The sequence below is a fragment of the Dyella acidisoli genome, assembly GCF_030160295.1.
GTDB classification, from domain to species: domain Bacteria; phylum Pseudomonadota; class Gammaproteobacteria; order Xanthomonadales; family Rhodanobacteraceae; genus Dyella_B; species Dyella_B acidisoli.
The window spans coordinates 173,015-230,685 of record NZ_BSOB01000005.1 but is presented as its reverse complement, the minus strand read 5'-3'; the positions used below and the strand labels follow the sequence as shown (position 1 = coordinate 230,685).

Sequence of the window (57,671 nt, the reverse complement as noted above, 5' to 3'; positions counted from 1 at the left end):
ATAGCGAATCTTTCAGCCATGAGAGATCAAGTTGGCGAAAGCGACTACGATATTTCAACGGAAGACGGTGAGGTTGCGTGGTGAGGGAGCCTTTGCGCGTGGACTAGATTACCTAGATCAAGTCTGGAATAGCTCAACCTGCATATCGCATGTCAGTCATGCGACGTAGGTGTCTAATGCCTCTAATGGCACATGCAGGCTCTTATTTTCCGCAAACGCCTCCATCAAGTAATCCAACGTTGCTTGTATACGCGGCGCTAGCAACGCCCGATGGGGGTATTGCACCACCATCTCGTACGTTCCTGGCTGGTGATAGCGATGAAGTACAACTTTCAGCACACCGGAAAGCAGATGCTCCCAGGCTAGATGAACGCCGACGTGGGCAACGCCCACGCCATTGCAGGCAGCCTGAACAACTGCTTCAGGCGCGGATAGGGTCAATACTGCGACATTCGTTGGATCGAACGCGTTGGTGCTGCCGTTTTCGCTCCTGAAATACCATGGTGCAACCTGTCCACCCAAAAATCGCCGTGCAATGAGCTTGTGCGTCGGTAGTTCTTGTGGAGCCCGAGGCATCCCGTGGCGCGCCAAATATTCGGGAGACGCGACAACTACCGTGTTCAAACGACAGATCGGGCGCGAAACCAGGGCGGAATCCGGGACGTTGCCGCCTCTGAACACAAAGTCGTAGCCATCACGCACAAGATCGACGACGCGGTCGTCGAAATCGACTTCAATGGATAAAGCTGGATAACGAGACAGTAGTCCAGGCAGAACGGGCAACAGGTGCTCGCGTCCAAACGCCGTGCTCGTCGAAATGCGGACACGCCCTCCAGGTGCAACGCGCTGCGCTGTAACGGTATTGATCGCTGCATCGAGCGCCTCAAGGGCAATACGGGCCTGCCGAAGAAATGCGACGCCCTCGTCGGTGAGTTTGAGGGTCCGAGTCGTGCGATTCATCAACCGCACACCCAGCGCCTTCTCAAGATTGGCAACGTTCTTGCTCACTGCGGCTGAGGTAATACCAAGCGCGCGACTTGCAGCGACAAAGCTACCTAAGTCTGCTGCCTGAACAAAAGAGAGGATTGTGCGAACGCGTTGCGATGAGTCCAAATCGTTCTCCATCAATTAGCAGTGACCGGCGTTGAAATGCCCAGACGATAAGTGGCCACCATTAACCTTAAGCTGTTAGACGCTTAACCACTACATAAATCCGGAATGCGCTATATGAGGGGCATTCGACGCCCGCAAAAAATAGGCAGTTGTTCCACTAGACAAGTGTATTTCGTATAAATGCTACTACTGACCATGCCAAAGAAGCGCTTTAGTTATGCGGAGATCATACGGTAGTTGGGTATCAACGAGCAGCGTATCTCCGTTGGCACAAGGAATGCGATGGGTTGAAGCTGGATCAGACCAAACGCTATGAAGGACATGGAGCAGCGAAAAGCCCGACTTCGCCCGAGCACACTGTCCGATGCGATGATCGATAACCAGATCATAAGTTCCATTCCTGAAAAAAACCCTGGTGAATAAGCACCAGGGCGAAAACACCTAACGTCGCATGCGACCGTTAGGCCTGGGGAGGGGCAGACTTAGTAGTCGTACGTAATACCGAAGCGAACGTATCGCGGAGTGCTCCAAAATTGCACGCGATCGTAATTCACATTCGGCGCCGTAGCCGTGCCGTACAAGGCGTAGGTGGAGGTGGCTACGGACTCGTTGAACACGTTGTAAAGCATCACGTCGAAAGCGAGTTTTTTACCGGCCCACGCGGGCCGATATTCGGCCTCCAGGCTAACCACGTGTTGCCACGGTTGCCGCCCTGCATCGCCGGGGCGAGATGGGTGGCCACCGCAATAATGGTAGTAGCTACCGTAGCCAACAGGATTGGTTTGGTCAGCACCATAGTATCCAAGGCAGACCTTTGGCGAACCGGAAATCAATGCCACATTTGCCGAAAGCATCCATTCGGGCGTGAGCTGATAGGACCCATAGGCTTTGAGCTGATGTTTGTGATCATTCGCCAAATAGCCGCTGGCGTACTCCATCAACTTGCCGAAATCCCAATCTACGGTGGCTGATACGTCGGTCTGGCCAATGTCAGAACGCACTTGGCCTTCTGAGTTGCCGTAGCTACGGGAATAGACATAGTCGATCTTGCCGTACCACTTGCCGTCAAACGGATGTTCGAGGAAGCTTTCAAGACCATAGTAGTTGCGTTTTACGGGAGGGAAGCCGAAATCTTGCGTCGTAACGGTTACTGGGAAATAACCACTCTCATGGTTCGGAATTAGGTAGGTGTTGCTACGACCAGGATTGGATAGATAGCAGCCGTTCAACGTGCTGTCGTCGACGCTGTAACCAAGTACCTTCGCCTTGTTCGCGATGGTGTTGGTGTCGCAGATGTCGTCCAGAATATTGCGGATCTTGCGTACCTGCGCCTTCATCCCCCACGCCCATGCTTGATGGAACTGTTGCGAGAAGCCCAACAAGTACTCGTCCTGATACTCGGACTTAATGTTTTGCGATGCCACCGTCTTCGGATCTGGCGGCTGCCCATATTCATTGTTCGCTGATATGGGGCCTCCGGTGCTCGATCTGATGGCTGTCAAACCGATCGGAATGCCGCGGTCATCAATCCCGGTGTAGGTGAAGTATTGATCGGTAAACGTCGAGCCGGCGGCCCCGCGCAAAGCCACACTGGCTGGCATGGCGAGGAAGTAGCGACCGACGTTGCCGTACACCTTCAGCGTGGCATCATTGTTCACGTCCCAGCTGAAACCTACGCGGGGCGCCCACTGTGGCTTGGTAAGTCGAAGGTAGGCCTGACCATCCGGGTTGAAATTGGTGAACTGATCGTTGCGCAAGCCCGCTTTTACCAACCAGCGATCGGATACCTGCCATGCATCCTCGATGTATTGCGCACGCTGCTTGACGCGCACGGAGGCGGCCGTGCTGAAGATGTCTTTGGCGACAAAATAACCCGTCGAACCGCCCGGATAATTGCCGGGAGCGTCGACGAAAGGACTCCCACTGATCGGGGTACTTGGGTCACCAAGTTCATATTGCCACGCGTAGCCTGGTCCCGCAGTGGTCGTGCCGTCGTCGATGTCGTGGGTATCCTGGTTGTCGATGCCTGCAATGATGGTGTGATCGCCCAACTTGTATGAGACATCCAGGCGCAGATTGGTATTGGTGGATCGATGGTTAGGATTATTGAAGGTCTGAACAGTCTGGCTGTTGGTAATGACTGAGCCACCAGTGATTGCTGGATTCTCATTCTCCGGTCCACCCACGTAGGGAAGTGTGCCGTTGTAACCAGGAATCGCACTGTAGTAAACGATCTTCTGCTTTCCATACAGCAAGCTGAAGGTTAGATCGTCGGTGATGTAACTGGTGTACTTGATGATACGAACGTCAGCTGCCGTCTTCGACGACGTATCAAAGTCGTGAAAGCTTCCTGTTGCGCTGCTGGAATAGCTGTAGTTGTAGTGGGATCCACTGTATTCGTCCTTGCTCGACGCGCCGGTCAACTCAAGGATGTTGCTGTCGTTGATGTTCCAGTCCAGCTTGGCGTACCACTTCGGATCGTGATCCTGGTACCTCGTATCGTACGGAGACGTCACGTTGCCGACACTGTTGCCGCGTCGCTTGTCGCCTTCCAATGCAGCAAAGAAGTAGAGTTTATCCCTGATGATGGGACCGCCAAGATAGGCGCTCTCCATTGTTTCCCAGCTCTTGCTGTCCGAATTGCGCTGATAGATCTGACCGGCCTTGTTGCCGGAGACATAGTAGGAGTCGTTCAAGTCTCCTTTCGCAAACCGTGGCGTCCACTGCAGCTGCGCTCCGAAATGCCAATCATTGCTGCCGCGTTTACCAACCTGACTGATCACGCCACCATCAGAGCGTCCGTATGCCGCACCGTAGCCACCACTGAGAATTTCTTGCTGGTCGATGGCACCGTAAGGCAGCGTAATACCGCCAAAACCGCTCAGCGGATCGGTCGTATTGAAGCCATTGAGATAGTACGCGTTTTCAGTCACGGACGAGCCCGCGAAAGACACGAGTGGATTGCCAGTAGGGCCTGTAAAACCACTGTAGGCGCTGACAACCCCGGGCGCCAGCAATGCGATAGCCTCCGCAGTGCGTGCAAGCGGCAGGGTATCAAGTTGGTGAGAGGTAATGACCGTTCGTGCGTCTACGCTGGTTACGTCGATCGGAGGAACTTTGCTACCAGTGACCGTTACGGTGCCCAGATTTTTGGAATCAACACTTGCCACCACAAAGGAAATTTCGGTTGCCGTGCCAACCTTTAATTCAATACCCGAACGCGTGTCGACGGCATGGCCGTCACGTATCAGTGTGACCGTATAGTTACTCAATGGGAGTGACCCAGTGGAATAATGCCCATCTCCATCCACTGATACTTCCCGCGTAAGCCCAATGGCGCTCTTGATGAGCACCGTCTCACCACCCGCAACTGGCGCTTGACCGAAAATCGAACCCGTCGTTGCTTGGCCGTAAGCCATTCCAGCAGAGCCGAGGCTAATGGCAAGCACTAGTGTTTTGGGTCGAAGAAAAACCGCTGACGTCAAATGACGCCAAGTCGTAGACATGTTAGCCCCCCCGAGGACAATTGGTTGAAAATCTATTTCTCTACATTGAATATGGCCTACTTGAAGGCCTTTTTTCCGTGCCTATCGATACGACATAATTACCGCATTAGAAATTTAAACGGTTTATGTGATTAAATAGATTTCGTATATGTATTGTGAAGTGCGGTGAGAGGCTAACGTGGCAATTGACAATGCAGCAATGTCTTCTTGGGACAATTTCTATACCATTACGATCAATACAAACCGCCCGGTTAATAGAGTAACAACCAACGGTTTATAATTGAGAAAATGTTCTTAAACGTGTCAAATATGGCCACATAGTCAACTAGCTCTTTCCGGTCGGAGAATGGAGCATGGCGCCACAGCGAAGGGAAAGATCTCAGCAGGTACACCGGTTAACGCGGACAGTCCCGGAAGCATCTTTAAGTAGATAGAAAGCATTTCGTCTCCATTGATCCAGTCATTGGAGGTCGCACAGAGCCTAGATGTGCACTTGGTCTACCCCAATGGATGAGGCTTTGCCATCATAATCAACTATGTCTTGGAGCATTTCGGGATCCAAGCGAGGATGAGGCTCGGCGCGGGCTTAGAGACGCCAATTTCAGTCGGATCACACATGTCAAAGCACGTGGACACATCAATCATTAAAAGTACCCGTGGCGCGAGGATGCAAAAGGCGGACGAGCAACCATACTTGGACAGTCTGTTGATAAATCAACAATCTGATCGCATGACCGCATATGTTGCCATCCACCATTCACCCACTGACCAGTTGATTGAGTGGATTCGCAGAGGTTTGCCAGCAGTTGGTTTTACGTTGGTGGCAATGGACATTGGCATGGATCAGGAGACACTGATCAAGTATTTGGGATTTGGTCGATCAACGCTGAAACGAAAAATTGCTGCCAATGAACGACTGTCACAGTCCGAAAGTGAGCGTGTATTGGGGGTGACTCAGCTAATTGTAGAAGTTCATCGTATGGTTGATGAAAGTGGAGAAACTGAAGCTTTTGATGCTGCTGCATGGATAGGCCGATGGCTCCGGACGCCTGTGCCTGCGTTGAAGAATCGGTCTCCGGGAGAGTTCTTGGATACAGCGATAGGGCAACGACACGTATTCCAAATAATCCGACAGATGCAGTCAGGAGCATATGTATAATTATGATCGCATATTGGACCGCTCTATTAGCAGCATGACCACCATCGGAAATCAAAGATCCGGGGCACTCGACGGAACGACCATTCAGTGTCATAGCGCTTCCGAGATATAGCGACGCGTCAACATCACTGCGTCGCCCGCAGCGCCAGGGGTGTCGCCAATAGTCATAGTGGATTGGCGATGTACGTTTGGTTACCGCCCATCGCCAGGAGTTACTTTTATGAGAACATACACGAGCTGAGGATGCGGCCACGGCCTCGCAAAGTCTTCCGCAGAACGTCGCATGATCCGCGCCGCCGCTTACTCATGATTCAAACGAGTAGCTCAATTCACCAATGAACTTCCGGTTGGGCCCAAGCGGGAAGAGAATGACGGTTTCCCTCTCGACCCGCCTTCCCGAGACATCAAGCACGAGTTTGTAGCCAGCGCTAATGTAGAAAGTGGATATCACCTTGTAGAGCCGCTTGAGTTCGATGACTTTACCGTACGACTCTGAAGTCCAGCCCGCGCGCAGCTCGGACTTGGTCCTCGCAACGAAGCGAGTGCGATGGTCTCCGGTGACGTTGGCGATGCGCACCACGCTGCATGTTTCGTCTTCGATCAGGGCCAACCTTGCGTCCACGTCTCCTGTTTGCCACGCATTCTCGTATGCAACCAACATCTCCATGAATGTCTGAGGCATCGTAATTTCGAAGGCCGGCGTCCACGATGGCTCGCGCCAGTACAATTCACCAATAACGCCATCGGGCCAGGTGATGAACACGAACGCTGCTCGGTAAGACGTTTCGACGCCTGTGACCGAATCGATCTGGTAGTACTGACTATCTATAAGGTCGAACCAGGTTCCCGGAAAGTCTGAGTTACGCCTTTCACCTCCAGGATAGTGGGCGCTGGAGAGGTAGGCGTCCCAAAACTGTTCAACTTCGGCCCGGGTGAAGGCTGTTACGAGCGTCAGCGTCCCATCCGGATTCGCCCAAAGAATCACTTCGTTGTAGTCCCATTTGCTGTAAGTCGCCATGATTCTGTTGAAATCGTTCGTCGGTGTGGCTAGCGAACGAGCAGTGACCATGTCGATTGCAGTTGTCTCCATTTGAGGAAGCATCAGGCCAGACGAGCCACGCCTTAATAGATTGCCGTTCAAAAAACTACGGTCTTGACCGAACGCTGCCGTCGCACTCAACGCTCCAAGTGCACCAACAAATTTCAGCGCCGTTCTACGGGTCAAATTCGCTTTTTCAGCCATTTCTCTCTTTCCCCTCTATCGAAAGTTGATGACATTCGGCCAGAAATCACTGCTATCCCATGAACGGCTTTAACCGCACACAGGCCCTGCGTGCTGCTTCGCGTGACACCGTTTCGTCATGCGATGTGGGTAAAAAATCAGATTGACAAATTGGGCCTCGAATAAGAAGCAGAACCAAAGAATTCCCTTGAAGCGATGCAACGAAACGATTTCGGAAGATCTTTTTCGTATTTAGTGTTTGATGGTGTGTTCAACATGTGAATTCACCATCTCACTTCATAAAAAGTCCTTAAATGACCTAATTTTGTCCCATTGTGATTGATAAATTTGATATGCGTCGGTCGCGGATCTATTCCTTAGATGTCGGCATTTCTACTGCGATTCTTAAACTTTTTATGCGAAGTGCATAGGCGACAATGAATTCGATACTTTTGGTTGTTTTGCTATTAAAAATTTATATCGAATAAAAATGCTAGTTATGGATTCAGTAGCCTGCCACAGCACACACTGGCACCGCGCGATCTCCGATTAGCTCTCGAGCTTTGTTCTTGTGTTGTTCTTCATATGCATCCTGACCTAGTGCGCGGTATGCGCATACCTGCGTCCAGGCGGCACGCCAATCCTTCTCGGCCCAAGTGGAAATCCTGCCGCTGATGGAAGTGGCGCTATCCAGCTTGCCTGCCGCCAATAAAGCCTGCGCATAAGCGTAGCCGACGTCGCCGATGAGTTCGGGCACACCCAGCGTGTCGGCCTTGATCATGGCTTCTTTCAACTGAGTGATGGCTTGGTCGCGCCGGTTCTCTCTCTCCACGCTTCGATAGCTTGCGCGTGCAGGAGCAAGATTCGGTTTGCCGTTCCTGGTGAGTTTCCGTGCATTGGGGGCAAGGCGAAAATCACCAAAATGGTAGATTAGGTCTGCCATGGGCAGATCCCTCCATCTCCTGCAAGCGTTCGAATAACTTGCAAAAAATGCGTGGCCTGGCAGGTTGCAATCGCGAGCGGGGACAGTGGAGTGCGATCAGACTTCACGGCAGGTCAGAAGGGTTTCGACGAGGGCAGCACTTTCTTTGATGAGGCTCGCATGGGCCGCTTCGTCGGGAAACGCATCGCTAATTCTGTCTACCCGCATTGAGCGGGTGGCTGGTCTCGGCAATGTCTACTGTCATAGGTAACAGAGTCTGCATCCGAGTTTCTCAACGAAAGAGTGCGCGGAAAGGTGTCGCGGATGAAAGGGCAGGTATTGCAGCTACTCGACATCGCAGATGTTGTAGCAACAGTATGTTTGGCTGAAGATGTTACTGTAGAAAAGTCGCCTTACTGGCGACATATTTTCCGATCTTTGTAGAGCCAAAGGCTACGATTCGCAAACCGTCATAGGCTTTCTTTTAAAGCGAGTTAAAGCAGCACATTGCCAATTTTATCGCGCACTTGTTCGATGAAAGAAGGTGCATAAATACGATTTTTTTCCTGCTTGCTGCGCGGTTTATCTCTAGGTGAGCAATAAGTGTCCACTAACTCAAGCCAAGCAATGTCACCTAATGGCCGTTCCAACGTTGCAAAAATTGAAAGGAAAGGGGAGAAAGCCGGCTACTGGATCAGAGCGCGCATGCTTAATAACCCCTTACAATTTGCGACAGTCAAGCCGGTCGTGCGAATAATCTGGCCCACAATTGAGGTTGAACGCGCTTTCCGAATACTCTATTTTCTGCCTTATGAAGCCCAATTTAATCGGCTACGTTCGGCATCCGAATTCGCATCCAAGCTCACCGGCCACACACATGATGTGGCCTACGTATGGTGCCTGACGATGATATAGAGCACGTTTAAGTCGCTAATGATAATGGCTTATTTCGGTGATCCACTTTTCATCTATCAGTGCGGCGTTGAATCGAACTGATCGGAATATGTATGGCTGTGGCTTCAGTTCGATCGCCGTATTTTACCTGCAAATCTTGCACCATCGGGCCATCCGTGCGAGGGCCAAACATTGACACCTTCAACGCCTTCAAGGGGCTGGTAAACATGTCATCTACGGCGGTACCTTCAAAGCCGCAATGCGCCATGCAGTTATCGCACTTCGGATTAATGCCTACGCCGTACCTATCCCACGCAGTTTCTGTCATCAATTCATTGTACGTCTCTGCGTAACCTTCATCGACCAGCAGATAGCAAGGCTTTTGCCAGCCAAAAATGTTATAAGTAGGGGTGGACCATGGCGTGCATTGATAGCTCTGATTTCCCGCAAGGAAGTCCATGAACATCGCCGACTGATTGAATGCCCAGTTGCTCTTACGTTCCTTACTAATTTTGAAGATGTTGCGGAATAACTGCTTGCTTTCGGCACGGCCAAGAAACACATCATGACGTGGCGCATGCTGGTAACTATAACCTGGCGACACGGTAATCCCTTCGACACCCAGTCCCATCGCATAGTCGAAGAAGTCGGCCACTTCTTCTGGCTGCTCACCGTTGAAGAGCGTGCAGTTTACAGTAACGCGAAAACCCTTTGACAATGCCAACTTGATCGCAGTCACAGCCTTCTGAAATACTCCGTCCATACACACAGACTCGTCATGGTGCTTTTCCAAACCATCCAGGTGTACCGACCAAGTAAAATAGGGTGATGGCTTGTATTCGTCGATGTGTTTGGGTAGCAGGATCGCATTAGTGCACAGATACACAAACTTCTTACGCGCGATAATGCCTTCGACAATCTTAGGAAGGTCCTTGTGGATAAGTGGCTCGCCGCCGGGAATCGACACCACGGGCGGGTCGCACTCGTCCACGGCAGCCAGCGCCTGCTCAACGCTCATGCGCTTTTGCAGAATTTCCTTTGGATGGTCGATCTTTCCGCAACCGGCGCAAGCCAAATTGCACTGAAACAAAGGCTCCAACATCATCGCCAGCGGGTAACGTTTCTGACCGCTTAGCTTTTTCTTGATAATGTAGCGCGCAATCGAGGCTTGTTGAATGAGAGGGATTGCCAAAATGATTCCTCCGAGTTATTAGCGAGCCTAGATGCTTTTTAACCAAAATACTAATAAGTAAGTATTAGGCAACATTAAAAAGCATCTGAAAATGTACGTATGAAGTTTAACTTATTAAATGTGATTGCCCTACAGATCCCGCACTTCTATCAACACTCAATTTCATTCAGCGAATGAAGTGGTCATGTCTTGATTGGATGGATGTGCTCTGAATTGACAAGGGCCGTTATAGGTCAGTAAAGCGAAGATGGGGCGTGGCTGACCTCTTAATGCACCTTATTTTTTAGACGGAATGGTCAATTGCATCATTGATGCAGTTATCAGTTATTCGAGGTATTACGCTGAAGAGTTACCTTGGTAGTCGCTTCGCGTGCGCCATCGTTTATCATCGACCGGAGACTAGGGCTTCCCTTGTGTTGGGCACGATAGGCATCGTCGATGCTTGCGTTGATTTCCCCAGCAGCCAGTTCGAACTTCACGACCCAGACCATCCCAGCGGCGACGATCAGCCCGGCACCCTGGCGAATGGCAGCCTGATATGAGCGGGATTGCTTTCCGTTGTAGGCGCGCACGTACAGTTCACCGTTCACAGCAACACACCAAACCCATGTTTGAGTGCCTGGAGTCATACGGTCATCACGGAGCGATGCGATCTTGACATCGTCCGCTTTAACGATGTGGTGTAGTTCGCCTGAAGACCAGGTCATGGTCGGCTCCTATCTCTCATTGGGTATTCCGTATCGAAGACATGAGCCACATGACATGAAAAAGGGAGGGGGGACTGCATGACTCTACACGTCGATGAATGTTTGTCCGTCTATTTTGATTTCTTCTGAGGTTCTTTAGGCGGCGCATTCTTCATCCGAATTTTCTCAATGAAGATCACACACGAAAAGAAGCTGTGACAACGGAAAGGAGTTGGAGCCATTTCGCATCGCGAACGTAGCAGCTTTGGCACGCTCGAGTGACGGATCCTACTGTAGAAAAAGTCACCTTAGTGGCGACATATTTTCCGAACTTTGTGGAATTTAGAGCTACAAATAATTAGTCCATCATGGGCTATACTTTGAATGAATCGCAGCAAAGCGAAAAGAGATTTCAAAAGAATATTCATGACGTTTGTTAGCGAAGACAAATAGGTGTTTCAATCGATAGATACTTCGTTCTTTATAGCACTGGCGCGATGGATGAGATTTAAGAAAAAGTCCTTCGAAGTTGCGGATCTTGCAGTCACGATGTTGTTATCTCTAGCGCATCTTTGGGCCGATAGGTGTCCACAAGAAAGTGGTGCGCAACCATTGACGAGGTCATTGCTGCACTGGGCAAGAAGATTCGGCGAAGGTGCGTCCTACCGCTTCATGTTATAACTAAACTTCACTTATTTTATCTTTGTTTACATGCCCCAAAAAAGGAATGCAATTGATCATGAAAAACAAACCACCCCTTGCAGACGTGAATATCGTGCGGATTGTGCAGAACTATTACGACGCCGTCGATTCCCTGGACGGTGATCGGCTCGCCGGTCTCTACTATCCGGCGCCGACGACGTTGCTGCAGTTCAACGCCGATGAGCCCATCATGACGATCGATGCCATCAGGGAGTTCACTAATGGGTTCGGTCAGGCCCTGGCGGGAATCGAGCATACCAAGGTCGAGGTCTGGACGAACCCGCTCATGGGCGATGTCGTGCCTGTAGACCTGCTCCCCGGACGGCCCGCATCCTCCGTAACGGTCGTATCGACAGCGCTCCCGATCTTCTCCGTTGGTGAAGGCGCGGCTTTGAAGCGCATAGCGCTGCCGGCGACTTCGATCTTCACCATCGATGTAGCATCGGAGAAATTCATCTCCGTCCACAACATGTTCGACATCAGCAAGGTCTATGCCGCAGTGCAAGGCTGAGCGGTGAATCCGTCAAGCGGTACCAACTGCTTACTTGCGACTCCGCACCTTCTTCGCGGGAGAGCTGAAATACGTCGTAAGGATTTTATTGCAGCCGGCCGACAATTTCGGCATTTACGTCGTTGTCCTTCATCGAGATATAGGCCAGATACACTCGCGTGTCGGGCCCTAGTGGGATGCTGTCTTGATGTAGTCGATGAATGCGCGTAACGCAGGTGGGACTAGGCGGCGCCCAGAGTAATAAAGAAACGGCCCTGTAAACGACTGCCACCATTCCGAAAGCACGGGTTCCAATTGGCCGCTTTCAAAATGCGGGCGAAGCCAATCTTCGAACAAATGGATGATTCCAATGCCGGCTATCGCCGCCTCTACGCCAAGATCGGTGGCTCCTCCGACTTTGACGACAAGTCGGCTTTGCGGATCAACTCGAAACACCTCGCCGTTACGCTCATATTCCCAGGGCGTTGCAAGTGCTCCGCCAACGAAGCGACCAACGATGCATGAGTGCCCGAGCAGGTCACGGGGATGCGTCGGTCGACCATGCTTGTCCAAATATCCTGGTGCTGCGGCGGTCGCGTAGCGCTGCACTCTCGGTCCAATAGGCACCGCGATCATGTCTTGTTCGAGTCGCTCGTCGTGACGAATGCCTGCGTCGTTGCCCAAAGCAAGGACATCGACCAAATGGTCATCGGCATCGATTTCCACGCGGATGTCGGGATAAGCAATCATGAACCCAGGCAGGATGGCGGGTAGCGTTAATCTTGCTGCACTGACGGGCACATTCAGGCGTAGTGTTCCCGCAGGGCGTCCACTCATGCTCTCCAGCATCTGAAGCGCGGCGTCGACCTCGCCAAGCGCCGGCCGGAGGCGCTCGATTAAAAGAGCGCCTACCTCCGTAGGGGTGACGCTACGGGTCGTGCGATGAAGGAGTCGCATCCCCAATCGCCCCTCGAGGCGTCGTACCGCATCGCTCAACGTTGAAGGGCTGACATTGGCTTCGCGTGCCGCATCCCGAAAGCCCCCGGCATCCGCCACCGCAAGAAAGGCGTTGAGCTCAGTTAAGTCAGCGCGCATTGTTCGGCATTCCGTACAGGTTGTCCGGATTAGTGGCGTTAATCTACGCAATCGTAGCTGCCAACATAGGAGCCTACAAGACGACTGGTGGCCACTCATGCAAACGAACGAGCGATTTGGTGATCTTGGAGGTCAATTCTCCCTAGGTGATCGCAGTGTGAAGCGACTGGGCTATGGCGCTATGCAACTGGCGGGCTCGGGTGTTTTCGGTGCGCCCAGTGATCATGAGGCTGCGCTTGCCGTACCTGGAACCCTAAGCACTGCGCCTGGGTACTAGTTCGCATGCGCAAGTCAGCATGTGTGTCTAGCTGAGCGCGCCCATCCTCAGGACAAAATAATGAAATCCATGATTTACCGCCGTCACGGCGAGCCCAGCGAGGTGCTGGTACCGAACGAATCCCTGGGGATTCCTACGCCCGGTCCTGGTCAGGTCTTGGTTAAGGTGCACCAGAGGATGGTGCACCCCATCGATGGCCTTATGATCCGCGGAATCGTACCTCTTCCCATTCCCGAGTCTGGCTTGGTCCCGGGAGGGGATGGTGTGGGCACGATTGCAGCCGTGGGCTCTGGAGTGGATCTGTCCAGCGGGTTTGGAGTGGGGAAACGTGTCGGATTGTTCCATGTTCACGGCACGTGGGCGGAACACGTCACGGTATCAACAGAAGATCTCATTCTTATCCCTGATGACATCAGCGACGAAGCTGCCTCTCAGGTGATGATTAACGGCATCACCGCTGCCACGCTCCTCCGCGAAACTGCTGCCACCTGGAGCCTTGGTGATGAAAGGGCACCAATTCTGGTGACAGCGGCGGGCTCGAGCGTTGGCCGCAATCTGATCGCATTGGCCAAAATGCGTGGACTCGAACTCATCACGACGGTCCGAAGTCTACCATCCGCCAACGTCCTCTCCGCTGTATTTCCCGATGTCCCTGTGATCGATACCTCGGCCAGCGACTGGAAAGATCAGGCGAGGGCTGTTTATGGCAGTGCACCGAAAGTGGCAATCGATCCAATTGGCGGAGCAATGACGGCGGATCTGCTCGACGTCCTAGCTGATCGGGGCACACTGCTGACTTATGGGGGGCTAGATTATTCCCCCTCGATGGTGTCGAGCATTGCTTTGACGGTTCGCGGGTTGACGTTAAAAGGGGTGAACGTGAGGGAGTTGTCCTCCGATCAACGAGCCAGCGACCTCAAAGATATTTTCCACGTAATCCGGGCCAACGCGGCAAGCTTTGCTGACTATCGAGTATTCCCACTTCCGGATGCTGTCAAAGCAATGGCTTCGGCTCAAGAAACCCCACGCCGCGGTGCCGTTCTGCTGTCATCTGATGGCTGAGCTGAGCGATTAGCGCAAGAGTCGCGCCACGGTGTGTGGTTGGCTCTCCCGGTATCGGGTTGTCTTTTTCCTGGGTTACGAGAAGTGCTTCAATGAAACAATTGTTCCCCGATTTATGGGAAACACAAGAAGAGCATCCCTTCCACGGGGTCACTACGCACGCTTATCTTCTGACCCAGGATAGCGGCAACACACTCTTCTACAGCACGGGCGTCCATGAGGACCTCATTGCGATTCAGCGCTTGGGAGGAATTTCTCGACAATACGTGAGTCATCGTGATGAAGCGGGCCCACCATTGGCTGCCATCAAGCAGATGTTTGGAAATCAGCTTTGCAGCCATGCTCTAGAAGTGAATGCCATTGGCAAATACAGTAAGGTCGACGTCGTATTTGATGGCTCAAGTGTTGAGCCAGACAGTGTTGAAGTCATTCCAACGCCTGGTCACACTTCCGGTAGTACTTGCTTCGTCTTCCAGTCGCCCCATGGATATCGCTATCTCTTCACCGGAGACCTTATTTATCCCGAAGACGATGGATGGGGAACGCTTGTGCAGTGGCACTCCGGCGGGCGAAAGAAAGCTTTGGGCGACAGCTTGCTGAAATTACGAGAAATGAGACCCGATGTTGTGATATCGAGTGCTTCGGTGCGAAGAAGCGCGGTGCAGGCGATCACGCCAGAGCAGTGGCGTGCTGTCATCGATCAGACAGTGGGCCGTTTGTAACTTTGTCGTATTTTCCGGGTTACTCCGGTTTTGGTGCAAGAATTTGCTCGCAACACTTCGAGCCTTCCGCAAGCAAAGCCGTGGCACATATGAATTGACGTATCCGGCTGATAGGCGACTTCGCGCTAAGAACAAATAAGATACTTGCTAGTTAAGCGCTAACTTGGGTTAAAAAACTGCCGTTCGAAGTAAGCCATTTAGTCAAGAGTAAATCATCGGCTGCGACAGTCCTTCTGGTGTTGCGAAGAAAATACTGCGCGGTTAAGTACCCGCACATCTTCAGATAGAATGCAACACTTCTTAAGTTGGTAGGTGTAGGTTCGACGCAATGCTCAGGAAAGAAAGTTGTCGCGACATGGCCGTGCAAGGCCTCAATGCAATGGTGAAATGGATAAGCCATCCAATGAGATACAATTCATAACGACGTCGCCCGAGATAACCTCGGGCGACCTCTCCTACACCGATGGGCTGGCGTGTAGGAGCGTGGCGATATCATGCGGGCAGGAAGGCTAGTTCAAGCTCTGGGAAATATGTACCGAGCATGCGATGCATGTATCGACTAAGGTTCGGGTTTTTGCGGGCGAAGTCGGTGATCTCGGGATGCATGTCTCTTGCCTGGAATATCGCAAGGGTCATGCCGACTAAAACTGCATCGAACGATGTCGGATGATCGGTTCCGAGTAGATATTTGTGGTCACCCAAAATCTCCGAGATTGCCTGAAGATCTTTGCAGGCCTTCTCTAAGATTTCGCTTGGCGTGTAACGGGCAATTCCTTGGTCATAGCACCGCTTGGCCCGGTCAGCCCGTACTTCGTCAAAGGCAGCGATAACCGGTGGCGGGAGTACCGAGGGATCACCTACAGATGCTCGCAAGAGGAAGTCCCAGCCGTTCTGATCGTAAAACTCATAATAGACAACGATCCAGTAGAGGTGATCTTCCAGCGTGCGCTGAACGAGATGCCCCAATGCCAGCTGCGCCGAAGTCAGCTTGGCATCAGGATTGATTTGTGTCCTTTTCAGGTAGTTTATGATGAGATCGGAATCAGTAAGCTTGACGTCGCCGGCAAGGATGTACGGCACCTTGTGGCGGGGTGCCTCATCGGTGTTTGTCACCGGCACAACTTCGTAGGAAATTTTGAATATTTTGAAGTACGCCTCCAATTTCGTGGAAGGCGGCGACAGAGTGGACACGTAGCGCGCCACCTCCGGATTGCCGACAGCGAAACGGTATAGTTTCAAAACGGTGTTGCTGTTGATGTTGACCTTTACATAGGGGTTTTCGTAAACGGGATAATGTTGCATCATTCACTCCAATTGGTTATTCAGAGACAAGCGCTCTCGTCACCGCTTGAGGAGCGGCGCTGATGTCTTGAAGTATTGGGAATACGTAGCTCCGAGCCGCCTGAACGTTGCGAACTCACCGAGCTTGGTTGGTGATGCTAAGGAGCAGCGGCAGCTGACCTGTAGGTACACGGCTTTCTGGCACGGCCGAGCGCTTCAGGCCGAATCCGAAGACAATGCGCATCACATCGAGCAGCCTTAGGCTAAAGGCGAAAAGTCAAAGTTTCATAGGGTTCTCCATCGACTGTGGATTTTCGTATCATTCTGCAGTTAAATGGGCCTGTCAATAATTATCTTCATATCGGTACGAAAATGAAGGTCAGCAACAGGCCACGCGGCCGTCCCAAACAGATTGATGACAGCCACGTGCTCGATGCTGTGCTGGGGGTATTCTGGGAAAAGGGGTATGCGGGAGCCTCGCTCAGCGACCTCGCCGATGCTGCAGGCGTCAGCAGGCCAAGGCTGTACGATGCATTCCCCGATAAAAATGCTATGTATCTCGCTGTCGTCGACCGGGTGATCGGCGACACGAAGGCCGCGCTTGATTTTGCGTTAGCGGGGGCTCGGCCTCTGCGTGACGAATTGTCCGCTTTCTTCAAGATGTCTATTGATCATTATCTCTCGGGTGCGAAATCACGTGGATGCCTAGTAATGTGCACCGCACCCGCAGAGGCGATCGAGTCGCCTGCGGTGCGGGCATCGTTGAAACGGCTCATCACTTTGCTGGACGAAGCTTTTGCGAGGCGTTTTCGAATCGCTCAGGCTTGCAACGAAATCGACTCGGCGATCTCAGCTCCGATGTTGGGGAGGCAGACTACGGCGATGGTGCAGAGCTTGGCGCTTCGCGCACGTAGCGGTGCCGATATTCATGAAATGCAGGAAATCGCCAGTGTAACTGTTCAACTTTTGACTGGTCGTTTTGCTAGAAACATTTGATATCAAATAACATGGGGCAGGGCTGGAAGATTCAAACCTCACGTTAAGTGGATCACCATCGTTCCCAACCGCGATGGTTTGGCAATATGAGGACATGCATCGACTCTCCGAATGCTTACCAGTCACCTATCTCTATGCCTTCCATCCATAGCGAACCAGTAACAACTGCGCCAAGATCATCGAAGAGCGATCGGGCATTGAACGGTTGCATGACAATGCGTTTGAAGAAGGGCGTTACGTTGAACCCCATTACTTCCGCCTCACGCCAGCCTTCTGAGCCAGAAAAATGAAACGTGCTACCCAAAGGTGGCACGGTCCGGCATCGGTCATCCATATGACGAAGGGCCCCCTCGTCGGCGCCTAACTTCCGGGCTCTCCCGTGATGGGGGCTGACATACTCAACTCCAAGCCGGGTGGTATGGCATACGTGAAAAGAGTCGGCGTCGCGCATTGAGCCTGGAACCTCGTCCAGGTCTGGGAAATATCCAAAGCGCCGACGAGAAAAGGCCGACTCCCCCTAATTCCGTTTCTTACACGGTGTTTGTCCAAAAAAATGGCGGGGAGGTAAAAGTACACTTATGCCGATTATCCCGAAGACAGGAGCAGTGTCTGGCGTTCGTGTCGCAGTAGAGCCACGGTGGTTGCAGCGGCTGAGCTTTAGCGGCTTGGTGGACTGAGGGGCTTTCCGCCTTTGTTGCTATCAAGACTGCCTTTTCGTCGTCGTTGCAGCGTGGCGGACGTCGTCCTCTGCGTGCAGATAGATCGACGTCGTAGCGATCGAGCTATGGCGTAGATTTTGTTGAACGTGGTGAATGGGTCGAGACATGTCGCAATTGAGCGAACTATCGAGCGAGCCCTTTCATCCAAGGAAAATATCTCTGGAACCATCGAACTTACTAGGAAGTATCAAGGGCAATGGCACGCGCGCGCAGCGCTATTGAAGCCCATTCGAGATTAGCTGGATTTAGGTCCTGATGACTCATCGGGCAGAGATCGCTCAATGCGAAATACGTTGCGAATGCTACGCGGCTCTAGCGGGTATTTGGGTGCGTGCTGAATTGGCCTGACGAATTTCGTGATTCGCCAGGGAGTTGTGGGAGCAGGGTACACGAGTAGGCTGACCGGTCCGCGCCACGCACCGGGTCAGTTGGGTTCCATTCTTTCGATCTGCTCGCGAGCTCTTCCTGGCAAGGGCGTATTGTGCGCTTCGGGTAGCTGGACGATTAGCGTCCGGAGGGCGCGGCGCTCCTCGACCGTCGCGGTGTGGTGCTCGCACAACTCGACCAACGTAAGCAGTCGAACCAGGGCGCCTCTTGTGTTCGGGCCTCCTCGATAGCCCGCCGCGCAGGAACGTCGGCGGCATCGCTTTGGCCGGTGCTCGCGCGATTGCCGCTTCGAGCAGCAACAAGTGCGGCAGATACAAAGCCCGTGCAGTGATGATCACTGCACGAGCTGCGTAGAACTTTCAAGCTTGAACTTGCTTAGATATGGCCGGGACCTGCTCCGGCCGGAACAAACGTGCGTACCTGGCTGGCCTTATATGGATGCACCAAGTACGGCGAACCCTTGAAGGCCTGCAGTGCGTTTACGTCCTGATCAAAACCGCCGATATTGGACGTGCCCACGATGGCGTTAGTACCGCAATTGCGCTTCAGTATTTGGAGGCAAGGTACCTGCGCACTATGCGGGCCGCTGGTGAGACCAAAAACGCTTCCCACCTGGTCCGGGTTGGCGTTTTTGAGAATAGGCATCGGGACCTGATCGTAGAAGTTGGCTTCAACGAGCACATCGATACCGTTGTAGGCATTCAAGCCATGTCCGTACACAGACCCGTCCTGGAAATAATTGTTCACGATCTGGAAGACACCGTGCCCGGTGGAACCGTTCGCCGTGATGATCGGTGCGCGACCGGCGAAGTGGTGAACCCAATTATTTACGATGGTGACGCTTTGATCGCTGCTCTCGAACAGCATGTTCCAATAATGGTCTCCGTCACCGTAAGCGGCGTAAGGAGTGCTACCGTCAAAGTCATTCCATGAAACCGTCACATGCGTCACCGCGCCGAAGCCTGCGGCGATCATCTGGCGACCGATCATGAAGAACTTGTTGTGGTCGATCCAGACATTGTCGACGCCATCCAGTGTGATGGCATCGCCTGCGAAAATGACGCTCGGGTTGATGTCTTGGATTGTCAGGTTGCTAATGACGACGTTCTGGACGTCGACCAACCGAAGGCCACGGCCTTCGATGACCGCCTTGCCGTCGGTGCTGGTAACCGTCTTGTTCGAACCGACCAGCAACGGGTCGTTCCCGACCTTGTCGTAAGGAATCTGCGACGTCGTAAAGCCGTTGCAGTGCGTATCGCTGCTATTCAACAGCACCAGCGCTTCGGTTTTATTGGGATAGGGATCGCAGCCAAGTCCGGAGGTTGTGCCCTCCGCTCCGCGGAAGTCGATCGTTCCGGAAATCACGATGGTGCGCGGTGTATCGTCCGCGCAGAGTCCTTCTGCATTGAGACTGCCGCAAAGTGCGTTTTGCAGCTGGGCTGGAGTGGTAACAGTGACGACCTCTCCGTTGGCGCCGCCGGTCGTGTCGTGCCCAAATCCTTCCGGAACATCGGTGGCGAATAGGGTTTGAGCAGCACATCCGGAGGCAATAAGCCCCATGGCTGCGATGGTTTTTACGAACGTACGGTCTCTCGACAACATTGGCTTCGCTCTCTGTGCATGGCTTACTGGTCATTTGCGGTAGTGGCACACGTACCCCTTGCCATGTGCCCGGCAACTCTAAGTGTTCAAGGATATTCACGTACATTTCACAACACGGCCAAACTGCTATCTTTTTGAGACGGCGATAGGGTTCTGCGAATTGCGACGCGAGAAAATTTCAAGCGTGCAGCACGTTGTTGGCCACGGCGTGCGCGGGTTCGTAGTGATAGGGAGTAAGGAATGGCGCAATCGTGACCCGGCACGCGGGAAGAGTTCGAAGCCATCTCAGCGAAGCGCTTGGTTCAATGCGTTTTCGTTCCGATGGGGCCAATATCGCCCTCGATTTCGAGGTTCGGTAGCCGTCGTCTTGCGCTAAGACTTATCCGGATTACGCATGAGTATCCGACGAAGGCTATGTAAAGTCACTCGTTGAACAGACAGTGACGGCTTTTGGACGTCTGGATGCCGCTTTCAACAATGCTGGCATACAAAGCCCGGCCGTAGAAACCGCCGATGTTACCAGCGAGACATTCGATCGCATCAACACAATTAACTTACGTGGCGTTTGACTCTGCATGAAATACGAACTGATCCAGATGCGCACGCAGGGCAGGGGGGGCGATCGTCAACAATTCATCGCACGGTGGCTTGGTGGGCGTTCCCGGCCGCGCGGCCTACCATGCTGCCAAGCATGGACTGCCCGGAATGACCAAGAGTGCGGAGCTCGAGTATGCGGCGCGGGGCATCCGAGTCAACGCGATCTGCCCAGGCATCATACGAAACACCGATGGTCGCCGATATGCTGAAAGGCGAAACGGTAGTGATGAACGAGATGATGAAGAATGTTCCAGTCGGGCGCCTCGGAAGGTCTCAGGAAATCGCCGATGCGGTTCTATGGCCGTGCAGCCCAGGCGCCAGCTTCGTCGTTGGCATCGCCCTCCCGGTCGATGGTGGTTACACCGCGCACTGAAGTCGACGATTTTCGGATTGACGGTTGCTGCGCACCCGAACCCACTACATACATAGGAATTGCAAAACGTGACGAGTACATCGACGGCATCGGAAACGCTTTCGGCTTGCCAGCAAGCTATTGCGCCCATTGCGGCGTTTGCCGCTGCAGGCGATATGGCCAAATTGAGTGCCGCCTTAAACCAGGGGTTGGACGTTGGCCTGACGGTGAGCGACGTACGGGAAATTCTGGTGCAACTCTACGCCTACGCCGGATTTCCGCGCAGCCTCAATGCCCTCGGCGAGCTGATGCGAGTGTTGGATTCGCGCAAGCAGCGTGGGATCCAGGATGCGCTTGGCGAAGCGCCCAGCCGCCCCATTCCAACGGGTGACGCGCTGCTTGCCGCAGGTACCGCCAACCAAACTAAGTTGGCGGGCGGCCCGGTCAAGGGACCCGTATTCGATTTTGCGCCGGCCATCGATAAATACCTCAAGACCCACTTGTTTGGCGATATCTTCGAGCGCGACAACCTTGACTGGCAAAGCCGTGAGCTTGCCACCGTGTCCATGCTGGCCGCATTGCCGGGAGCCGAACCACAGGTGCAAGCGCATATGCGTATTGGCATGAACATCGGTATGACCGCCGATCAGCTGCGTCAGATCTGCCAGGTTTTGGCTGACCGCGTGGATGCCGATGTTGCGCGACGTACTCGCGAAGCACTGGAACGGCAACTTGCGCTCATGGCGGGACATTAACTAACTGATTCTTATTTTTAAGTGTCCGAATTTCTGGGCAACGCCTCATGTGCAGACTAATCACTGGCATAAGGCTTCCTGGAAAAAACTTGAAACACATATCCCGCCCGGTATCTCCTCCTATGCATCGCCTAATTTCCACTCTACTTTTTGCCGCATCCGTCATTAGCTCTTTCGCTACCAAAACGTGTCTGGCTGAAGCTTTACCCAAGTCTGGGCGTGCTCCTGAAATACGACTGCACGGCGATCACATCAGCTTCCCCATTAGCATGGTGAGGGAGTTCCCTTTCATTGAGGGCGAAGTGGCTGGGGTGAAGGGGAAGTTGATGCTTGATACGGGAGCCGAACAGGCACTGGCTATCAATGATCATCGCGTTTTGCTGAGTGGCGGGGCAGTGATTGGCAAGGGCCTATTCGGTAGTGGTCAAACCTTTGAGGTCATGTTGCGGCCAGCCATAAAAAACGTTCACATTGGATCGCTCAGTTATGCCAGTGCAACACAGGTGGCTAGTCAAAACGCCCAATTATTGGAAGCAATTACGCCAGATTTTTTGGGGTGGATTGGCTATTGGTTCTGGGATGGCTACGCACTGAAACTCGACTACCAGCAATCCCAGGCGACGTTCTATAAAGACGGCCCTGGCGATTATCTGAAGGGCGAGAAAATCATTGCAGAATTGCCGTTTGAGGTGCGGAAACTTCCCAATCAACCCATCATGCACGTCAAGATCGGTTCGGTCGACTTCGCAGCTGCATTCGATACCGGGCAGTACGGTACGGTCTACGCAGATGCTGAAACGTTACATCGCCTGACGCGTGAGGGCTATTTGACGCCTTCTCATGCCGACATGGAGAAATTCGACGTATCTGGACTTCGTTTCGATTCTGGAGCCAAGGCTGCGATACCGGCAATGGATGTAAGCAGCTCTCCGTTTGCGGCCGCTCAACCCATTGGCCTAACGGAAACCAACATCATTACGATAGGGTATGGCTTCTTCAGGCAATACAAGACCGTTTGGGACTTCAAAGGTAGGCGAATCTACCTCCTAAAGCCGGCACCTCAAGCTTCCAGGCGGGCAGCTGCAGACCTGCCTGCTCCGGGGAAGCAATAATATTTTTTGCTGCTTCTGAAAGTTGGCGTTGGGCTACAACGATGTTTCGATCTGCCGTTATATTACGGGGACATTTTATATTTTCGGTAGGCAATGAAGCGCATTCGTCATAGAAGGTTCGGCTGCACTATTGGGCTCGGACTCGCCATAACGTGTTTTGGTGCGACTGCGAAACCGATGCTGGCACCAAATCCAGCGCCAGTCGTCATACCGACATTGCAAAGCTGGCAGGGCGGGCAGGGCCGCTGGGAGTTGCATGAGCATAGCCGCATTCTGATCGATCCTTCTCACGCTGAAATGCTTCGCCCCTTGGCAGCCGCGCTCGCTCGGGAGCTTGCGAATGTGTCCGATATCCGTCCCCAAGTTCGGCAAGGGAAAGCTGGTTCAGAGGGAGATATCACGCTGCGTCTCGCGTCTTGCGACAATTCGTCGTTGATCGGCGATGAAGGATACGTTCTGGAAGCTGGCCGCAGCTTGTCGCTATGTGCGCGCACTCGCGCAGGTCTGTTCTACGCCAGCCGCACACTGTTGCAGATGCTGATGCTGGATGGCCAAAGTGCCGGCAAGCATCGTTCCGTTCCTCGTGGTCACGTACTCGATTATCCGCGCTACAGCGAGAGGTCGGTGATGTTCGATGTCGGCAGGAAGTTTGCTAGCGTACCGTTCCTGGAGGACTACATTCGCTTCATGGGCTGGTACAAGCTCAATACGTTGCATTTACATCTGGACGACCAGGTCAATAGCGACGACCACCGCAGTTGGTCAATGAAGGCGTTTCGCCTAAAGAGCGACAACCCAGTCTTCCACGATCTATTGCCGTCCGACGGCCAGTACTACACCCGGCAGGATTGGAATCGATTGGAAGAGATCGCCGCTGCCAACGCGGTGCGCATCGTGCCGGAGATCGACACTCCCGGTCACGCCGGCGCCATTGGTGCGGCCCGCCCAGACTTACTGTATCAAGGCGGCACTCCATCCGGCGGCACGTTGGACCCCAGCAAACCCCAGACGCTGGCTTATGTGGAGTCCATATTCGCAGAATTCCTGCCGTGGTTTCGCTCCGATGTGATCCATATCGGTGGCGACGAAGCGAGTGTCAATCAGGAAGACATCAGCATCGTCTCACAGGTGAATTACCTTAATCAGCTAGGGCATTTTTTGCAGTGGCGCGGTAAGCAGGTCGAGATGTGGGGCAGCGCCGATTTCGCGATCGGCCTGGATAAATCTTTTCTGATCCAACGCTGGATCAACTGGGGCGATGAGGCCAAGTTCAATTGGGGTGAGCACGGCTTTCGTTGGACCGAGTCGTATGGCGATTGGTACATCGTTCCCTTTGGCCCAGATTATTTTAATCCGAAGGGTGTGCGTGGTGATGCCTTATACGACGGTTGGGACAACCGCACCCCCGCAAGTGTCATGGGGCCGCACGGTCCCACAGGCGGACAGATTGCAGTCTGGAACGATAAGGGGGCGCGCGATTATGACTATGAGAATACGGTCCATGGCCTGTTCAAGGACGCGATACCAGCGGCTGGCCAAGTGTTCTGGCGCGGGCAGGCGCATGATGCTACAGGAGCACCTCTAAGCTACTCCGTACTGCGCCAAAGCATCGAGATCTTACAGTATGGTCCGGGCACTCGCTTGTTTTCGAACTCTCGGCTTTAGGAGCTTGTCCGTACATTTGCTCTCACTGAAAACTAGAAATCTCAATCTGAGAGTGCTACCGATACGCATCTTCTCGCTCAATAGTTATTCGCTATGCAGTACTGTCACTTAGCGGCGCGGCAGCCCGGTCGTTGGTAAAACGGTATCATACCTGCTTGTGCCAAATCTTCCTGGTGTGACGGCTCGTCGGGTAAAAAACGGACGATAAAAGATGCTGTATCGAGTCCGGCTTGAGCCACTATCGTTTTCAGCGTGTTTGCGAGCCTTCTATCGGCGGGCTCATTCAACCTCAACAGGTCTTCTTTGCCTACAAATACTTGAATGAGCTTGGCAACACCGAGTTAAAAACCGGGGATGCGCAAAGTTACGTGACATGGCCTGGGCACGGTATACGTGCAAGGCGGGACCGATTGGCGCGCGCTGAATTTCCAACGCCGCCGCGTCGGCATTTCCAGTGCCTTCCAGTGGCGCCCGACTAAGGACCTGGAGTTCACGTCCCAGTTCATCCGCTCACGTTACGACATGTCCTGGCTGGAACACGGCGCGATCTTTAGTGACACCAGCTTCGATATTGACCCGGCCAGTGGCACTACGTTCGATTACAGCAGCTAGGGCGTGTTCCAGCGCGGCTCGCTGAGTTCCAGTGCCTGGAACAATAAACTGAGCAATGGTGGTGTGGGTTTTGACACGGACACGCGCTACCAGATACAGCCCACCGTCACCACCAATTTCTCAAACGGCTTCAAGTACAACCTCAACGACCACATGCTGTTGATCGGTGACGTCCAGTTCGTGACGTTCCGCGAGCTACTCGTGAAGGCGCGTCAAGAAACTAACTTTACATTTGGACCAATGTATGCGGGCCAATCAATAGCTCTCCCCTGCAAGCAGGGGAGAGCTTCGTGCGTTGTGCTTTACGGCTTCGTAGTAAACGAGGCGATGACGGTTGGGCTGTAGTAGCCGTTGTAGGCGGCCAGGGACATCCAATACGTGGTGTTGGGGCGCAGGTTGGTGAACGTCCAACTGTTAGTAGTTAAGCCTGCGCTAGTGCCTGCGAGTGCTTTGCCTGCATACGCGTCGGACCGGCTTGCATACAGGGAGGTGTAGATCCCCGCGTGCGCAACGCTGCCTCCGAAGACGGGTTGGATGCCTTGGTTTTGAATAGTGAGGGTTACCGTTGCGCTGGTGCTCGATGTGCTCGTTTGGATGTTGGTCGGTGCGCTCGGATCGTGTGCGACCGGTGTGACCTGGATAGACGCCGAAGGAGCGCTACTGCCCTGCGCGTTGAATTCACGCACGGTCACGGTGGCAGGTGTGCCGTTGGCAAGTCCGTCGATATAACCCGTCGATGCATAAGGCGGCAGTGTGATCGGACCAAATGTTTTGCCGTTCTGCGTAGCAGTGATGGTGTAGCCCTGTTCGACCGGACTGGCGGGCTGGCCAGCCCAGCTTACCTGCACATTGCCATTGCCGGCGACGTTGCTGGTGATGGTCGGTGCGGTAGGCACGCCCGGCGCGGGTGTCGGGATCGGCAAGGCCTGATTCGAATGGTCGCCGCCGTAAAAGACCTTGGTCGGAGCCCACTTGTCGCTGCCAGCAAGATAAATATCCGGCTGGAGGTTGGCCGCGTCATTGGAACTGAGCGCTATGTTGCTGTTGGGCGACGTGCTTTCGCGTTGGCTGAGATTGAACACGGTCCAGTTGCCGTTCGCGCCAGGGTAGAAGGAGTTGTATTCGCGATAGGTCGAGGTGGGCAGGTTGTTGGTGCCTTGGCCGGGCGGGGCAAAAGCAGCGGGAATGAATTCGATCCAGCCCGCCGGCTCTATTTGAGAGCCCATTTTGGTGTTGACGAAATAGGTAGTGGCGTATGCGCCCCATGGACGTCCCAGCCATGCATTGGTCATGTAGGGACTGTCGAACAACAACTGCGAATTGAGGAATACGAAACCGCTGTCTTCACCGGCACTGGCCTTGCTCTGCGCGGTAATGGTCGCCTCGCCGCTCAGATTGCCGTGGATCTTGGTCTTGATCAGGCAGCTGTCGAACACGGCCTTGCCGTTGCCGAAGATGTAATCGACATAGCCTTCCACATAGCAGTTGTTGAAATAAGCGCGCTTGTCGTTGCCGACGTACAAGGTGTCCTGCCCACCTTCCAGCATGACCGCACGGAACACGGCGCGATCGGCGGTGGTGTACAGCGCCACTGCCTGCGAGTTGTTCTCGAAGTTGGGCGCTTCGTAATCGGCGGTGTTCTGGATGGTGAGATTGCTGGCGTAGAAGTCGTTGCCGCTCACCGCGAGGGTGTAGCTGCCGCTGGTGCTCATGGCTTTGCCAGTGGCGGGGTTGATCTTGGCCGCGTAGTCGTCGTGGGTGATAAGCACCTGGGAGGCATCCTGGCCCAGGCCGATCAACGATACGCTGGGTTTCGTGATAGTGATTTTTTCGTGATAGGTGCCGGGCTTGATCTCGATCACGCCGCCGCTGGCAGGCATGGCCGCCACGGCCGCGTTGATGGTTTTGTAATTGCCGCTACCGTCCGCCGCCACGATCAGCACTGGCGGCGGAGTGACTGTGATGTGGCAGGTGCCGACAGAACCGGGACATGCCGAGCCTGGGCGCTGGCCGGGGAACTGCATCAGGTAGTCGAGCGTCTCGATCGGTTTGTCGGTGATGATGAAACCGAAGCGGGCCTTGTCATGCCAAAACTGAGCAAACGGACGATGGTCGGTACAACCTTGACCGGTGAGATCGAACGTCGTGGTGCTGGCGGTGCCGCATTCGTTCGCATTCATGGCCGGCGCAAGCGGGCCGCAGATGCCACCTTCCCAGTAGGTGCCATTGGCGCCAAAGAGGTTGGATTTGGCCGTGCTCGGATTGGTCATGGTGCACAGCGTCTCGGGAATATAGACGCCCATATTCCGGCCGCTCTGCCATAGGGCCGTATACAGATCGTCGCTTCCGTAGTTTAGGCTGGCGCCGAAGGCTTTGAGACCGACCAGCGGGGACAATACGTTGTAGACGTTTCCGTTATTGTTCCGCAGATTCCACACCAGCCAATTTTGATAGTCGGTTCTGGCCCATGTGGTATTGCCGTTGGTGTCCTGGTTCGCCACGCCATTGGAGGTGTAGGTCGGCATGACGTATAACTGCGCGAGCGCCGATTGCGTTAACGATGCGTTATACAGCGACTGGTAGTAAGCGGCGGTTTTTTCATAGAAGTCTTCCGGGCCGGCAAACAAGGCGGTCTGGAACTTCAGCACCACATGCTTGGCTTCCCACACACCATAGCCATCGCCAACAGCCAAGTCGTGAGACATGATCGCTGCCACGTCTCTCACGTTCTGCCATTCGCGCAGATCAAGGAACACCAGGCCTTCGTAGCTATCCTGGTAAAGTTCATAGAGAGCCTGCTCCAATGTGGCGGGATTTATATGGGGCATGACCGTACCGTCGTTGCAGAAGGGGCTGTTGACCGTCTGGCCATAGCCATCTTCACCGGTGCATATCGAATCATTCTCAATGTCGCTCCATGCGGGCGTCCGCAGGTTGGCAGCACCGTTCTCCCTGGCCCAACGATAGATGTCGGAATATTCCGGGCGGTTGAGCATGCGATACAGCGTCTTGTCATGCATCAAGTAGGGAACATGGTCACTGGTTTCATAGACGTCCAGTTCCATCGATTCAATGCCTGCGTTCAAGGTATTGACCGCCGACTCCACCGTGTTTTCCGGATGGGCTCTATTCACCGCGCCACGATGCGCGGCCACGATCACGGGCGCGCTGTCGTAATCGGAGATTCGCGTGGTGCCATTTGGCAAACGGAAACTGAGAAGATTGATCAGGGTGGTTCGGGTAGCACTGTCGGTCAGCTTGTATTGGCCTGCGCTTTGGGCGTGGGTGGGAAGAGTGGCGCTGGCCATTAATACGGCCAGGGCCTGTGCTACCAACAATGCGCTGCGCTTTCGTTTGAACGGATACTTCACGGCAAAGACTCCTGTCGAGCATGGGATGGTTTGGATTGAGGTGCAATCGGGCACAGGGGAAAACGAGGCGTGCAGACACCCGCATCGGCGCAAGGCGTCGAAGTTCGATAACGAAAGGAAATCCTTGTCTTAGTGTTTTCTAGCGGCCCTTGTGCCCGCAGCGGGCCGCATCGGAAGACGTGCTTTGCTTAGTGCGAAAAACTTTTCTGGTTTATTCGAACAACCGCTCCTTCAACGGAACGAGCGCGGCACCGATCGCCGACGCATCGCCATTGGTTTCGGCCAGTACCAGCTTGGGCCGGTCGGGGCCCATGCCGTAACGATGAATATCGAGAAAGCGCACGCGGTCCATCAGCATGCGACCGAGCGGCAGCGGCAACTGGCCGCCGAATACGATCGCTTGCGGATCGAACAAACCGGCCAGCGCATTGATGGTGCGATTGAGCGAGGGCAGGCTGCGCTGGATCCACATTTCCACACCTGGCCACGTGGCATCGAAACGCTGGCGCAGATCCTCCACCGAATCCACCATGACACCGTGCATTCTCAGCTCATCCATCAACGAACGCAGCGTGGGGCGATGCGCCGCTTCCTCGGACGTAAACAAGGTGAGTTCGCCCGCATTGCCGTGCGTGCCGAACAAGGGTTTACCGCCGAGCACGATGCCGGCGCCGAAACCATAGTTGAAAGCGAGGTAGGCGAAGTTCTGCGCCCACAGTCCGGCGCCCAGCAGGCTCTCGCCGATGGCTGCGGTGGTGGCGTTGTTTTCCAGCCATACCGGCAGATGGAAGGCTTCTTCCAGAATCGGCACCAGATCGATCAGCGACCAATCCTGCAGGGGTTCGGATGCATTGACCTGGCTGCGGCCGGCGACAAAAAAGCCGGCAATCGCAACGCCCACACCGATCAACCGTTCGCGCCGTACACCATTGCGCGTCAATATGCGCTCCAACGCATCGCTGATGGCGGTCAACGATGCCTTGCGGTGCGTAGGAGGCGTGCGGATGTGCACTTCTTCCAGAATATGGCAGCCCAAATCGGCCAGGCAGAGCGTGATGGAATCGGTGTTGATAGATATGCCGGCGGTATAGGCCGCTTCGCGCACCAGCTCGATGCGTGGACTGGGTTGGCCGCGTCCGTTCCGAACGGTGGCACCGGCGCGAAGCAGCCCGCGTTCGATCAGTTGTTCCACCAGGCGATGCACGGATTGCTGCGCTAGATCGGTTTCGGCAGCAATGGCTGCGCGCGCGATCGTGCTGTGGCGGCGCACGATATCCAGGATCATCCGTTCGCTGGGAGAAAGCACAAGGCTGCCCGCGCGCCTAGGTTGTGCGCGTTTCGATGCAGCACCCGTTTGCTTCTTTTTATTCGTACTCATGACTCCAATGCGCTCCACAAAAGCGGTTACCTAACTGTTGCGATCATCATGGCGAAATGGAGGCTTCACCCCCATCCTCCCTCCGGCCAGGATAGTTGGCTCGCAACGTGGACCAGAACGGCATCGCCACTTGCATCAGCGCTGGCGTACCCGCGGCAACACGCAGCGTGCCTGCACCAACGGAAGCGGCGGACTCGACGATCAACCCGGCTTCGCGACAGAGCACCATGCCCGCGGCGATGTCCCACACATGGGTGTGATCCTCGAAATAGCCGTCCACGTAACCCAGCGCTGCAAAGCCCAGGCCCACGCTGGCGCAACGATACCCGGTGGCGAACCACTGGTGTTGCCTCAGGTGTGCTTCCAGCGCGGATGTTTGCGTGACGTTCCACCGAGCGTTGCTGCCGATGGCGGCGATACGTACGTCGGGAAACGGTATCGCGCGCGGGGCCGGTTTGCCGTCGACGAACAGGCCCAAACCGGTAGCGGCCGCTACGGTCACGCCGAGCACGGGGTAACGAATGGCGCCGATGACCGGCTCGCCATCGACGACATACGCCACGGCGACACCCCATAGCGGCGAGCCGCGCAGGAAATTGCTGGTGCCATCGATGGGATCGAGCACCCAGGCGCGTGCATCCAGTTCGCCGCCCAATTCCTCCCCCACGATGGCTTCGCCGGGGATGAGCGTGGCCAGTTCGTCGCGCAGCATACGTTCCACTGCGGTGTCTGCTTCACTGGCGAAATCCATTTGGCCCTTGCAGGTAGTGGCCAGTTGTTCGCGCGCGGCGAAATAGCCGCGTGCGATGTGGCCGCCGCGTTCGGCGATGTGTGTGGCCATCATCAGGCGGGCATGCAGGCTGGTCATGCTTGAACCTCTGCAACGCGCGCCATGCGTTCGCCAGTGGCCGCATCGAAACAGCAGATGGCATCGGGCGGAAATCCCAGGCTCAGCGTTTCGCCCGGTTGAAACGGACGCCGGCCATGGTCGATGGCGAGGACGCGCTGGCGACCGATGCGCACATAGATCACACGATGGCTGCCAAGGTCTTCGATCGCGTCCAAGGTGGCGATGATCCCGTTCGGTGCATCGAGCGCAATGGCTTCTGGGCGAATGCCGATCATCATCGACGTTCGCTGGCTTGCGCGTTGGTCCACATGCAGACGGCCACCATCCTCGATCGTTGCGTAGTCGCCTTCGTGGTGTGCCGTCAGCACGTTCATCGGCGGTGTGCCGATGAAGCCGGCGACGAAGGTGGTGCGCGGCTGGTGGTAAAGCGCCATGGGCGTGCCGGCCTGTTCGACCTGACCCTTGTTGAGCAACACGACGCGATCGGCCAGCGTCATCGCTTCCATCTGATCGTGCGTGACGAAGATGGTGGTGGCGCCGATCTCGTTGTGCAGCCGGCGCAGTTCCATGCGCATGTCATGGCGCAGCTTGGCGTCGAGATTGGAAAGCGGTTCGTCGAACAGCAGCACGCGCTGGCGACGCGCGATCGCGCGGCCGATGGCTACGCGTTGGCGCTGACCGCCGGAGAGTTGCGTGGGCTTGCGATCGAGCAGGTCGCGCAACCCCAGCAACTCAGCGGCCTCGCCGATGCGGCGCTCGCGCTCGACGCGATCCAGGCCGGCCAGCTTGAGCGCATAGCCGATGTTGTCGCGCACGCTCATATGTGGATAGAGCGCGTAATTCTGGAACACCATCGCGCAGCCACGGCTTTGCGGTGGCGTGCGCGTCATGTCGACATCGCCGATGCTCACCGTGCCTTGATCGGCTTCTTCAAGACCAGCGATCACACGGAGCAGGGTGGATTTACCGCAGCCGGAAGGGCCGAGCACCACGGTGAACTGCCCGGTGGCAAAGTCGATATCGAGCTGCTCCATCACGGTGCGCTCGCCGTAACGCTTGGACAAGCCGCGCACCTGTATCGCTGCACCGCTCATTTGCCCACTCCCGTTACGCCGCGCACGAACCAGCGTTGCGTCAGGCCGATCACCACCAGGGGTGGCGCCAGCGCGATCAGCGCCGCGGCCATCACCAGGTTCCATTCCGGTGGCTGGCCCGTTTCGGTCGGCAAGAATGTGGAGATGCCGAGCGAGATGGTGCGCATCTCAGGCCGGCTGATGGCGACGAGAGGCCACATGTAGTCTTTCCAGGTGGTAAGAAAAACGATGGTACCGAGTGCTGCGAAATTTGCTTTCGACAGCGGCAGGAGTATGTCGACGAAGAAGCGCACTGGACCGGCACCGTCCATGCGCGCGGCTTCGGAGAGTTCTGCCGGCACGGTCAGATAGAACTGGCGGAACAGGAATGTGCCGGTGGCCGACGCCATCAACGGCAGCGACAAGCCGGTGTAACTGTCCAGCAGATTGAGCGATGCGTGCAGGTGAAGGCCCGTGAAAAGAGTCAGGATGCTACGCAGCGGCTCGAACAGATCGGACGCCACCGCATAGGTCGGCACGATGCGCACCTCGAGCGGCAGCAGCAGCGTGATGAACGTGCCCCAGAACACCAGATGCCGCACGCGCGAGCGGAAATACACCGCGGCGAACGCGCTGGTGGAAGCCAAGGCAAGTTTGCCGGCCACCACGATCAGCGACACCACGCAGCTGTTGACCAGCATGTGGCCGATATCTGCGCGATGCAGCACTGCACTGAGGTTTTCCCAAAGATATTTGCCAGGGAGCAGGGCGAGGCCGTGCAACAAAATCTGGTGGCTCGTTACGGAAGCCGAGCACAGCGCGAGGTAGATCGGACCTAGCGCGAACACCAGGCTCAACATCAACAATACCAGCGTCGTGGCTTTCAGCAGGGGATGGCGTTCGACCATGTTCATGCCTCCCGCCTCGCCTGACGTTCGAACATCACGAATTGCACCGCGCTTACGGCAAGCACCAATAGCATCAGCAACATCGACAGCGCGGACGAGCCGGATAGATCCAGCCCGATAAAGCCATCGCGATAAATCTTGTACGCCAGGATGTCGGTGGCACCGCCGGGGCCGCCCTGCGTCATGGTGTCGATGATGGCGAAGCTGTTGGTGATGGAATCGATCAGATTGATCATGGCGACAAAGAACAACTGCGGCCGGATCATCGGCACCTGGATGTCGATGAAGCGCCGCAGCGGGCCGGCGCCGTCGATCGCCGCAGCGGCCATGTAGTCGGTGGGAATCGAACGCAGTGCCGCTACCAGCACGATGAAATCGAACGGAATTTGCGTCCAGGCAAAGGCGAACACCACCATCGACATCGCCTGCACACCGCTCAAATGCGGCTGCCAGAAGCCCGGCCACAGCGTGTTCAGATAACCCATCAGGCCGATGCTCGGACTGGCGGCCACTTTGAGAATCACGCCCAGCACGGAACCGGCCACTGCATAAGGCCAGATCAGCAGATTGCGGAACAGCTTGCCGCTTCGTTGATGCAGTTCCACCATGCCGGCCAACAGCAGCGCAACAAGCACGGACAACGACACGCTCAGTGCGGAAAACACGGCCGTGGTCAGCAGCGACGCATAGAAACTGCCGTCCTTCAGTTCACGCGCGTAATTGCCGAAGCCGACGAAGGTCGAACAATGCCCGAACGGGCATTCCAGATGCCACGACCACCACCAGCCTTTCAGCGTAGGCCAGTAAAAGAACAGTACGATCAGCATGAGCTGTGGCAGGCCCAACACGAACGGTGTCCAACGACCGTGGAAGCGTGCGCTCGATTTCATGGTGCGTTGTCCATGGGTTTTGCTGCACGGTACGTGGCCTCGAAGCGTTCGAGCAGTTGGTTGCCGCGCGCCTGGACGTGATCGAGCGCAACATCCATGCTTTCCTTGCCGCCCAGAGCACGTTGCACTTCTTCCTGCCAGATCAGTCGGAACAGCGCCACGAAGCCAAGCCGCACGCCGGCGTTATAGGTGTTGCCGGGCAGCTCCATGGATGCAAGCCCCACGCGGATGGCGTCCGGTGCAGTGGTGGTGGGCATGCTGGCAAGTGCTTTTTCCGCGGCATGCGTCAGCGGCAGATAACCGGTGCGCGTCGCGAACAGCAACTGCTGCTTCGGTTCGCGCAGATAGGCGAGAAACCGTGCCACGGCCGGATAGACGGATGGGTCTTGTCCTTTGAACACCCACAGCGACGAGCCGCCGATCGTATTGCCATAGCGTGTAGTGTCTGCGTACACCGGCAGGGAGCCGATCTCGGTATCGACGATGCCGGCTTTCGCGACGATCGCATAAGCGCCGGTGGCGTCGATCACCATCGCGCATTCGCCGTCGGCGAACGCCAGCGTTTGATCGTTGGCGTGCGTCAGGATGGCCGGCAGCAGCAAACCCTGTGCATGCCAGCGCGCCACATCGTGCATATAGCGGCGATGGATGCCATGAGCGAACACGTAGCGCGCCTGCAGGCCGTCGTGGCCGTTGGCCGCGCTGGCGATGGGTGCACCTTGCACGGCATTGATCTGCTCGAGCATTTTCCACGGCGTGTAATCGGCCACGGCCGGGCAGTTTTCGCCGTGCGTCTTGAGTGCCTGTAGCGCCTGGTCGAAGTCTTCCCAGGTTTGCGGCAGGCGAGTCACACCGGCCGCCGCAAGCTTGCGCCGGTTGGCATACAGCACCAGCGTGGATGCGCTGAACGGTTGCGACAGTAGGTGCCCGTTTTCCATCGCGTAGAAACGGCGAATGCTGTCCAGATAGTCCGTATCGTCGCTGGCATGTCCGGTGTCTTGCATCAGCGCATCCACCGGATAGATAGCGCCGCTGCGCATCATGTCGGCGGTGCCGACGTCGTAGATCTCAACCACCGCAGGTTGCCGGCCGGCACGGTAGGCAGCGACGGCCTTGCGCAGGGTTTGTTCGTAAGTGCCTTGCGGCAGGCAGCGCACGTGATCCTGGGGATGGGCCTGATTGAAACCGGCACACAGCTCGTCGATGGTTTGTGCGTAGATGCCGCCATGCGCGTACCAGAAATCGAACGCTGACGCGCGCGTGATCGCTGGCAGCACGGCAATGCATGCCGACAGCATCCAGGCGATCCACGGGGCGGCACGCAACATCATGCAGGGCGCTCCTGCCGGCGCAAGAAGAACAGATTGTCGAAGGCCTGCATGTCAATGAAGGTGCAGAACTCCGGTGCGCCGAGCGTGATCGTTCCCGCCGGCGCCACCCATTCGGCATATAGCTCGCTTTGCAAGGCCAGCGCTTGCTTGATCGCCTCCAGGCTCATCGATTGGATGAGATAGGAATGCGTCATGTGGAACGTATAGCTGTCGTGCCAAGGGGTGCGAAAGCCTAGGTGCGTGGCGAGACGATCGCGCAGATCGCGCAGCTTGTGCGCTTCTTCGGCATCGGCAGGCACCAGGGACATCGCCCCGATCATCAATTGCTCGGCGGGTTCGGCCAGTTTCATGCGCAGCGGTAGATCGATACCAAGATCGAACGTCTGCAGCTTGTTCGCCATGTGACGCGTGCATTCGGCCAGCGTCACGTTGAGCGGCAGTTCCTCCGGCCAGCGCTCACGTGTGCGATTCTGATCGTTGACACCCTCGAACACCGTCATGTGATAGCTCTCTGGCGGCAGCATTGCCAGACAGTCGGCGTGCGGCGCGGCCTTGATGCGATCTCGCACCGCAGTGAGGGCATTCGACAGCGGCGTGAACAGAGGCAAGTGGCAGATCAGCGTGTTGCCAGGAAAGCGCAGCACGTTGCCGTGTGCGTCGAATTTTTGATTCAGATGGGTCAGGGGCTGGTGGTATTTGCTGAGCATGGATTGATTTCAGTCATCGGGAGTACCTTCCATCTTCCGGAAGCGTGATCCTTCCTGGCTGTCATTCCCGCCTTCGCGCGAATGACAGCATTGAAAGATGGCGTATCAAAGCGAATGCGGCGTGTACTTCACTCCCAGCCAGTACGTGCGCCCGATCGAAAACGTATCCTTCAACAGATCATGCGCCGGCCCGGTGGCGCTGGTCACCGGCGAGCGGGTGAGGTTGGCGATCTCGAAGAATGCTTGCACGTCGCTGCCGATGTTCTGATGCACGCGCAGGTCGATTTCCTTGCGCGCTTTCCAGTACACGTCCTGGCTTGCCCGTGCACTGTCGATCAGGCGCAAAGCGCGAGAGGTTCCGTGGTAACCCAGATCTACACCGAATCCGTCCTGGTTGTAGAACACGGTGAAGTTACGGATCTGGCCAGGTTGATTCACCAGGCCGTCGATCGGTCGAGTCGCGCCGGAGGAGGTAAGTGCATCGAGGCGGCCACGCAGGAACGTGACATTGCCGTTGTAGCCGACACCACTCAGCCATGGCGACAACCAGCCCAGCGAACCCTGCACAAAGTTGAGCTCGGCACCGTTCAATTGGGAGCGCGAGGCATTCATCGGCTGCGTGATCGCCGCGATGCGATTGGCACCATCGAAGAACACGGTGCCGACACTGTTCAAGGTATAGATTTCGTCGGCAATGCGCTTGTGGAACACGGCTGCCGAAAGCATGCTGTCGTAAGGCAGATACCATTCCGCTGACGTGTCGAAGTTGGTCGACAGGCGCGGCTTGATGGCGGGATTGCCGCGCGTGATACCTACGCTGCCATCGGTGTTTTGGCTGTAGGTGGTATTCGGCGCGTAATCGTCGTAGGTGGGGCGGCCGATGGTCTTGCCGGCTGCAAACTTCAAGCGCACCGCATCGGTGGCGTTGTAGATCAGCGAAGCCGCAGGCAGGGTGAAGTCATAGCGCGAGCGATTGGTTTGCGGCTGCCATTGCGTAACGCTGCCAGTCACCTGTCGCACGTTGCCGGTGGTCGACAGCCAGGTATCGTCCTGGCGCAGGCCGATCAGCACGCTCAGGCGATCGGTCTTGTACGTGCCCATCAGGTAGGCCGCGGCGGTGTCTTCAGTGTGTGAGTAATTGCTCTGCAAGCTGTTGTTGGCGTTGCTGGCATACGCGGTGGCGCGTGAACTGGTAGCGAGCTGCCCCCACGCCAGATCTGGATTGATGTACAGAAACGGCACATTGGTGCCTGGCATCAGTTCGCTGGATACCGTGCCGACGCTGGCCAGCGTATCCCCAGATGAAGTGGGTACGAACTGCTGGTAACTTTCGTTGTAGCGATGACGCAGGCGGCGCCCGTCGATACCCGCGGCATAACCGAAGCCGTGCGCATCCGCGTCCATGTTCTGGCGGAAATCGAGCTTCAGATCGCCCACACTGTCACTGATGCGGATGTTGTCGTTGCGCCAGTACACCGCGTTGAAGTTGTTCAAGTTGGTGAAGTTGGCCGGATGGGTCATGCTGAAATCGGGCTGGAAACCGCTGGTGTCGTAGCCCATGGCGAGGCCCGGGGTGCCGTTGAGCACCGCGCCGTTAGCACCGTTGTACTTGAACTTGCCGTACGCGTACTTGTTGAGCGCAGAGGGGTTCCAGTCGCTGGCGTCGGAGTACGAGGCGCGCGCCGAGAACACCTTGTCGTCATCGACGTGCCAGTCGAAGCCGCTTTGCGTGAATTTGTCTTCGCGCTTGATCATCGCCTGCTGCCGGCCGATTTCCGATTCGCCGAGCGCGAACTGACCGGAGGTCCCGGTCTGGTTCTGCACCGGATTGGTGCCGGTGGAACGGCTGTCGTCGAGGATGATCTCGTTGCGTTCCGAATGGACGACTTCATCGTTGACGCCGAATGACAGGAAGCCATACATGTTCGGCGCAAACTTCGCCTCGAGCTTGCCGTCCAGGCCCTTGCGCTGCATGTTTTCCGGAAAGCTCCAGTACTTGCTCTGCTGCGGCACTGGATAGCCATTGCCGAAGTTATTGCCGCCAATACCGGGGTTGTTGGCGTTGCTGCCGTTGGCGTTGTAGTAGTTGTAGAAGATGTTGTCGCTGGTCATGTGGCCCAGCGAATACAGATTGCGGTTTTCGTAGTTGGCCGCGAGCACGAAGCCCAGCGTGTGATTCGGTCCGAAAGTGGCGCTAAACACCGCGTCACCCTTGCGAGCCAGACCCGCATCGGCGGACAGCGCGTTGCCCGTGCCGCTCACGTGACCTAGTGCAGCAGTAACGCTTGCGTAGGTGTGGCCTTGATTGTCGAACGCGCTGCGCGTGACCACGTTGATGGAGCCGCCGACCGCATTAGGGTCCTGGTCCGGCTGCCAGGTTTTGTACACGTCCACTTCTTGCACCAGCGACGCAGGCAAGAGATCCGTGCGCACGCCGCGGCTGGCGCGATCGGTGGTGGCCATCGGTGCGCCGTCGAGCGTGATGTTGTTGTAGCTGGCGTCGAGGCCGCGGATGGCGATTTGCTGTGCTTCGTCGCGCCCGTTGATGTTGTCGGAATTGAAGCTGGTGGACACACCGGCCACACGCTGCACGGCCTGCGGAATGTTCAAGCTCGGCAAGGACTGAATCTGCTCGCTGGTGGTCACGTCCATCACGCGGTCTTGCGTCTGTTTGGCGGCGATAGCGATGCCATTGGCGGCAACCTGACCATTGACCTCCACATTAGCCAACGTCTTCGCCTTGGTTTGGTCGGGCAGGGCGTTGGTGTCATCGGCCCGGCTCATGGCCGGCAAGGCCGTCAGGATGGCCAGTGCCAGGACAGACAGCCGACGGCCGTGCTGGCGTTCGGAATAGGTGAGCATGGTTCTTTCCCAGGTGCGGATGCGGTGGCCGGGCGGCAGGGCCGACGGCGCGGACCGGGGAAAAATATCACTCATCATGTGTCATATTGTTGACAGAGCGGGAGACTGAGAAAAAGTCCCGTTTAGCCTGAATCTTGTCCCTAATAAGACATTGAAGATGGACAATTAAATCAGCTATAGCGCGCCGCACTCGTCAACGAGAAAAGCCTTATCAGTCCCATTTTCGCAGGATGTCCATGGAAATAATTCACTTAACAGGTAATATTTGCGCCGCGCAATCCGCGCGCCTGTTGAGCAAGCACACATGGCGTTTCGCCTCGATGATCGTTGGGTCTGGGATTTTTGGTTCGCGCAGGAGGGCGGGCGAACCCATCTGTTCTTCCTGCAAGCACCCAAGTCGCTGGGCGATCCCAATAAACGCCATTGGCACGTCTCGATCGGACACGCCATATCCGAAGACTTGGTGAACTGGGTGGAAGTGGAGGAAGCGTTGCGTCCGGCAGCGTCGCCCGCGTGGGACGACTACACCACCTGGACCGGAACTGTGGTGCAGGCGCCTCAAGGTCACTGGCTGATGTTCTATACGGGCACTAGCCGCGAAGAAGAAGGATTGATCCAGCGCATTGGCGTGGCTTCTTCGCCGGATCTGTATCGCTGGGAGCGCTCGCCCCGCAATCCGATATTGCAATTGTCAGACAACACGCTTTACGAAACGCTCGACAAGAATGTGTGGTACGAGCAGGCCTGCCGCGATCCATGGGTATTTCCCGACCCCGATGGTCGTGGATGGCATATGGTCTTCACCGCGCGCGAGCCGAGCGGGCCGAGTATCGGCCGAGGTGTCATCGGCCACGCCACGTCGGATGACTTGCATCAATGGACGTTGCAGCCGCCGCTGTTTCGTTCACGCGTGTTTGCGCATCTGGAAGTACCGCAGATTTTCAAATGGCAAGGACGCTGGTATTGCCTGTTTTGCACGGCTGCGAATTTGATTGACTGGAATTATTCGAGCGCAGCCATGTCGCACCCCATGACCGGCACGCATTACCTGATGGCCGATCATCCATTGGGTGAGTGGCACTTGGTGCCGGGCGATTTTTTGGTGGGCGATCCGCTTGGGAAGCTTTATGCAGGACGTGTCATGCCCGCGCGCGATGGTTCCTTGCACTTCATGGCGTTTCTGAAAAACGAAACGGATGGCGCGTTTATCGGCGAGTTGTCAGACCCTCTGTCGGTGATTGTGCACGGCGATGGAATGTTGAAGGTGGACGCGTCAGCTTATGGCGTCTTGGCGAGTAAATCCTTTGTCTCAGCGTAAGACGTAGCCCTGCCTACGTCAGGATTAGAGGCGATAGCGCAATGCACTTGCGACTTTATCGCGATTAGGGAGCGTTATCAGGGTGAGGAGCGTGCTTTGCAACCCAAATCGCAAAGGTGGTAGGTGCCTCCGTCGTCGGGTGTGTGCGCGCAGAGTCCATGAACGCGGCCAAGGCGAACGGAGCAGATGCGGTGCTCAACTACGCGCACTCTATCCAGGTGGCCTGCTCGACGAGTTCGATGTCGTCGTTGACACCCTGGAAGCTTGCCCCTTCGGGATGAGCACAGGCTCCTAAAGCCAGGGGCGTGATCCTCGACATAAACCCTTCGCCCGCAAAAATGGTCGCATTCTTCTCTCACGTTCTCGCAAGTTCGTCATGGGTAAACAAGACAAGGCAACGATGCGAGAAGTGGTCGACCTTGCAAGCAAGGGAATACTGAAACTTTCGGTCGGACGCATGGTTCGATTGCATGAAGGGATCGAACTGATCAGGCAGTTGGAAAGGGGAGTCGCATCAACGGTAAGGCCCTGATCGTGATGGAGGCCCGATCGTGACACTGTCGCTCGTTGCCCTAGAACTTCGAAGACTGGCCCGGCGAGCGTCGATGCCACTCCCTATAACGAGCCATCATCGCTCGGCTTGAATCGCCATCGAAGTGATCTAAATAAGTTCCTTTCCGCGCCATTAAACCAATTGGGTCGCTGTTTGATTTTGCAGACAGTATTCCAGAGACAGAAAAACAAGCCTGCTCGGACAGCTCTTATCAAAAAGGGACAAAAAGCAGTCTTTAACTGACTTTATTTTAGGAATCGTCTGGCCAGCGAGCACCGTGTTCGCGGATATCCTATGCGCCACGAAACGGCCGCTTGGCTGCGGGGCATGGGAGTGCCCTCGTATGAGCAAAGCAGCCGGTTTTTCGCACTGAATCCGATCACGTCTGCGCCTGCGCAAAGCGCCGGTGTGGGCTGTTGCGTGTCTTTTGCAGCGCGTGCGGAAAAAACCAATTTCAAATAACGCAAAGGCCAGTCATGAAAAACATAACGACGCACGGTATTGCCACTACGGTCAATATGAATTACTCCACTCCTACGAATAACCATGCCTGGCCGCAGCGCAAGGCAACCTGCCTGGCCGTGTTGGCTTATGTGGCTCTAATGACGTCGCAGGCACACGCCAATTGCACAACCACCAGTAACGCGACGACTTGCGATACGACAGCGCCATCGCCGTGGGCCAGCTCGATCGGCACGGGCAACTCGACGGCTTCCGGCGCTTCGGTCACGCTGCAATCGAATGCGCAGATTGTGGTGGGGAACGTCTCCGACATTTCGCTTGGCAACAACGCAACCATCTTGTTGCAGTCGGGCTCATTGGTTCAGAACAGCGCCACGAGCACGGGTGGCGGCAATTACGGCGACGGTAAGAACACCATCGAATTCAACAACAATGGCACCTTGACTGTGCAGCAGGGTGCCACCGTGCTGTCGAACGGCACGGCGAACGATGCCGAAGCGGTGAATCCCATTGGCTTCGGCAACACCATCATCAACAACGGCACCATCCGGGCCGTCCATGCGGCGGCCATCTGGTTCCAGACTCCGTCCGGCTCCAATACCGTGGTCAACAGTGCCACCGGCATCATCGAAACCGATGTGACCCACGGCAACGTGCTGGGTGCCTCCGGCAATGGTGCAGTGGACTTCACCAATAGAGGCCAGGTGAAAGGCAACCTGGGGTTTGCGGGTGGCAACGATGCTCTGCACCTCTATACCGGCTCTTCGGTGAGCGGCAGCATTAGTGGTGGCGGCGGCACCAATCTACTCACCTTGAACGGTACCGACACCGATACGTTAAGCGTGGGCAGCAGTAGCGGCCCGACCTCTATTTCCGGTTTCCAGACACTGCAAAAGCAAGATAGCGGTACCTGGACCATTGCCAATCCGCTCGCCGACCTGACAGGCCTGACCTCGACCGAAGTGCAGGGCGGTACGCTGATCCTCACCGACAACAATTCGGCCTATGCCGGCAGCATGACGGTGGACAACGGCGGCACGCTGCAGTTGGGCAACGGTGGCACGACGGGCGGCATCAACAAGTCCATTACCAACAACGGTACGGTGGCCTTCGATCGAGGCAACGCGGTGACTTTCAGCAACGTGATTTCCGGTAGCGGCAGCGTGGCGCAGATCGGTTCGGGCACGACCATGCTGACCGGCGCGAACACGTATGCCGGCGGCACTTTCATCAACAACGGCACGCTTGCGGTCGGTGCGGATAGTGCATTGGGCGACGCGTCAGGCGGCGTCACCTTCAACGGCGGTACCTTGCAGCTCACGCAGAGCTTCGATCTTGCATCGACGCGCGCCGTGACCCTCAACGCCGCTGGCGGTACGATCGATACGCAGGCTTTCAACAGCACGCTTACGCAAGGCATCACCGGCACCGGCGCGCTGACCAAAGCGGGCAGCGGCACGCTGGTGCTGGCGGGTGACAGCAGCTACACGGGCGGCACGACCATCTCCGCCGGCACGCTGCAGCTTGGGAACGGCGGCACCAGCGGCTCCATCATCGGCGACGTTACTGACAACGGTACGCTCGCTTTCAATCGTTCCGACGTTTACAGCTTTGGTGGCGCGATTTCCGGTAGCGGTGCAGTCAACCAGCTCGGTAGCGGTACCACTGTGCTGACGAACGACAACACCTACACGGGTGGCACCACGATCACAGCCAGCACACTGCAGCTCGGCGATGGCAGCACCAGCGGTTCTATCACCGGCAATGTCGCCGACAACGGCACACTCGCCTTCGATCGTTCCGACGTCTACAACTTCGGTGGCGTGATTTCTGGCAGTGGTGCGGTCAACCAGCTTGGCAGCGGCACCACGGTGCTGACGAGTGACAACACTTACACGGGCGGCACCACGATCACGGCTGGCACAGTGCAGCTTGGTAATGGTGGCACTAGCGGTTCCATCACTGGCAATGTCGCCGACAACGGAACACTCGCTTTCAATCGTTCCGATGTCCACAGCTTTGGCGGCGTGATTTCCGGCAGCGGTGCAGTCAACCAGCTCGGTAGCGGCACCACGGTGTTGACGAACGACAACACTTACACAGGCGGCACCACGATCACTGCTGGAACGTTGCAGCTCGGCAATGATGGCACCAGCGGTTCCATCACTGGCAACGTCACCGACAACGGCACACTCGCCTTCGATCGCTCGGATACCTATACCTTCGCCAACACCATCTCTGGTACGGGCGGCGTGAACCAGCTCGGCGGCGGTACTACCATTCTCAATGCCGACAACACCTATACCGGTGATACCAACGTAAGTGCAGGTACGCTCGTGGTGGGCGACGACAGTCATGCCAGCGCAGCGTTGAGCGGTGGCGGTAGCACCACGGTAGCGTCGGGCACGACGTTGGGCGGCTATGGCAGCGTAAGCGGCACTGTGACCAACAACGGCACGATCGCCGTGGCTGATGCGTTGTCGGCGCAGGGCAGCACTGCCAAAGGCAGTTTCACCATCAACGACACGTTGAACAACAACGGCCTGGTGCAAGTAGGTGGCACTGGCACAGGCAACAAGCTCGTGACCACCAACTACGTGGGCGGTAGCGGCAGTGTCGTTGCGCTCAACACCTATCTCGGCGGCGATGGTTCACCGTCGGATCTTTTGGTGATCAACGGCGGCACGGCTACCGGCAGCACCGCATTGCGCATTACTAACGCGGGTGGCTCGGGTGCACTGACCACAGCCAACGGTATCGAAGTGGTGCAAGCGATCAACGGTGGTACGACGTCCGCCGGTGCTTTCAGCTTGGCCAGTGCAGTGGCGGCCGGTCCTTACGAGTATTCGCTTTATCGTGGTAGCACGGATAGCAGCAGTGCGCAGAGCTGGTACTTGCGTTCGCAGCTCGATTGTTCGCTGGTGCCAGGTGCTGCGGCATGTGCGCCTTCACCAACGCCTGCACCGAGTCCCACTCCAACACCGTCTCCGGCACCGACTCCCACACCAGCGCCAACGCCCACTCCGGTCCCATCACCTACGCCAGTGCCGACTCCCACTCCTACACCCACGCCCACGCCTTCGTCGTCTTCCAGCGCGGGCAACACCGCAACGCAGAAAACCATTCCGCTCTATCGCCAGGAAGTCTCGCTTTACACCGCCGTGCCTTCGATGGCGTTGTCCTATGGGTTGGACCTGATGGACAGTTTGCAGGAGCGCGTTGGCGAGGACGTGCTGCAGGCCGCGGGTGCTAAGAGCGACAGCAGCTGGGCGCGCGTCATCGCTCAGCACGGTTCGCGTGACGGCGGTTCGCTCGGTATTTATGGTGACAAGGGACCGAGCTACACCGATGACATGTTCGCCTTGCAGGCCGGCGTCGATCTTTATCGTGGTCAGCACGACGATGGCAGCCGCGATGTCGCTGGCGTCTACATTGCGCTTGGTCAGATTGCTGGTGACGTGAAGCACTTTGACGGCATTACGGCCGGCCACGATCAGCTACAGAATTACACGCTGGGTGGCTACTGGACGCACTTCGGTGCGTCCGGCTGGTACACGGACGCTGTCGTGCAGGGCACCGGTTACAACGTCAAGGCCAGCTCCGCGCGCATGGCTCCGCTGAAAACCGACGGTCGTGGTGTCGCTGCATCACTGGAGGGTGGCTATCCGATACCGCTGCGCGCCGGCTGGGTGTTCGTGCCGCAAGCGCAGTTGGTCTATCAAACTGCCTCCTTCAATGATGCTTCCGATACGGCGTCCAGCGTGTATTTCAACAACGCCAACTCGCTCGCCGGTCGCGTCGGCGCCGAGGCGAAGAAGAACTGGAAGCTTGGCAACGACGCCACGCAACCCACGCTGATGAGCACCTGGTTGCGCGTAGACCTGTGGCGCGAGTTCATGGCCAATCCGCGCGTTTCGTTCTCTACGCCCACCGCGCCGGTGAGCTTCCATTCCAACCTCGAAGGTTCGTGGGTTGGACTGCGCGGTGGCCTCAGTGCGCAACTGGCTCGCAACGTGTTCGTCTATGCCAACGTCGGCTATGACGTCGGCGTCAGCAATCATGCCAATGGTTATGGCGGCAAGGCGGGCATTCGTATTAATTGGTAAGCCTGAATGCTCGCGATGCTGTGCCCTCCTCTGCGACAGCAGGGGAGGGCGTGAGGAGATAACGCCACGTCCATTAATCCGTGATCCCCATAAACTATGGTCACACTAGGGCAGGCGACCACCTTAGTGGCGTGATGTCCCCGGTCGTTGATAAAACGGTGTCATACCGGCTTGTGCCAAGCCTTCCCGGTGCGATGGTTCGTCTGGCAGAAAGCGAACGATAAAGGATGCTGTATCGAGTCCGGCTTGAGTCGCTATCGTTTTCAGCGTGTCTGCAAGCCTTCTATCCGTAGGCTCATTCAACCCCAACACGATCTCAGTCCGACGTTCCTTGCCTCGCGTGAGTTCATAAAGGAATGCTTGATCAACACGGCCCGTAGCGTTGAACCACTCCACTAATTTGACCGCCACCGGATAAAGCGCATCGTCGGGTAGCCGAAAGATCCAAGGCGCGCGACGGGAAGGCCATTCAGCGTCGTGATGCGATTCCGCGATAAAACGACGCAGCAACACGCGCTGCGTTGCCCGCAGTTCGAAGGGCGCCTCTGATAGTGGATTAACGATGTACGTTTGGTCACCGCCCGCTGCCAACAGCACGCGCATGAGAACCTGCACGCCCTGAGCCGGTGACGGCAGCGCGAAGGGCAGGTGGGTTGCGCGGGTGAAGACAGGAACAAACGTAGTGCCATCGGTCTCACGGTGCCATTGCACAAGGTTACGTTCTGGAGCGGCCTCACCAGCTCCCGGGGGTTGCCGTAGGATTGCCGTTACCCGCTGATCGCTCAACTCGCGCAAAAAGGCCGTTTCTGCCTGATTGCTATGACTGGCGTGAAGCCACAATGCCTCTAATCGATCATCTCCCGCGTGTGCCATCCGCGTATTCCTACTCAGTCATTACTCGTTGCAGACTCTCCATGCATCGCCAGAACGAGTTAATGGAGCGTGCGGTGCCGTGTCATGGCGTTTGCTAGTGCTTCGGCCGAGGGTCTGACCGTCAGGTATTCGTCATCCAGCCGTGTCACTTCGTGCGCGAAGATGAGTGCGAGGGTGCTCATGGGTAGATCGGTGGGCCTGCTCATGCCGCGAATGGCCCAGCTTTCAACCTGGGCACGACGAGCGTAGCCGGCGATCGTATCTGCGAAGACTAGGCTTAGCCGGGCGACATCCATTCCACCTTGTTGATGCGTCATCGCCAATGTGCGCATGGCCAGATAGATCAGGTACATCACCTGGCCGACGCTGAAGTCTTCCAGCGCCCGACGCAATGCATCAACCGCTTGATCCGTCCACTCGGGGTTGTAGCCCGACTTGGCCAAGGTCCACCGCGCATATTGAGTGACTTCCGCTAATGCGAGGTCCTCCCACAGTGCTAGGAGTGCCTGGGATGTGTCTTCGGAGAACTCGATGTCACGGAGCAGCTCCTTGACTTCTTCGTGCTGCCGGCGGCAGTCACGCGACGCCCAGCGAATCCGCCACGCGATGCTGTCAAACCCATGGCGCATCCAGTCTCGCGCGAGCAGCCAGTCCTCAGCATGAGACTGAGACAGTTCCGGCTCGATGATCCCCAGCGCGTGAAGCGATAGCAGCACGCGCTGTGAGTAGTTGTCGTGCGGTGCAAGCGGCTTGTTGAGGGCATCCAGAGGCAGCAGGCGTGTCAGGGCGATGTCTGCCCCCACCCGTACGGCCGCCGAAAAGAAAAGGCTGGCGGTCAGATCGGTTGGATTCACGTCAAACCTTTAAGTCGTTGAATTAAGAAGCAGGAGGCAGTGTGGCCTTTAACCCCACCATAGCTCGCCTATACTAAGGAAGTCTTAGTATGCAGGCAAATCCATGCCATCGAAGCTTCTCGCAATACAGCGAGGGCGACGGAACTGGTGGCACGTGGAGGCAAAAAGGAGGCGGTGGTCGCTGCTCGCCTGCGCGAGGCCAGAACGGTCACCGGGCTATCCCAGCGCGAGCTGGGAGTGCGTGCGGGTTTAGATCCCTCTGTAGCTTCTCCCAGGATCAATCAGTACGAACGGGGCAAACATACGCCGGATACCAGCACCCTGGCCAAGCTCGGGGAAGTACTTGATGTGCCGATTGCTTATTTTTTCGCCAACGATGATGACTTAGCTACTCTCATCGCCACATTTCATCGCCTTTCCCTGGTCAAAAGGCGGCGCCTGATGGCGTTGCTTCAGCACACCTAGCTCTACCGCTGCTTGGTAATCTGAAGTCCGGGCGTCGAGGCAAGGACAAATCCTCGATAACAGTCGCGCAGGACACACAAGAGCGTTATGACTCCTTCCGTAGAGGTTTGCGTTCCTTCGATGCTATCTGACACCCACCGAAGGATTTTCACTAGAGTCCAGATTTCCTCGCCGATGGGTAATAGACGATAGCTAGTAAGCCGCCTTCAGTGGTGGGGAGCGCGTTCTGAAAGGGAATAGGGAAACCGAACTATGCGAGCCACCACAAAAGAGCACAGCTTCTGCATTCTTTGTCTCGACCCAACATTGCCATTAACTGACGAACATATCTTTCCCGAAGCTGCGGGTGGCGATATTTCGGATTTCATTCTGTGCAAATCTTGCAATAGCAAGCTTGGCCACACCATAGACGCGGCTTTCGTCAATCAAGCCGTCGTACGCCTCGCGCGCGCAACTTATCGCGTTGCGGGCAAACAGGGACACCTACCGCGCCCATTCGATGACATCTTTATGGCGAAGGACGGCGAAACATCCATTAGGTTCAAGCTCGACGAAAACTGGAAACCAACGGTTGTTGGTCAAGCACCCGAAATTTCATTCGTCGACGGCTTGTTTACATTCAAAATGTCGCTTGATTTCGCCGACGAGGCGAAAATTCCCTCGATTGTTCGAAAAGCAGTAACTCGCTTTTTTAAAAACGGAGACGGCAAAAAATTCAATTGCACGGATCAACAGATCGAAGCCGTGGCAAGCGCCGTCATTGCAGGCAGGCCGTTTGAGAGGAGTGTGGATTCTTCGTTCACGGCACCGTTCGGTGCCGATTTCGACGTGCTGTTTGCCGAACAAGCCAAGGTGATCTATGAAATTTGTTGCATAGAATTCGGCCTGCAATACATTGAGTCCCGCACAGGGTCGCAGATGCGTAATTTTCTAATTGGCCAATCTTCAAAAGAACCGTTGCCCTGGAATGTGTCGGACGTGATGACACGCCTGAACTCAGTTGCCGTAGTCATCCCGCCCATCGACAAACTGATCGATTTTTTGACTCAGGGAAAAAAGCATGAATACCACATTGCATTGGTCATGCAGACAGGCGTCGTACTCTCGATGATTGGTATCGCGGTTGCCTATCGCTTCGACGCACCGATCGTTGTGGCCGATATGCCGCAAGGATTCGGTAAGGTGTACATATCTAGTCTCAATGGAGCGAAGACGGGCGTGTTCGACCTGTCCGAATTCATCCCTGCGTTTTGCGAATGGCTGAGCTTACAGGGGCGTCTGCGTGTCGTGCCAATCAACGATAGGTTAACGTGGACTGCTCCACCCGGACATCTTTGAAGCCGTTGTTTTCAAGAAATCGTTCGACGACTCGCTTTGGCGTGGGATTTTTGGGACCAAGGATCACCTTGACGATCGCAGGTTGCGTTAGGTCGTCGAGCGCCAATGACCGATAGGGAACAATCTTATTTCCCGAAACACGAAACGAGCAGTTCCCCAGCGCAACACCAAGAGAAATCACACGCCACTCCTTTTCCTCAGCAAAAGCTGAGCTTTTCATCGCAAATAGAGAGGGGGGAATGGTAGGCCCAAAGCGCTGGATGAGGTTTACACGCGCTTTATTCAACTTTTCCTCATAGGCCAATGCTTGACCAAACGATTCCGTAGCCTCAGCAGATGTCTCATCTTGCTCTCCCAGCGGGCCGCTTTCGACACGTTTTTTGATAGTCTCATAGAGTGGCTTGACCAGATCAACTTGCTGCTGTTTGTCATAGATGACACGTTGAACGACGATGTTGGCGTCCTTTTGTTGTTCTGCGAGTTGCGCCAGGTAAAGCCCGTTGAAGCCGATCGAAAAGCCCGTTGCATCACCGGCATATCCGCGCCATTGGCTTAATAAGTCTCCCTCTACGGAGAGGCAGATACCAAACCCGTCAGCCACATATTCATAAAAACCGACAATGGTTTTGATTTCTTCCAAAACCTTCGCTTCCACTTTGTCATCTTTGGCTAAAGTGGAAACAATGTTCGAAACCAACTTTCCCTCCATGCTGTCATTGGACATGGAGAGCGACGATAGCCAAAGTGATCGCCCACTGACGATTGAATGGAACGTCGATGGAACGCAGTAGTGATAGAAAAGCCCCATTTGACATACTCCTTCCTGGGCATGGTGGTGCTTTGGTAAGAGGTTTCATAGCCACTCACGGGATGCTGAAAGCGTCTGGAAGTCAATGTTCCCAATGCGTTTGCTATCAGACACGCATGAATCTTGACGATAACAGGATTAATGAAAGAAGCCGCCGTGGATGTCATGCCTTATCAAATAGACGAGTGCCGATCGTTGACTTCTTCTGTCTGCGGGGTCCACATCTCCGTGCCGTTATGCAATGAGATGTTTAATCCTTCTGGAGCTTCACGGCGGCCAACAACAATCAATACAAAAGCGTACAGGTTGTGTTGAGACTTCCGAAAGCAATCAGTGATGGATGCGATATCCGTGACGGAGGGGACTGGTATGTCTTGTGGATGTGTATGCCAATCTCCAATGAAAATAAGCCCATTGCGATAAAAGTTGTCGATATCGCGCTGTTCTTTATTTCGATTGGGGAGGAAACTGAATCGACCACGTTTATCCTCTTGATGAGGACCAGTCGCCTCGACAACATGAATCTGGTATCCCTCAAAGCGCGCAAACAACTGACCTCCGGCTTCCGCCGACTTCGAGGTCAGTTGGCGATGCCGCTTGAAATGATCCAGCACACGATCGTGCAAGATCAGTTCTTGGCCTGAATTACCTATTGCAAAGATGATCACCGTCCTGGCTCCGGCAAGTGCAGGTTGCGCGACAGGGCCATGCCCGTTCATAGATGCGTCCTTCATGCGGGGGCCAGTTCGTAAACGCGAGCCACTCGGGGGTCCATTCAACGTTTGGGTCGATCAAGCCTCGTCTTCGCCCCACCCAAATACGGTGATTCAATCCACCATCGTTGATGCCGAGCAGCGTATCAAGCGCATGCTCTGCGATCAGCGCTTCAACGTGCGTCAATTCCACCGGGCCGTACATTTGGAATGTTGTGCCACACGCAGGCTCCTGCTGGAGATCAATCGCTCCATTGCTCTGGGCAACCGCAAGGGATGGGACGCCGAGGCCCGTGAAGCCACACGCTAAACAGCCGCCCACGGAACCTATCAAGACGCTGTGGCCCGCTGCGGCATAAGCTTCTGTCCATCCATACAGAATCGGTATACGCCTGCCGTTGGCAATCTGCCATGCATTGAGTGCGCTTTCATCTGCCCAATCGCCAATCGCGCTAACGATCAGATCGGCCTGTTGCAGCACGTGAGGCGTGGTGGATGCAACAACTTGCCAGGAACTCGAATGCGCGGTTACCTCAATCATATGCGGGTAAGCAGCACGTAGGCGCTGCGCCAATGCGTTAGCCTTTCCGAGGCCGCAATCAGAGATGCCCAGTGGATGCCTCCCCACATTCGCCGCGCTCAAGCTCTCCGGATCAACGACGGCGAGATGACCGACGCCGGCTGAAGCGAGTTTCATAGCAACGGGCGCGCCAACGGAGCCGCAACCCAAGACGACCACGCGTGCGTCGCGCAATCTCTGGGCGCGCGGATCTCGCCCTCGACCGTGTACCCAGTCCGCATCCAAACGAACCGCTACCCCACGTTCTATGCTCACCATCCCCAGATAGCGTTGTGCGAGTACATCGGTAGGGACGTGGCCAGCGCGGAATCCGCTGGTCAGCGGGTCGCGGCGAACTCCGGCCGGCAGACGCGTCGACGACGGTTTTATCAAGGTCACAGCTATCTGGCCGGGTCCCGCTGTAGTTGGGGAGGCCATCACAATCGGAAGTTGTGACGGTGTTTGAGCCATGGTGCTGAGAAACTTCTCTTTCAACGCCGGTGCATGCTCATGCAAGAGATGCAGCATATCCATGCCGGTTTTCGGATATTCGGCCGGAAGCAACGGTTGTGGAAGCCAAAGCAAAACGCCCTCACTCAGCGATTGCTGCGCAACTGTTTCGTCATGACGGTGGCTGAGCCAGCGACGCAACGTAGATTCATCATCTGCGACCACATGGCATTGATTACCTCGCCAAGCCACCAGAAAGCGACTCGGAGACTCAGGCGTGCTGAGCGTATACACCGTTCGATGTAATTCCTCGCTACGCCAACTCCACTCCCAATACGACATAAATTCGGAACGAAAATCGTCGACATTTGTCCCGGCCAGCGAGGCTTCTAGCAGGTTGACGGCGCGTCCCAAAAGTTCTTTCAATACGGCGACGGGCTTGCTCGCGTCGACCGTGACGTGTGTAGCGACAAGACAAAGCACACCATCGCGTTCAACGTGTGGCCATTGCAGGAAACGAGAAGCGCCTGCCAGGGCGACCCGTGGTGCCTGCCACGGGAATTCGTCCCCTACTAAAACATCGAGTTCGAGGGCTGTTGTCGCAATGGGCAACGTAAATCGCCAACCCGCCACAAAGTGGCGGGCGGGATAACGTCGATGCAGTTCGGCCGCACTGAGTTCATGCGCCCGGATCGGATCGGGTTGAAGGAACGCCGCGAGCGTCGCACGTGCATCGACGTGAACGGACCGACGCTCGCCGGGTGTGGCGTCAGGCATAGCGCCCGCCACCTTCCTTGCGCATCGCACCTTGCTGTGCCGCCTCGTCGCTCTGCTGACGCAGCCAGTCCGTCAAAATCGCGGGGGCCGTCGAGGATATCCGCTCCGACTTTGCAGCTTTCTCCTCGGCACGTTCGCTGAAAAAGTCGGTGTTGAACACCTTATCCCAGCATTTGAGCGCCTGAGCACGCGTGCAGTCACCAGCCTGCGTAGGTGCCAGCCAGTCCAGCGCGTCTTTGAGCTTATCGCGCAGTTGCCGTGCTTTAGCATCATCACTCCCGTTCGTAATGGTTTCGTTCGGGGTGACTGGGTGTTTAACTACTAGATCGAACGCCAGCCGATTCTGGATGGCCTGCATGGTGTCGTACAGGGACTGATCTTCCCGTTCGGCATTGGCACGAAAACATTCGGTCACCAGCTTGGTGATGCCGAAGCCACTCAACATCTGCCCCTGCCAACTGCTTCGGCTACGGGCAAACTTCTTGATGAAGCGAGTGATCCGCCGCAGTTGCCGCCCATTTGTATCGTCGGGGCTTTGGCGCCGGTTTTCTTCATCAAACCAAGCGGTGACGTCGCGGGCGTCCGAGCGCTTCCAGTCGGCGCTGGCGAGTTCGTTGATCGTCTGTTCCTTGCCGAAAAAATCCGTAGTGACGACGCGGCGGTAGACGGGTAGGTCGACGTGATAACCGGCGTCGTATACAACACGTACGCAGTTCGTATGCACTTCAGGCGGTGTTTTGAAAGTGCCGTCATCAACCGCGTCACGGATTCGTTGGCGCGCCTGCAGTGCAGTCAATTCAGCACCGCGCGGCCCGACGAGATCTGCTCTATCGAAATACACTCCATCGTCGATGTCGTAGTCGTTATCCGAATGTTGCACCATGGTTTTCATGGCGTAAGAGCCTTGGCTCTTGTGCTCGGCAGGTAACGGGTGACCTGCTTTCGTCAACCCACGATCGAGTCGGTTGCGATTTGCATTCCTTCGCTCACGCATCTTGGTTTGCTCTGGCGTGGGTAGCGTCACTTCTTTATCGTGGTACGCCAGTACATCGTCATGACAGTTATACATACACGCTCCACTACTCGGATTGATGCTCACCACGAATTAAGTCCGATGCACTCGGCGAGCGAAAGCACACCGGCTCCTGGTTACGTTAGGCCCGGGGCATCGTCAAAGAGGCTGCATATGGCTTTCGCCTCTTCGTCCACGGGATTGGTGCAACGGCTGTTCAACATATCTGCATCGGTGCGTGCCTGATTGATCAAGGCAACGGCCGCAGCATCCCGGGTGTCATCCAACCCGAGATACGGCAACAACGCGGCAGGAACCTTTTCACGAGGAAACCGAATGACGCGGCAGGGCCGATTCACATGACGCGCCAGCATCCGCGCCATGTTGTCGTAGGCGAATTCTTGGGCGTCGATGGCCAAGACCGCCGCCTCGGCACCGAAACGCCATTGCGTCAAGCCGCGGTCGACCGCATGGCGCGGGATCTGTTCGCCCGCCGGAAGAGGGCACGTGCCCATGCAGAAGATTTCGATGGCTTGCCCTGGACAGGCCAGTTCCAGCGCATCAATCAAGCCCAACAGCACCGGATTATTGGCCCATAAGCCGCCATCCGCGAACACGCGATAGCCTGCCGTGCCTTCACCGTTCTCCGGGTGATCGAGGACGGCCAATGAACGAAAGAGCGGCGCGGCGCTGCTCGCCAGGCAGACGTCGACCAGGCGATAGTTATCATCGCGGTGATTGGTCCCAGGCAGATGCGGCGTCTTGAATACCCAACTGCGGTGCTGACTCATCTCGATGGTGGCGATCGCCAGCGCGATGCCCCGGTTCGCATAAATCTCCGCCAAAGTGGTATCGCCCAGCTCGGCGTGCAGGGCAGCTTCAAGTGCCTTCGTGCCCTTGGCCAACGCGGCGGGGCGCCGCATCAGGTCAGCGGGAAGCCCGGCCAAACCAGTAGGGAGATGTCGCGCGAAAATCTTTGCGCCGTGCTCGCGGTACAGGGCGATGATCCGTGGCAGCGGTACTTTGGCGGCAAGGGCACAACCAATGATCGCGCCAGTACTGGTGCCGACGATCAGGTCAAACGCACCGCCCAGGTCGAGCGTAGTTAACCCCCGGCGCATTGCGAAAGCGCTACTGACCTGTTCCAGGTAAGTGGCAGTATAGGTGCCGCGCATCCCCCCACCGTCCAGGCTCAGGACACGAAAGGGTCGATTTGCCGTGGCATTGCTCACTAGCTACTCCCCAACCAATGGCGCTAACACACCAAGCACACCACTGCATGTGGTGTTCTTCACAAAATTCAAGGCTACGTGAAAATTGTTCCGAGTGAACGCTAGCAGCGGGTGGTCTCATTCGCCGAGACGATGCGCCGGACAGGCAACTGGGAATCGACCCATGGAGGCCCCCGGCCGACGGCCTCCGGCGACAGGCCTGGGCCGCGGGAGGGACTGGGAACCAACGAACTAGGTGTCTTTCGTCGCAGGGGAGCTAGCGCCACCCACATCTCCGGGCGGGGTAGCCAGCAAGTCCGTCGCCCGACTGGTCAGCAGGCTGCCTGCTTGAAAATACCCCATCACCGTGCTGACGCCGCGATGCTCGGTCATCGCCATCACTTCACCGAGCGGCACGCCCTGGCGACCGGCTTCGGTGACGAAGCCCGAGCGCAAGCTGTGCGCGGCCCAATCGCCTTCTAATCCGGCCAACTTGGCGCGACGTTGCACCATGCGCGCCACATGATCGGCGGTCAGCGCCGTGACACCGACGTGGCCGCCGCGATGCAAGCGGCGGAAGAGGGGGCCGTTGGTAGCTGGCGCCGCGGCGAGCCAGGCCGCCAACGCCTGGGCCGCTGCGCCTTTTAACGGTTTTTCGCGGCGCACGCCGCTGGTATCGGTCTTGGTACTGCCCAGCGCATACACCCAGGTGTCGGCATCCAGGCGCCGCACGTCGGTGACCTGCAAGCCGACCACCTCCGAACGTCGCCGTCCGCCGCCACTCCAGGCCAAGAGGAGTAGGGCGCGATCGCGCACACCGCGCACGCCATCCGTGCAGGTCGCCAGCAACGCCTGCAGCGGTTCGGCCACCGCTGCGGTCTTCTTGCGCACGGTGATCCCGTTTCGGGCCTGCGCCTTGCGCGCCTGCTGCAACAGTTTCTTCACCGCGGTAGCTTCGGTCGGCGACTCCCACTCATGCACGCGATGCCAGGTCGCGAGGACGGCCAGGCGATGGCTGACCGTGGTGTACGCCAACGAGCCCGGATGACCTTTGATGCCGGCGGCGACCAGCGCGGTGTCCAACGCCGGAGGCAGCAAATGCGCCCACACGCCGTCATCCTGCGGGCACGCCAAATGGTCGAGCACGAATTGCACGACGACCGTGACCGGCAATGGCTTGTCACCCAACGGTTGCCCGTAGCGTCCCTGCAGCCAGGCCGTCCAATAGGTGAGGGCGCTGCGGTAGCTGCGCACCGTGTTGGCGGCGGTGCCCGCGGCGACAAACGCGGCGGCGGCGGACTGACTGGCCGCGTCCAGCGTGGCCAGGTCCAGTGTGGGTGCAGTGCCATCAGCCAAAATGAGCGTATGATTCATTACGTACACCGTATGAAAAGAGCGAATTTTAGCCAATCAGGTCGGATAAGGTTTACTTATCATACCTAATCACCAAAGGGGCAGGGCATGGCCATCGGGGTACCTGAAACGGACGTTTTCCAAGCCGCGGATGCGGTGCTGGCCCGTGGCGAACGCCCCACGGTGGAACGTGTACGTGTGCAATTGGGCCGTGGCAGTCCGGCGCGCGTCGGCCAATTACTCGAGCAATGGTGGGAGCACCTCGCACAGCGTCTAAAAGGTCACGCACTGCTGCCGGAGTTGCCGGGTGCGGTGGCGCAGGCGTATGCGGAGACATGGCGGTTAGCGCTCGAACATGCCGAGGTCACGGCCCGCGCGGCGCTGACGGAAGACCGGAATGCCCTCTTTGCCGCGCAAACGACGCTCACCCAAGAGCGCAAGCTGTGGGAGATTGCCCTCACCGAAGCCCAGGCGAATGTGGCCGAGAGCTCCGTGAAACTCACGCAAGCCGATGCACAATTGCATGAACGTCAAGCACTAGTCGACCAGTTGGAAGCTCAACGAACCGACCTTTTGCAGCAACGCGATCGATTGCAAGAGCAGCTCGAACGGCACCGGGTTGAGATGGACGGCCTGCAGGCCAAACACAGTGCTGCACAGGAGCACATCCGCACCGTGGAAGACCGTGCGCACCAGCAGGTTGACCAGGCCCGCCAGGAAATTAAGTTGCTGCAGCATCGGCTGGAACGAGAGCAACGCGACCACCATAAGCTCGTGACACAACTCTCAACACAGCAGGACGAAATACGAAATGTCATGCGCACGGCCGAACAGGCGGCCGCACATCAGGCCGGCCGGGTGGCGGCCTTGGAAGCCACGCTCAGTCAATGGCGTAGCCAGGTGTCACCATCTAAACGTCAATCACGCAAAGCGTCGCCAGTGGGCAAAAGCAAGCCGCGAAATCGAGCAAAAAAGACCCCACAATAGTTACGTGGACCCATCGGAAATGGGTGGTGCCTATCCAGGTATTCTAATCAGCTGTCTAAGTCGCCCAGTTGGGCTGGCATTTCCACTTTGCGCCAAGGGGAAGAAAAGAAAATGGATAAGAGGTAAAGCATCATGGGGGTGGCCACCCTCTGGGGTATGAGTGGACTATTCGCGTTACCGTTCGTTTACTGCTTACATGGCGCACTTCGCGGTGAAATAGATATAGGTCGCATATCACGTAGCCCCGCGGTTGAGGGCTATCTTCACGGGCCGAAGGCTTGGCTGCTCACCGCGTGTGCGTTCGCTTTTTCAGCGTCCTTGCTATTGATAACGATAGTGGGCTCTTGGAGGCTCGTATCGCTACTCTTGAACAAAAACATCGAACCCACTAAAACGCAGGGATGGTTGATCGTTTGTTCATTGGGGATCATCGCCTTGTCCAGCCTTGTTGCGGCAACGGACATGTATATCATCGGGGGCTAGCGACCTTATCGAAGTCGCCCTCGACGATCCACAAACATTGCTCAAGTCGTGATGTTCAAATACGGCACAAGATCAATAACGATTCAAAAGGCTCCGGCACACCTCCTATCCTTGTTCCGTTCTTGCTTGCGCAGCCTTGTCGATGATGCCCTGGCGAAGTTGCTCCTTCATTTGTTCCACCAATGATTCAACTAGCGAATTGCCGGCATAGGCCTTGAGCTTCTCATCAACTAGCGTTTCAGCCGCCTGAATCGCCCGTTCAATGCTCGCCGAGTCATGAGGATCGAAATTGACGGCGCCCAAATCGCCATCAATAGATGCAATGGCTTGTTCCGCCTCGGACAATTGCCGAGTCAGTTCGTCGAGCCCTTCTATCTTGAACATAGTCGCGCCATTCCTTGTCTACATTGGCCGAGATGCTCGGAGAATACGCTCATCGGGGGATGGGCATAGATAGCCAATTAGAAGCCCAGCGGATCGACCTGCTGCAGCAGCGTGATCGCGCGCAAGCGCAAATGGAGCGGCAACAGGCCGAATGGGACGTCTTGCGCACGGAGCACACCACCACGCAAGCTCACGTGCGCACGGTGGAGGATCGTGCCCGCCAGCAGGTTGATCAGGCGCGTCAACAGGTGAAGGTGCTCCAACAACGGCTGGAAAGGGCGCAAGGGAAAATATTGCGCCCAACCGTCATCGCGGATGTCGCAGCCGCGGTACGCTCGTTTGAGGATCCTACTGTAGAAAAGTTGCCTTAGCGGCGACATATTTTCCGATCTTTGTAGAATTGAAGGCTACGATCCACAATCCATCATAGGCTATCTTTTTCGCATGAAACGCATCCGAGCGTAGGGGGGCAAAA

Annotated in this window: 45 protein-coding genes and 2 pseudogenes; 18 read left to right on the top strand and 29 right to left on the bottom strand. The window is 56.2% G+C overall.

Annotated elements, in window-relative coordinates; genetic code table 11:
* Positions 1–156: 156 nt before the first annotated feature.
* Positions 157–1,113, bottom strand: coding sequence for a LysR family transcriptional regulator (locus QQJ86_RS02935; RefSeq protein ID WP_284319409.1), 957 nt, complete (start codon positions 1,111–1,113; stop codon positions 157–159).
* A gap of 482 nt (positions 1,114–1,595) precedes the next feature.
* On the bottom strand, positions 1,596–4,532 hold the full coding sequence (locus QQJ86_RS02930) for a TonB-dependent receptor (protein WP_284319492.1): 2,937 nt from the start codon (positions 4,530–4,532) through the stop codon (positions 1,596–1,598).
* A gap of 703 nt (positions 4,533–5,235) precedes the next feature.
* Between QQJ86_RS02930 and QQJ86_RS02925 the strand changes: the two genes are divergently transcribed.
* Complete coding sequence (locus QQJ86_RS02925) at positions 5,236–5,778, top strand: antitoxin Xre-like helix-turn-helix domain-containing protein (protein ID WP_284319408.1); 543 nt, start codon at positions 5,236–5,238, stop codon at positions 5,776–5,778.
* Between the two features lie 304 nt (positions 5,779–6,082).
* On the opposite strand, the gene QQJ86_RS02920 is transcribed toward QQJ86_RS02925, so the two are convergent.
* From QQJ86_RS02920 to QQJ86_RS02905, 4 genes are all read right to left on the bottom strand, one after another.
* Complete coding sequence (locus tag QQJ86_RS02920) at positions 6,083–7,021, bottom strand: hypothetical protein (protein ID WP_284319407.1); 939 nt, start codon at positions 7,019–7,021, stop codon at positions 6,083–6,085.
* A 484-nt stretch (positions 7,022–7,505) separates the two neighbouring features.
* Positions 7,506–7,943, bottom strand: a complete 438-nt coding sequence (locus QQJ86_RS02915) for a hypothetical protein (RefSeq protein WP_284319406.1) — start codon at positions 7,941–7,943, stop codon at positions 7,506–7,508.
* A 943-nt stretch (positions 7,944–8,886) separates the two neighbouring features.
* Positions 8,887–10,008 carry an adenosyl-hopene transferase HpnH gene (gene hpnH / locus QQJ86_RS02910; protein ID WP_284319405.1) on the bottom strand — a complete coding sequence of 374 codons (1,122 nt, stop codon included), beginning with the start codon at positions 10,006–10,008 and terminating at the stop codon, positions 8,887–8,889.
* A 320-nt stretch (positions 10,009–10,328) separates the two neighbouring features.
* Positions 10,329–10,715 carry a DUF2255 family protein gene (locus QQJ86_RS02905; protein ID WP_284319404.1) on the bottom strand — a complete coding sequence of 129 codons (387 nt, stop codon included), beginning with the start codon at positions 10,713–10,715 and terminating at the stop codon, positions 10,329–10,331.
* A 718-nt stretch (positions 10,716–11,433) separates the two neighbouring features.
* Between QQJ86_RS02905 and QQJ86_RS02900 the strand changes: the two genes are divergently transcribed.
* The gene (locus QQJ86_RS02900; protein WP_284319403.1) at positions 11,434–11,907 is read left to right on the top strand and encodes a ketosteroid isomerase family protein; all 474 of its coding nucleotides are present in this window, start codon (positions 11,434–11,436) and stop codon (positions 11,905–11,907) included.
* Between the two features lie 168 nt (positions 11,908–12,075).
* On the opposite strand, the gene QQJ86_RS02895 is transcribed toward QQJ86_RS02900, so the two are convergent.
* Positions 12,076–12,981: a LysR family transcriptional regulator gene (locus tag QQJ86_RS02895; protein ID WP_284319402.1), complete on the bottom strand. Its 906-nt coding sequence runs from the start codon at positions 12,979–12,981 to the stop codon at positions 12,076–12,078.
* 337 nt (positions 12,982–13,318) lie between these two features.
* On the opposite strand from QQJ86_RS02895, the gene QQJ86_RS02890 reads away from it, so the two are divergent.
* On the top strand, positions 13,319–14,320 hold the full coding sequence (locus QQJ86_RS02890; RefSeq protein WP_284319401.1) for an alcohol dehydrogenase catalytic domain-containing protein: 1,002 nt from the start codon (positions 13,319–13,321) through the stop codon (positions 14,318–14,320).
* A gap of 92 nt (positions 14,321–14,412) precedes the next feature.
* Positions 14,413–15,042, top strand: coding sequence for an MBL fold metallo-hydrolase (locus QQJ86_RS02885; RefSeq protein ID WP_284319400.1), 630 nt, complete (start codon positions 14,413–14,415; stop codon positions 15,040–15,042).
* Between the two features lie 492 nt (positions 15,043–15,534).
* On the opposite strand, the gene QQJ86_RS02880 is transcribed toward QQJ86_RS02885, so the two are convergent.
* Positions 15,535–16,347: a glutathione S-transferase family protein gene (locus QQJ86_RS02880; RefSeq protein ID WP_284319399.1), complete on the bottom strand. Its 813-nt coding sequence runs from the start codon at positions 16,345–16,347 to the stop codon at positions 15,535–15,537.
* A gap of 282 nt (positions 16,348–16,629) precedes the next feature.
* On the opposite strand from QQJ86_RS02880, the gene QQJ86_RS02875 reads away from it, so the two are divergent.
* Positions 16,630–17,319, top strand: coding sequence for a TetR/AcrR family transcriptional regulator (locus tag QQJ86_RS02875; RefSeq protein ID WP_284319398.1), 690 nt, complete (start codon positions 16,630–16,632; stop codon positions 17,317–17,319).
* Between the two features lie 1,481 nt (positions 17,320–18,800).
* Here QQJ86_RS02875 and QQJ86_RS02870 read toward each other — a convergent pair.
* A complete protein-coding gene (locus QQJ86_RS02870) occupies positions 18,801–20,027 on the bottom strand; it encodes a pectate lyase family protein (protein WP_284319397.1) in 1,227 nt (408 codons plus the stop codon).
* 410 nt (positions 20,028–20,437) lie between these two features.
* On the opposite strand from QQJ86_RS02870, the pseudogene QQJ86_RS22790 reads away from it, so the two are divergent.
* The 8 genes and pseudogenes from QQJ86_RS22790 to QQJ86_RS02840 form a co-directional block, all read left to right on the top strand.
* Positions 20,438–20,596, top strand: a pseudogene (locus QQJ86_RS22790) (SDR family oxidoreductase); the annotation flags it as partial.
* Positions 20,597–20,678: 82 nt separating this feature from the next.
* Positions 20,679–20,789, top strand: a pseudogene (locus QQJ86_RS22785) (SDR family NAD(P)-dependent oxidoreductase); the annotation flags it as partial.
* 25 nt (positions 20,790–20,814) lie between these two features.
* Positions 20,815–20,997 (top strand): SDR family oxidoreductase, encoded by a 183-nt coding sequence (locus QQJ86_RS02865; protein WP_284319396.1) that lies wholly within the window; start codon positions 20,815–20,817, stop codon positions 20,995–20,997.
* A 68-nt stretch (positions 20,998–21,065) separates the two neighbouring features.
* Positions 21,066–21,731 (top strand): carboxymuconolactone decarboxylase family protein, encoded by a 666-nt coding sequence (locus QQJ86_RS02860; protein ID WP_284319395.1) that lies wholly within the window; start codon positions 21,066–21,068, stop codon positions 21,729–21,731.
* Positions 21,732–21,820: 89 nt separating this feature from the next.
* Positions 21,821–22,843 carry a hypothetical protein gene (locus tag QQJ86_RS02855; protein ID WP_284319394.1) on the top strand — a complete coding sequence of 341 codons (1,023 nt, stop codon included), beginning with the start codon at positions 21,821–21,823 and terminating at the stop codon, positions 22,841–22,843.
* 177 nt (positions 22,844–23,020) lie between these two features.
* Positions 23,021–24,508 (top strand): family 20 glycosylhydrolase, encoded by a 1,488-nt coding sequence (locus QQJ86_RS02850; protein WP_284319393.1) that lies wholly within the window; start codon positions 23,021–23,023, stop codon positions 24,506–24,508.
* A 393-nt stretch (positions 24,509–24,901) separates the two neighbouring features.
* Positions 24,902–25,120: a hypothetical protein gene (locus QQJ86_RS02845; protein WP_284319392.1), complete on the top strand. Its 219-nt coding sequence runs from the start codon at positions 24,902–24,904 to the stop codon at positions 25,118–25,120.
* A gap of 3 nt (positions 25,121–25,123) precedes the next feature.
* Positions 25,124–25,465, top strand: a complete 342-nt coding sequence (locus QQJ86_RS02840; protein WP_284319391.1) for a hypothetical protein — start codon at positions 25,124–25,126, stop codon at positions 25,463–25,465.
* On the opposite strand, the gene QQJ86_RS02835 is transcribed toward QQJ86_RS02840, so the two are convergent.
* From QQJ86_RS02835 to QQJ86_RS02795, 9 genes are all read right to left on the bottom strand, one after another.
* Positions 25,423–28,491 (bottom strand): pectinesterase family protein, encoded by a 3,069-nt coding sequence (locus QQJ86_RS02835; RefSeq protein ID WP_284319390.1) that lies wholly within the window; start codon positions 28,489–28,491, stop codon positions 25,423–25,425. The two genes, QQJ86_RS02840 and QQJ86_RS02835, sit on opposite strands and share 43 nt — an antisense overlap.
* Positions 28,492–28,702: 211 nt before the next feature.
* A complete protein-coding gene (locus QQJ86_RS02830; protein ID WP_284319389.1) occupies positions 28,703–29,869 on the bottom strand; it encodes an ROK family transcriptional regulator in 1,167 nt (388 codons plus the stop codon).
* Positions 29,870–29,915: 46 nt separating this feature from the next.
* Entirely contained in the window at positions 29,916–30,737 is an 822-nt protein-coding gene (locus tag QQJ86_RS02825) for an inositol monophosphatase family protein (protein WP_284319388.1), read from the bottom strand.
* Positions 30,734–31,813, bottom strand: coding sequence for an ABC transporter ATP-binding protein (locus tag QQJ86_RS02820; RefSeq protein ID WP_284319387.1), 1,080 nt, complete (start codon positions 31,811–31,813; stop codon positions 30,734–30,736). Before QQJ86_RS02820 ends, QQJ86_RS02825 begins: the two co-directional genes overlap by 4 nt.
* The gene (locus QQJ86_RS02815; protein WP_284319386.1) at positions 31,810–32,706 is read right to left on the bottom strand and encodes an ABC transporter permease subunit; all 897 of its coding nucleotides are present in this window, start codon (positions 32,704–32,706) and stop codon (positions 31,810–31,812) included. The genes QQJ86_RS02820 and QQJ86_RS02815 overlap by 4 nt, the downstream gene beginning before the upstream one ends.
* Positions 32,703–33,590 (bottom strand): ABC transporter permease subunit, encoded by an 888-nt coding sequence (locus QQJ86_RS02810; RefSeq protein WP_284319385.1) that lies wholly within the window; start codon positions 33,588–33,590, stop codon positions 32,703–32,705. The genes QQJ86_RS02815 and QQJ86_RS02810 overlap by 4 nt, the downstream gene beginning before the upstream one ends.
* Positions 33,587–34,921 (bottom strand): extracellular solute-binding protein, encoded by a 1,335-nt coding sequence (locus tag QQJ86_RS02805; RefSeq protein ID WP_284319384.1) that lies wholly within the window; start codon positions 34,919–34,921, stop codon positions 33,587–33,589. Before QQJ86_RS02805 ends, QQJ86_RS02810 begins: the two co-directional genes overlap by 4 nt.
* A complete protein-coding gene (locus tag QQJ86_RS02800) occupies positions 34,918–35,628 on the bottom strand; it encodes a DUF1868 domain-containing protein (protein ID WP_284319383.1) in 711 nt (236 codons plus the stop codon). Before QQJ86_RS02800 ends, QQJ86_RS02805 begins: the two co-directional genes overlap by 4 nt.
* A gap of 105 nt (positions 35,629–35,733) precedes the next feature.
* The gene (locus QQJ86_RS02795) at positions 35,734–38,490 is read right to left on the bottom strand and encodes a TonB-dependent receptor (protein WP_284319382.1); all 2,757 of its coding nucleotides are present in this window, start codon (positions 38,488–38,490) and stop codon (positions 35,734–35,736) included.
* Between the two features lie 304 nt (positions 38,491–38,794).
* Here QQJ86_RS02795 and QQJ86_RS02790 point away from each other — a divergent pair, with 304 nt between their 5' ends.
* Together QQJ86_RS02790 and QQJ86_RS02785 are read left to right on the top strand one after the other, a co-directional pair.
* Complete coding sequence (locus QQJ86_RS02790) at positions 38,795–39,808, top strand: glycoside hydrolase family protein (RefSeq protein WP_284319381.1); 1,014 nt, start codon at positions 38,795–38,797, stop codon at positions 39,806–39,808.
* Positions 39,809–40,837: 1,029 nt separating this feature from the next.
* Complete coding sequence (locus tag QQJ86_RS02785; protein ID WP_284319380.1) at positions 40,838–44,929, top strand: autotransporter outer membrane beta-barrel domain-containing protein; 4,092 nt, start codon at positions 40,838–40,840, stop codon at positions 44,927–44,929.
* Between the two features lie 123 nt (positions 44,930–45,052).
* Here QQJ86_RS02785 and QQJ86_RS02780 read toward each other — a convergent pair whose 3' ends face one another.
* Positions 45,053–45,802: an SseB family protein gene (locus tag QQJ86_RS02780; RefSeq protein WP_284319379.1), complete on the bottom strand. Its 750-nt coding sequence runs from the start codon at positions 45,800–45,802 to the stop codon at positions 45,053–45,055.
* A 59-nt stretch (positions 45,803–45,861) separates the two neighbouring features.
* Positions 45,862–46,656 (bottom strand): hypothetical protein, encoded by a 795-nt coding sequence (locus tag QQJ86_RS02775; RefSeq protein ID WP_284319378.1) that lies wholly within the window; start codon positions 46,654–46,656, stop codon positions 45,862–45,864.
* A gap of 174 nt (positions 46,657–46,830) precedes the next feature.
* On the opposite strand from QQJ86_RS02775, the gene QQJ86_RS02770 reads away from it, so the two are divergent.
* Positions 46,831–47,121, top strand: a complete 291-nt coding sequence (locus QQJ86_RS02770) for a helix-turn-helix domain-containing protein (RefSeq protein ID WP_284319377.1) — start codon at positions 46,831–46,833, stop codon at positions 47,119–47,121.
* A 252-nt stretch (positions 47,122–47,373) separates the two neighbouring features.
* A complete protein-coding gene (locus tag QQJ86_RS02765) occupies positions 47,374–48,459 on the top strand; it encodes an HNH endonuclease (RefSeq protein WP_284319376.1) in 1,086 nt (361 codons plus the stop codon).
* Here the strand turns inward: QQJ86_RS02765 and QQJ86_RS02760 are convergent.
* The 6 genes from QQJ86_RS02760 to QQJ86_RS02735 form a co-directional block, all read right to left on the bottom strand.
* Complete coding sequence (locus QQJ86_RS02760) at positions 48,416–49,267, bottom strand: DUF2971 domain-containing protein (protein WP_284319375.1); 852 nt, start codon at positions 49,265–49,267, stop codon at positions 48,416–48,418. The genes QQJ86_RS02765 and QQJ86_RS02760 overlap by 44 nt on opposite strands.
* 173 nt (positions 49,268–49,440) lie before the next feature.
* Complete coding sequence (locus tag QQJ86_RS02755) at positions 49,441–49,935, bottom strand: Mov34/MPN/PAD-1 family protein (protein WP_284319374.1); 495 nt, start codon at positions 49,933–49,935, stop codon at positions 49,441–49,443.
* Positions 49,913–51,766, bottom strand: coding sequence for a ThiF family adenylyltransferase (locus QQJ86_RS02750; RefSeq protein ID WP_284319373.1), 1,854 nt, complete (start codon positions 51,764–51,766; stop codon positions 49,913–49,915). The genes QQJ86_RS02755 and QQJ86_RS02750 overlap by 23 nt, the downstream gene beginning before the upstream one ends.
* On the bottom strand, positions 51,759–52,835 hold the full coding sequence (locus QQJ86_RS02745) for a cyclic GMP-AMP synthase DncV-like nucleotidyltransferase (protein WP_284319372.1): 1,077 nt from the start codon (positions 52,833–52,835) through the stop codon (positions 51,759–51,761). The genes QQJ86_RS02750 and QQJ86_RS02745 overlap by 8 nt, the downstream gene beginning before the upstream one ends.
* 80 nt (positions 52,836–52,915) lie before the next feature.
* Positions 52,916–54,010, bottom strand: a complete 1,095-nt coding sequence (locus tag QQJ86_RS02740) for a patatin-like phospholipase family protein (RefSeq protein ID WP_284319371.1) — start codon at positions 54,008–54,010, stop codon at positions 52,916–52,918.
* 231 nt (positions 54,011–54,241) lie between these two features.
* Positions 54,242–55,363: a site-specific integrase gene (locus QQJ86_RS02735; RefSeq protein WP_284319370.1), complete on the bottom strand. Its 1,122-nt coding sequence runs from the start codon at positions 55,361–55,363 to the stop codon at positions 54,242–54,244.
* A gap of 87 nt (positions 55,364–55,450) precedes the next feature.
* On the opposite strand from QQJ86_RS02735, the gene QQJ86_RS02730 reads away from it, so the two are divergent.
* The gene (locus QQJ86_RS02730) at positions 55,451–56,329 is read left to right on the top strand and encodes a DNA-binding protein (RefSeq protein WP_284319369.1); all 879 of its coding nucleotides are present in this window, start codon (positions 55,451–55,453) and stop codon (positions 56,327–56,329) included.
* Positions 56,330–56,592: 263 nt separating this feature from the next.
* On the opposite strand, the gene QQJ86_RS02725 is transcribed toward QQJ86_RS02730, so the two are convergent.
* The 3 genes from QQJ86_RS02725 to QQJ86_RS02715 form a co-directional block, all read right to left on the bottom strand.
* Positions 56,593–56,793 (bottom strand): hypothetical protein, encoded by a 201-nt coding sequence (locus QQJ86_RS02725; protein ID WP_284319368.1) that lies wholly within the window; start codon positions 56,791–56,793, stop codon positions 56,593–56,595.
* Between the two features lie 124 nt (positions 56,794–56,917).
* Entirely contained in the window at positions 56,918–57,196 is a 279-nt protein-coding gene (locus QQJ86_RS02720) for a hypothetical protein (protein WP_284319367.1), read from the bottom strand.
* 77 nt (positions 57,197–57,273) lie between these two features.
* Positions 57,274–57,576, bottom strand: coding sequence for a hypothetical protein (locus QQJ86_RS02715; RefSeq protein WP_284319366.1), 303 nt, complete (start codon positions 57,574–57,576; stop codon positions 57,274–57,276).
* Positions 57,577–57,671 lie beyond the last annotated feature (95 nt).

What these genes read in the sequence shown, in the direction of transcription:
- QQJ86_RS02930 (WP_284319492.1), bottom strand. Translation starts at nt 4,532, where the DNA reads ATGGCTTACGGCCAAGCAACGACGGGTTCGATTTTCGGTCAAGCGCCA.
- QQJ86_RS02925 (WP_284319408.1), top strand. Translation starts at nt 5,236, where the DNA reads ATGTCAAAGCACGTGGACACATCAATCATTAAAAGTACCCGTGGCGCG.
- QQJ86_RS02920 (WP_284319407.1), bottom strand. Translation starts at nt 7,021, where the DNA reads ATGGCTGAAAAAGCGAATTTGACCCGTAGAACGGCGCTGAAATTTGTT.
- QQJ86_RS02915 (WP_284319406.1), bottom strand. Translation starts at nt 7,943, where the DNA reads ATGGCAGACCTAATCTACCATTTTGGTGATTTTCGCCTTGCCCCCAAT.
- QQJ86_RS02905 (WP_284319404.1), bottom strand. Translation starts at nt 10,715, where the DNA reads ATGACCTGGTCTTCAGGCGAACTACACCACATCGTTAAAGCGGACGAT.
- QQJ86_RS02900 (WP_284319403.1), top strand. Translation starts at nt 11,434, where the DNA reads ATGAAAAACAAACCACCCCTTGCAGACGTGAATATCGTGCGGATTGTG.
- QQJ86_RS02895 (WP_284319402.1), bottom strand. Translation starts at nt 12,981, where the DNA reads ATGCGCGCTGACTTAACTGAGCTCAACGCCTTTCTTGCGGTGGCGGAT.
- QQJ86_RS02890 (WP_284319401.1), top strand. Translation starts at nt 13,319, where the DNA reads ATGAAATCCATGATTTACCGCCGTCACGGCGAGCCCAGCGAGGTGCTG.
- QQJ86_RS02885 (WP_284319400.1), top strand. Translation starts at nt 14,413, where the DNA reads ATGAAACAATTGTTCCCCGATTTATGGGAAACACAAGAAGAGCATCCC.
- QQJ86_RS02880 (WP_284319399.1), bottom strand. Translation starts at nt 16,347, where the DNA reads ATGATGCAACATTATCCCGTTTACGAAAACCCCTATGTAAAGGTCAAC.
- QQJ86_RS02870 (WP_284319397.1), bottom strand. Translation starts at nt 20,027, where the DNA reads ATGTTGTCGAGAGACCGTACGTTCGTAAAAACCATCGCAGCCATGGGG.
- QQJ86_RS02865 (WP_284319396.1), top strand. Translation starts at nt 20,815, where the DNA reads ATGGTCGCCGATATGCTGAAAGGCGAAACGGTAGTGATGAACGAGATG.
- QQJ86_RS02850 (WP_284319393.1), top strand. Translation starts at nt 23,021, where the DNA reads ATGCTGGCACCAAATCCAGCGCCAGTCGTCATACCGACATTGCAAAGC.
- QQJ86_RS02830 (WP_284319389.1), bottom strand. Translation starts at nt 29,869, where the DNA reads ATGAGTACGAATAAAAAGAAGCAAACGGGTGCTGCATCGAAACGCGCA.
- QQJ86_RS02825 (WP_284319388.1), bottom strand. Translation starts at nt 30,737, where the DNA reads ATGACCAGCCTGCATGCCCGCCTGATGATGGCCACACACATCGCCGAA.
- QQJ86_RS02820 (WP_284319387.1), bottom strand. Translation starts at nt 31,813, where the DNA reads ATGAGCGGTGCAGCGATACAGGTGCGCGGCTTGTCCAAGCGTTACGGC.
- QQJ86_RS02815 (WP_284319386.1), bottom strand. Translation starts at nt 32,706, where the DNA reads ATGAACATGGTCGAACGCCATCCCCTGCTGAAAGCCACGACGCTGGTA.
- QQJ86_RS02810 (WP_284319385.1), bottom strand. Translation starts at nt 33,590, where the DNA reads ATGAAATCGAGCGCACGCTTCCACGGTCGTTGGACACCGTTCGTGTTG.
- QQJ86_RS02805 (WP_284319384.1), bottom strand. Translation starts at nt 34,921, where the DNA reads ATGATGTTGCGTGCCGCCCCGTGGATCGCCTGGATGCTGTCGGCATGC.
- QQJ86_RS02800 (WP_284319383.1), bottom strand. Translation starts at nt 35,628, where the DNA reads ATGCTCAGCAAATACCACCAGCCCCTGACCCATCTGAATCAAAAATTC.
- QQJ86_RS02795 (WP_284319382.1), bottom strand. Translation starts at nt 38,490, where the DNA reads ATGCTCACCTATTCCGAACGCCAGCACGGCCGTCGGCTGTCTGTCCTG.
- QQJ86_RS02790 (WP_284319381.1), top strand. Translation starts at nt 38,795, where the DNA reads ATGGCGTTTCGCCTCGATGATCGTTGGGTCTGGGATTTTTGGTTCGCG.
- QQJ86_RS02785 (WP_284319380.1), top strand. Translation starts at nt 40,838, where the DNA reads ATGAAAAACATAACGACGCACGGTATTGCCACTACGGTCAATATGAAT.
- QQJ86_RS02780 (WP_284319379.1), bottom strand. Translation starts at nt 45,802, where the DNA reads ATGGCACACGCGGGAGATGATCGATTAGAGGCATTGTGGCTTCACGCC.
- QQJ86_RS02765 (WP_284319376.1), top strand. Translation starts at nt 47,374, where the DNA reads ATGCGAGCCACCACAAAAGAGCACAGCTTCTGCATTCTTTGTCTCGAC.
- QQJ86_RS02760 (WP_284319375.1), bottom strand. Translation starts at nt 49,267, where the DNA reads ATGGGGCTTTTCTATCACTACTGCGTTCCATCGACGTTCCATTCAATC.
- QQJ86_RS02750 (WP_284319373.1), bottom strand. Translation starts at nt 51,766, where the DNA reads ATGCCTGACGCCACACCCGGCGAGCGTCGGTCCGTTCACGTCGATGCA.
- QQJ86_RS02745 (WP_284319372.1), bottom strand. Translation starts at nt 52,835, where the DNA reads ATGTATAACTGTCATGACGATGTACTGGCGTACCACGATAAAGAAGTG.
- QQJ86_RS02735 (WP_284319370.1), bottom strand. Translation starts at nt 55,363, where the DNA reads ATGAATCATACGCTCATTTTGGCTGATGGCACTGCACCCACACTGGAC.
- QQJ86_RS02730 (WP_284319369.1), top strand. Translation starts at nt 55,451, where the DNA reads ATGGCCATCGGGGTACCTGAAACGGACGTTTTCCAAGCCGCGGATGCG.
- QQJ86_RS02725 (WP_284319368.1), bottom strand. Translation starts at nt 56,793, where the DNA reads ATGTCCGTTGCCGCAACAAGGCTGGACAAGGCGATGATCCCCAATGAA.
- QQJ86_RS02720 (WP_284319367.1), bottom strand. Translation starts at nt 57,196, where the DNA reads ATGTTCAAGATAGAAGGGCTCGACGAACTGACTCGGCAATTGTCCGAG.
- QQJ86_RS02715 (WP_284319366.1), bottom strand. Translation starts at nt 57,576, where the DNA reads ATGTCGCCGCTAAGGCAACTTTTCTACAGTAGGATCCTCAAACGAGCG.